Below are 55,863 nucleotides of genomic sequence, written 5' to 3' on the forward strand. Positions count from 1 at the left end.
CGAGATCAGCAGGCCCCTGGCGCCCTTCATCGAGGTCTCGTCGAGCAGCGGGTTGGCGATAGCTGCCTCGGCGGCGGCCATTGCACGGCCCTCGCCCGAAGCTTCGCCGGTGCCCATCATGGCCTTGCCCATTTCGCGCATCACCGAGCGGACGTCGGCGAAGTCGAGGTTGATCAGGCCTTCCTTGACCATCAGGTCGGTAATGCAGGCGACGCCCGAGTACAGCACCTGGTCGGCCATGGCGAAGGCGTCGGCGAAGGTCGTCTTGTCATTGGCCAGGCGGAACAGGTTCTGGTTCGGGATGACGATCAGCGTATCGACGCACTTCTGCAGCTCTTCGATGCCGTAGTCGGCCGTCTTCATGCGGCGCTGGCCTTCGAAGTGGAACGGCTTGGTGACGACGCCGACGGTCAGGATGCCTTTTTCGCGCGCGGCGCGGGCAACGACGGGCGCGGCACCCGTACCGGTGCCGCCGCCCATGCCGGCGGTGACGAAGCACATATGGGTGTTGGCCAGGTGATCGATGATCTCGTCGATGCACTCTTCGGCGGCGGCGCGGCCGACTTCTGGCTGCGAACCGGCGCCGAGGCCCTCGGTGACGTGCGCGCCGAGCTGGATCAGGCGCTCGGCCTTCGACATCGTCAGCGCCTGCGCGTCGGTGTTGGCCACCACGAACTCGACGCCGCGCAAGCCGGCGGTGATCATGTTGTTTACGGCGTTGCCGCCGCCGCCGCCGACACCAAACACGGTGATGCGGGGCTTGAGCTCGGTGATGTCCGGCTTCTGCAGATTGATCGTCATTGTCCTCGTCCTTTTTGCCTGTCGAGCCGCAGCGCCGTTGCGGCCGTCTATGGGGCTGTCCCCGTCAATTCCTAAAAACTGTCTCTCAACCACTGACTCATGCGATGCAGTTTTCCGCCAGTTCCCGTTGCCCTGTAACGGGAAATCCCTTTCGCAGACTGGCTCTCGATACCGGCCATCTGCGGGTAGATGAGAAGCCCGACCGCCGTCGCGAAGGCCGGCCCCTTGGCCGCTTCCGGCAGGCCTGCCACGCCGAGCGGGCGGCCGATGCGAACGTTGCGACCGAGAATGCGGCGCGCCGCTTCCGGCAGGCCGACCAACTGGCTGGCGCCTCCGGTGAGCACCACGCGTTTGCCAATGGCGTTGCCGTAGCCCGACTTGTTCAGCCGGTCGCGCAGAAGCTCCAGCGTTTCGTCGATGCGGGCGCGAATGATGCGCGTCATCACCGACCGCGGGATCTGCAGCGGCACTTCGTTGTCGTCGACGCCGATGGGCTGGATGCTGATGAGATCGCGGTCGTCGGCGCTGCCGGGCAGCGCCGAGCCGTGCATCACCTTCAGCCGCTCGGCATCGTCGAGACGCGTCGACAGCCCCTTGGCGAGATCCATGGTGACGTGATTGCCGCCCACAGGAATGGCGTCAGCATGAACGAAGCGGCCCTCGGCGAACACCGAAAGCGTGGTCGTGCCGCCGCCCATGTCGATGCAGGCCGCGCCCATTTCGAGTTCGTCGTCGACCAGCGCCGCAAGGCCGCTTGCATAAGGCGTGGCAACCAGATGCTCGACCGACAGGTGCGAGCGGTTGATGCAGAGCTCGAGATTGCGCATCGGCGCGGAATCGCCTGTGAGCACGTGCATGTCGACACCGAGCGTATCGCCGACCATGCCGCGCGGATCGCGCACGCCACGCTCTGCGTCGAGCGAAAAGGCAACCGGCAGCGAATGGATGACCTCGCGTTCGGAGCGAAGCGCCTGCTTGGCGCCGGCGCCCAGCACGCGCTTGACGTCGGCGTCCTCGACCTCATGACCGCCCAGATTGATGGTCGCCGAAAACGCCTCGCTCTTGATCCGGCCCGCCGATAGATTGACGATCAGCGAGTCCGCGGTCAGGCCGGCCATGCGCTCGGCCGCGTCCACGGCCAGCCGGATGGCATGCTCGGCGCGATCGAGGTCGACGACCACGCCCGACTTCACGCCCTGCGACTTTTGATGGCCGATGCCGATGACCTGGGCCTGGTGGGTGCGCCCCTTCAGCAGGTGACTACCCTCGGCCGGCTTGAGCTTGGCGACCACGCAGCAAACCTTGTTCGAACCGACGTCGAGCACCGTAAGGATGCCCGAGCGGCGCGATACAGGATCCTTTTGACCGCCCAACCAGCTCATATTCTCTTCCCTGCCGTCGACTTGACGACCTTAGGCTTCGCCTTCAGTTCGGCCTGCCTGCGCTCCATCGCCTCGGGCGTGAGCTGCACCACCAGACGATCGGTGAAACGCATGTCCACGGCCGAGATATCGCGCGTCAGCAACGCATCGTCGCGATCGAGCGCAACGAGGTCCGTCAGCGCCGCATCGACGCCGTTCTCGGGCAGCTTGACGGTAATGCCGTTGTCGAGACGCAGGTCCCAGCGCCGCTCGCCGACGCGCATATAGCCCTTCACCCGCGCAGCGAGCTCCGGATAGGCGTCGACCTTGGCGACGAAATCGGCGGCCCGCTCGGCCGCGCCAAAGCCGACGACCAGCGGCAACATCGCCTGGCGCCCGCCCGTATAGGGCGCGATCACCGCACCCGACTTCTCGATGACGCTGAGCTGATTGCCATTCTGCCAGATCGCGAACGCCTCGCGCTCCTCGATCCGGACTTCCATCGTGCCGGGATAGACCTTGCGCACGGCGGCGGAGCGAACCCATGGCAGGGCAACGATGCGCTCGCGCGCCTCTTCCGGATCGAAGCCGACGAGCGAGGTCCAGCCATCGAGCTGGAGCTTGTCGAGGATATCGATCTCCGAGGTTTCGCGGTTGCCGGAGACCTTGATCTGATCGACGGCAAAACCGCTGCGCGCCGTCACGCCCTGGACAAGTGCCGGGAAATGACCACCGACATAGGCACCGTACAGCGAGCTTGCAGCCAGGAACGAAACCGTCAGCATCGACGCGGCATAGGGTGGAGGAGTGAACTCCCCACGCCCGACTCGGGACAGGATGCGAACAGGCTTGCGCAGCAGCCGCGGCAGCACGAAATGCTCCGCGGACAGGGACAGCCCGAAGAGACTCGGCATCGCGCCGCGCACCCCCCTGCCATTTCCCGACTTCAACGCAAGCACGAAGCGTCCTCCACCATCCAACTCAACAATTCACCAAACGAATGCCCAGCCTGGGCAGCAATCTCGGGCACCAGCGACGTCGGCGTCATGCCGGGTTGGGTATTGACCTCCAGCCAGACAACCTCTCCGTTTTCGGAATGTCGGTCGTCGTACCGGAAGTCAGACCGGGAAACGCCCCGGCAACCGATCGCTTGGTGAGCCTTGAGCGCCAGTGTTTGTATTTTTTGGTAAATATTCGGTGAAACTTTCGCGGGGCATTCGTGCTTTGATCCGCCGGCGACATATTTTGAATCGTAATCGTAGAAGGCGTGACCGGTCGGAATGATCTCGCACACGCCGAGCGCCACATCGCCCATCACGGCGCAGGTCAGCTCGCGCCCATGGATGTAGCGCTCGACCATCACGGTATCGCCATAGCGCCACTCCGACGACGATATCACCTGTGGCGGATGCGACTGATCTTCCTTGACGATGACGACGCCGAAGCTCGAACCCTCCGCCACAGGCTTGACCACATATGGCGGCTTCATCGGATGTTCGTTGCCGATCGAGAAACGATCGAGGACCCGGGATTCGGCAACCGGAATTCCGGCCGCCTTGGCGATCTTCTTCGACTGCTCCTTGTCCATCGCCAGCGCCGAGGCAAGGACACCGGAGTGGGTGTAGGGAATGCCGAGAAATTCAAGCACGCCCTGGATCGTCCCATCTTCGCCAAACGGGCCGTGAAGAGCATTGAAAGCGACATCGGGCTTGAGCGCCGAAAGCACAGCCCCGACATCGCGATCGACGTCGATCCGGGTGACCTGGTAGCCGACCTGCTCGAGCGCGTCGGCGCAGGCTTTTCCTGACGACAGGGAGACAGGCCGCTCGGACGAGAATCCGCCCATGAGTACAGCGACATGCTTTTGCTTCATCCCCTGCAATCCCCTCTAGACTCGGACACAACACCTTGTTTCCAAAGACTAAAAAAGAGCCTCCGGAAGTTCGACTTCCGGCTGGAAACGCGGGCTACGCGTCACGCGACTCAAATCAGGAAACGCTTTAGGTCAGAGAATCAGAGACTTGATTCCGTGGCAAGAGCCTATTGGAATTCATTGCGATTTGATGACCGCAGCATCCAGCGGCGGACCGCCAGGGCAGGACTCGAAAACAGCGGAAAGCGGGGCTTCCCGGCAGTCGTTTCGCGACGCTGCCGCGCGCGAAAAAATCGTCGCAGCGGAGGCGATTTTCGGCCCGCAGAGGGCCTGCCGCAAGGTCTGCAACCTAGAGCAATTGCCCAAGGAACTCCTGCACTTCGTGGCCCGCCTTGAACCGTCCCAGGCGCTTGATTTCCCACTGCAGGCGAATGCCGGAACTTTCAAGCACGCGGCTACGCACCGTCTCGCCGAGAAACTCGAGGTCGTAGCCTGTCGCGCTGCCGGTGTTGATCATGAAGTTGCAGTGCATGGGCGACATCTGCGCCCCGCCGATCATCAGCCCGCGGCAGCCGGCCTTGTCGATTTCCTTCCAGGCCGAGGTGCCCTCGGGGTTCTTGAAGGTCGAGCCGCCGGTCTTCTCGCGGATCGGCTGCACCGTCTCGCGATGATGCTGGACCGCATCCATCGCCGCCTTGATGGCATCCTTGTCCTCGGCATACCCCTCGAACGTCGCCGACGTGAAGATCAGGTCCGAGCCGGCAGAAGAATGACGGTAGCTGTAGCCCATGTCGGCATTGGACAGCACGTGCAGGTCGCCCTTGCGGTCGAGCGCCCGAACCTCGACGACGCGCTCGCGCGTCTCGACACCGTTGGCGCCGGCGTTCATGCGCAGCGCGCCGCCGATGGCGCCGGGGATGCCGTGGTAGAAATGAAAGCCGCCGATGCCAACGTCGTGCGCCAGCGCCGCCACCCGCTTGTCGGGCGTTGCTGCGCCCGCCTTGATGCGTGTCGGCGAAATCGCCTCGGCCTCGCCGAAGCCCTTGGCGGACAGGCGCACCACGAAACCGGGGATTCCCCCTTCGCGCACCAGAAGGTTCGAGCCGATGCCGACGACCAGAACCGGGATTTCCTCCGGCACCGCCTTCAGGAATGCCGCAAGATCTTCCTCGTCGGCAGGCTGGAACAGCGCGTCGGCGAGACCGCCGGCACGGAACCAGGTGATCTTCTCCATCTCGGCGTTGGGCGTGATGCGTCCGCGCAGGCCAGACAGACGGTCGCCCAGCTTTGCCAGCAGCGCCTCGCCACCTCCCGTCACGATTGCCCTCCGGCAAGTTCCCCCGGCAGGGCGTAGGCCCATTGCGTGATGTTGCCGGCGCCGAGGAAGACGACGAAGTCGCCCGGCTTGGCCAGTTCGCGCACGATGGGCGCGACAGCTGCCGGACCCTCGATGTGGCGGGCGTCGCGATGACCGCCGGCGCGGATGCGCGCGACAAGCGTCTCGGAATTGGCGCCTTCGATCGGATCCTCGCCTGCCGCATACACAGGCGCGACCATGACCGTGTCGGCGTCGTTGAAGCAGGCCGAGAAGTCGTCGAACAGATCGTGCAGGCGGGTGAAGCGATGCGGCTGGGCGATGGCGATCACGCGGCCCTTGGTCGCTTCGCGCGCAGCGCTGAGCACCGCCTTGATCTCGACCGGATGGTGACCGTAGTCGTCGAACACCTCGACGCCGTTCCAGGTGCCGGTGTGGGTGAAGCGACGCTTGACGCCGCCGAAGGACGACAGGCCGCGCTTGACCGCCTCCGGCGCAATGCCGAGCTCGGTCGCGACCGCGATGGCGGCCGTCGCGTTGGACACGTTGTGGCGTCCCGGCATCGGCAGGCGCAGGCCCTCGATGACCGTCGACGACGCCGACTTGCGGTTGCGGATGACGACGTCGAAGACCGACACCGCGCCGTCCATGCGGTGATTGGTGAAGCGGACGTCGGCCTGGGCGTTTTCGCCATAGGTGATGACGCGGCGGTCCTCGATGTGGCTGACCAGCGCCTGCACCTCAGGATGGTCGGTGCACATCACGCCGAAGCCGTAGAACGGCACGTTCTCGACGAACTGGCGGAACGCCTCGCGCACCTTGTCGAAGGTGCCGTAGTGGTCGAGATGCTCGGGATCGATGTTGGTGACGACAGCGACATCAGCCGGCAGCTTGAGAAAGGTGCCGTCGCTCTCGTCGGCCTCGACCACCATCCACTCGCCCTCGCCCATGCGGGCGTTGGTGCCATAGGCGTTGATGATGCCGCCATTGATGACGGTCGGGTCGAGCCCGCCGGCATCGAGCAGCGTCGCCACCATCGAGGTGGTCGTCGTCTTGCCGTGCGTGCCACCGATCGCGACGGCGTTGCGGAAACGCATCAGTTCGGCCAGCATCTCGGCCCGGCGTACGACCGGCAGCAACTTCTCGCGCGCAGCCATGAGCTCGGGATTGGTCTTCTTGATCGCCGTAGAAACGACGATCACTTCGGCGTCGCCAAGGTTCTCGGCGCGATGGCCTACGAAGCACTCGATGCCCTTGTCACGCAGGCGCTGGACATTGGCGCTTTCGGATTGGTCCGAGCCCTGCACCTTGTAGCCGAGATTGTGCAGCACCTCGGCGATGCCGCTCATGCCGATGCCGCCGATGCCGATGAAATGCACGAGGCCGATGGTCTGCGGCATCTTCATGTCCGCACTCCCTTCTTGAATTCCGAAACGGGTGTTTTCGACGCAATAGCCTCTGCGAGGTCGGCGAGCAACCGTGTGGCGTCCGCTTTGCCGACCGACTTCGCGGCGGCGGCCATGCCCGAAAGCCGTTCCGGGTCGTTCATCGCGCCGTCGAGCAGCTCGGCGATGCGCTCTGCCGACAGCGTTGCTTGCGGGTGAACTTCGCCTCCGCCGGCAGCCGACAGCCGCGCCGCATTCGCCGCCTGGTCGTGGTCGAGCGCGTATGGGTACGGCACCAGCAGCGCCGGCCGGCCGATCACCGCGATCTCCGAAACGGTGGACGCGCCCGATCGCGAGAGCACCAGCTGCGCTGCCGCGATACGCTGCGCCATGTCAGTGAAGAACGGCGACACCTCGGCCGGTATGCCTAGCCTTGCATAGGCAGCCTTCACCTTTTCGGCGTCCTCGACGCGGGCCTGCTGGGTGACGCGCAGGCGGGCGCGAAGCGCCTCCGGCAGAAGCGCAATCGCGCCAGGCAAGGCGTCGGAAAAGAACTGCGCGCCCTGGCTGCCGCCGAACACCAGCAGATTGAACGCGTCTGACCCGGCCGAGGCCACATAGGGCGTCTTCGCCGCCTCGATGACGGCGGGCCGAACCGGATTGCCGGTGACCACGACCTTGGCGCTGTTAGCGCCTGAATTCTCGGGCAGGAAGCCGCCGGCGATCGCGTCGACCTTGCTGCCCAGCGCCTTGTTGGCACGGCCCATGACGGCGTTTTGCTCGTGCACCATCGTCGGCACGCCGCGACGGGTAGCCGCATACAGCGGCGGCAGCGTCGGATAACCGCCAAAGCCGATGACCACCGACGGCTTGATCTTCGCGATCACTTGCGAGGCCTGCCTCACGCCGCGCCAGATGCTCCAGAAGGCACGCAGCAGCGCGACCGGGTTCTTGGAGCCGATTGTCGACGACGAAATCGGATGGATGGCGACAGCCGGAAACTTGCCGGCGAAGCGCTCGGCCCGGTCGTCGGTGGCGAGATGCACCTGCCAGCCCCGCGCCGCCAGTTCGTGGGCGAGCGCCTCGGCCGGAAAGAGATGGCCGCCGGTACCACCGGCGGCAAGCAAGACAGTTCCCTTGGCCATGTTATTCAGCCGGCACTGTGTGCCGCTGCATGGCGGCAAATCCAGAAGGCCTGAGCTTCTCCGGCTTCTTGCGGGTCAGCGCCAGCACCATGCCCATCGAGATGGCGATCGCGATCAGCGACGAACCGCCATAGGAGATGAACGGCAGCGTCATGCCCTTTGCCGGCATCAGCTGCAGGTTCACGCCCATATTGATGACCGACTGGAAGCCGAACACGACGACCAGACCGGCAACCGCATAGCGGGTGAAATCGTCGTGCTCCTTGAGCGCGTTGCGCAGGCCGCGCAACACGATGAAGCCGAAGATCGCCATGATGATCAGGCACAGGATGATGCCGAACTCCTCGCCGGCGACCGAGAAGACGAAGTCGGCGTGGCTGTCGGGGATGACGCGCTTGACCGTTCCCTCGCCCGGACCGACACCGAACCAGCCGCCATTGATGATCGCGTCGCGGCCCATGTCGACCTGGAAGGTATCGCCCTCGCCGGTCAGGAAGCGGTCGATACGGCCGGCGACGTGCGGAAAGATGGTGTAGGCGGCAAACAGGCCGCCGGCCCCCACAACGCCCAGCGCAATGATCCAGAACCACGACATGCCGGCCATGAAGAACATCACGCCCCAGGTGCCCAGCACCAGCATCGTCTGGCCAAGGTCGGGTTGCGCCACGAGCAGCGCAACGACGAGGCCGAGCAGGATCATGGCGAACAGGTTGCCCGGAATGTCGGGCTGGCGGTCATGCTCGGCAAACAGCCAGGCGCAGATGACGACGAAGGCAGGCTTGAGGAATTCCGACGGCTGGATCGAGACCCCGGCCAGGGACAGCCAGCGCCGCGCACCCTTGACCTCGACGCCGATGAACAGCACCGCCACCATCATCACCAGCATGATGCACAGCATCACCAGCGCCATGCGCCGGATCTGCCGGGTATCGAGGAACGACACGGCGATCATCACGGCCAGCGCCGGGATGGTGAAGATGATCTGGCGCGTGGCGAAATGGAAGCTGCCGAGGCCGATGCGTTCGGCGACTGCCGGACTTGCGGCGAAGGAAAGGACGATGCCCAGCCCCATCAGCGACAGGAAAGCCGCGAGGAACCAGCGATCGACCGTCCACCACCACAGGGCGACGGGACTTCTGTCGAGACGGCTAGCCATTACCTTGCCCCTCCGATAGCGATGACGCCATCAATAGCATTCACAGCTTGCCTGAAGGCTTCGCCGCGAATCTCGAAATTCTTGAACTGGTCGAAGCTGGCGCAGGCAGGCGACAGCAGCACCACCACTTCAGCGCCGCTCTCGTCCTTGGCCGCGTCCTCGGCGGCATGCTCGACCGCGGCGGCCAGCGTGCCGGAAATCTCGTAGGGCACAGCCTCGCCAAGGGTGGCCGAAAACGCCGGAGCCGCCTCGCCGATCAGGTAGGCGCGGGCGATGCGCGGAAACAGGCTGCGCAAAGGCTCGATGCCGCCCTCCTTGGGCAAGCCGCCGGCAATCCAGTAGATGCGCGGGAAGCTCGACAGCGCAGGCGCTGCCGCATCGGCGTTGGTTGCCTTGGAATCGTTGACGAACAGCACGTTGCCCTTGCGCGCGACCTGCTCCATGCGGTGCTCGAGACCCGGGAAAGTCTCCAGCCCCGCCTGGATCTCGCCGAGGTCGAGGCCGACCTTGAGGCAGGCGGCGACCGCGGCGAGCGCATTCTGGGCGTTGTGCTGGCCGCGCAGCGAGCCGATGCCTTCGAGGAAGGCGATGCGGCTGTAGCGGCCGTCGATGGCTTCCATCAAATCGGTGCCGTCGGCGAAGTAGCCGTCGGTCAAAGGCAGGCGCTTGGAAATCCGCACCACTTGCTTGCCCACCCGCTCGAGGCGGTCGGCGATCTGGGCGCAGTAGATGTCGTCGACGCCGATGATGGCGGTCTCGCTGCCGGCGACCAGGCGCTCCTTGATCGAGGCGTAGTGCTGCATGGTGCCGTGGCGGTCGAGATGGTCGGGCGTCAGGTTGAGCAATATGCCCGCGGTCGGATTGATCGATGGCGCAAGATCGATCTGGTAGGACGAGCATTCGACGACGTAGTGCCGGTCGGGCTGCGGCGGATCGAGCGTCATCACGGCACGGCCGATGTTGCCGCCCATCTGCGTGTCGCGTCCCGCCGACCTCAGGATATGGGCGGTCAGCGCGGTGGTCGTCGACTTGCCGTTGGTGCCGGTAATCGCAATGAAGGGCGCTGAAGGCGCGGTCGCGATGCGCTCTCGTGCAAACAACTCGACGTCGCCGATGACCTCGACGCCGGCGCCGCGCGCCAGTTCGACCGTCCAATGCGGCTTCGGATGCGTCAGCGGCACGCCCGGCGACAGCACGAACGACGAAATGCCGGCCCAGTCGGCGCCGCGCAGGTCGCCGGTCGCGATGCCCTCTTCCGCCGCGCGGCTCACGCTTTCAGGATTGTCGTCCCAGGCAAGCACGTCAGCCCCGCCTTGCGCGAGCGCCCGCGCTGTGGCGATCCCCGAACCACCGAGCCCGAACAGCGCGACACGCTTTCCCTGAAATGAGGTGGCGGGGATCATGGATGCCTCAACGCAGCTTGAGGGTGGAAAGGCCGATCAGCGCCAGGATAACAGCGATGATCCAGAAGCGGATGACAACCTGGCTTTCGGTCCAGCCAAGCTTTTCAAAATGGTGATGGATCGGCGCCATCAGGAAGACGCGCTTGCCGGTCATCTTGAACACGCCGACCTGGATGATCACCGACAGCGCCTCCATGACGAACAGGCCGCCGACAATCGCCATGACGATCTCGTGCTTGGTCGCCACGGCCACGGTGCCGATCAGGCCGCCCAGCGCCAGCGAACCGGTGTCGCCCATGAAGATGGCCGCGGGCGGCGCGTTGAACCAGAGGAAGCCGAGGCCGGCGCCGATCACGGCGCCGAGGATGACCGCGAGTTCGCCGGTGCCCGGCACGAAGTGGATCTGCAGGTATTCGGCAAACACCGCGTTGCCCGACAGGTAGGCGATCACGCCGAACGAAGCGGCGGCGATCATGATTGGCACAATGGCGAGGCCGTCGAGCCCGTCCGTCAGGTTTACCGCATTGCCGGCGCCGACGATGACGAAACAGGCAAACGGAATGAAAAACCAGCCGAGGTTGAGCAGGAAGTCCTTGATGAACGGAAAGGTCAGCGACGACGAGAACGGCGCCTGGCCGTTTTGCATGATGACCCATGCGGCGATGGCCGCGATCACGAACTCGATGCCGAGGCGCGCCTTGCCGGACAGGCCGAGATGCGACTGCTTGGTGACCTTGAGATAGTCGTCATAAAAGCCGATGGCGCCGAAACCGAGCGTCACGAACAGCACCACCCAGACATAGACAGAGGCGATGTTGGCCCACAGCAGCGTCGAGCCGACGATGCCGCTCAGGATCATCAGGCCGCCCATGGTCGGCGTACCGGCCTTCTTGAAGTGGGTCTGCGGGCCGTCGGCGCGGATCGGCTGGCCCTTGCCCTGCCTGAGACGCAGCGCGTTGATGATCGTCGGACCGAAGATGAAGACGATCAGCGCCGACGTGATCAACGCCCCGCCGGTCCGAAAGGTGATGTAGCGGAAGACGTTGAAGAACGACACCTTGTCCGCAAAATCGACAAGCAAAGTTAGCATGCGTATCCGTCCCCCGAGACCCCGTCAGGTCGGTGTGGTGTTGCCGGCTTGCGCCGGGAATGTCTTGACCAGCGCTTCGACGAGCCGGTTGAAGCCGATACCCTTCGATGACTTGATCATGATGGCGTCGCCAGGCTGCACCGTCTTCAACAAGACGGACTTCAGCTCTTCGACGCCGGTGCGATATTCGGCCCTGAACCCCTCGGGCAGAGTATCGGCCAGCGCTTTCATTTCCGGACCGGCGAGCAGGACCATGTCCGTTCTCGTCGAGCCGATAAGCTCTGCCAGCGCAGAATGCAACTTGGCCGAATGGCTTCCCAGCTCCAGCATGTCGCCGAGAACGGCGATGCGGCGGCCGCTGCCGGAAACCGGCGTCGCGTCGAGCAGTTCGATCGCCGCTTTCATCGAAGCGGGATTGGCGTTGTAGCTTTCGTCGATCAGCGTGATCGGACCGTCGGGCAGCAACAGTGTGTGGCGTTGTCCGCGCCCGCTTTCCGCCGACATCGAGGCCAGCGCGATCGCCACCGTCGGCACGTCCGCGCCGCACAGGTGAGCCGCGCCGAGCACAGCGAGAGCGTTCTGGACGATATGCCGGCCGGGAGCACCGATCCTGGCGGCGACGTCGCGGCCGCCGACGCGCGCCACGATCATCGAATGATCGGCCTCAAGCGTGCAGCGCAGCAGCCGGAAGTCGGCCCGTGCGTTCTCGCCGAAGCACAGGACATTGTCGATTCCAGCCGCGCGAGCATATTTCTCCAGCAGCTTGAAGCGGCCGTCGTCGCGATTGAGCAGCACCGAGCCACCGGGCTCGACACCCTCGAAAATCTCGGCCTTGGCCTTGGCGATCTCGTCGAGATTGCGGAAGAACCCGAGATGCGCCGCAGCTATCAGCGTGACGATCGCGATACGGGGGCGGACCATGCGCACCAGCGGGCTGATCTCGCCCGGATGGTTCATGCCGATCTCGAAAATCGCGTAGTCGCAGTCTTCCGGCATGCGCGCCAGCGTCAGCGGCACGCCCCAATGGTTGTTGAACGACGCAGCCGACGCATGAACGGTGCCGACCGACGACAGCGCGTGGCGCAAGGCCTCCTTGGTCGAGGTCTTGCCGACCGAACCGGTCACCGCGATGATGCGCGCCCTGGTGCGGGCTCGCGCCGCCACGCCTGCCTTTTCGAGCGCCGCCAGCACGTCGGGCACCACGATCATCGGCGCGCTCAGCCTTCCCAGCGCCGGCAGCTTGCCTTCGGCGACCACCAGCAGGCCGGCTCCCGCCTTGATTGCAGCGGTGGCGAAATCATGGCCGTCCATCGCCTCGCCCTTGATGGCGAAGAAGGCTTCGCCCGGCTTCAGGCTGCGGCTGTCGATGGAAATGCCCGAAATGCCCTCCGGCATTTGCCCGAACGGGCGGCCTCCCGTTGCTTCGACCAGTGCGTCGGAGGTCCACAAATGGCTCATGCCGAGCCCCCGGCGAGCGCCTTGCGGACTTCTTCGTGGTCGGAGAAATGCAGCGTCTCGGCGCCGATGGTCTGGCCGACTTCGTGGCCCTTGCCGGCGATGATCAGCGTGTCGCCCGCATGCAGCATGCCAACGGCTTCGTGAATGGCCTTGCGGCGGTCGCCGATCTCGATGGCGTTCGGCGCTGCGGCCATGATGGCGGCGCGGATCGTCTCCGGCACCTCCGAACGCGGGTTGTCGTCGGTGACGATGGTGACGTCGGCCAGTCGCGTCGCGATCTCGCCCATGATCGGGCGCTTGCCACGGTCGCGGTCGCCGCCGCAGCCGAATACGACAACCACCCGTCCGGTGGTGAACGGCCTGACCGCGGCGAGCACGTTCTCAAGCGCATCCGGCTTGTGGGCGTAATCGACATAGACAGGAGCGCCGGCAGCCGTCGTGCCGACGAGATCGAGACGGCCGGGGGCGCCTTCGAGATGCTCGAGAGCCGCAAGCGCCTTGCCGACGTCCGTTCCGGTGGCGATGGCGAGACCGGCCGCGACGAGCGAATTCGCAACCTGGAAATCGCCCGCCAGGGGCAGGTCGATCTCGTGGATCACGCCGCCGCATGCGATTTCGGCGCGCTGCCTGTGGCGCTCGTGCTCGACGCGCTTGAGGCTCAGGAACTGCCCTGCCCGGCCAACCGTAAGCACATCGAGACCGGCGGCGCGCGCCGCCTTGATGGTCGGCTCGGACCAAGGATCGTCAGCGAAGATCACCGCCGGCGCGCCCTTGGCCAGCAGCGTGTCGAACAGGCGCAGCTTGGCGCGGTGATAGTCCTCGACCGTCGGATGATAATCCATGTGGTCGCGACCAAGATTGGTGAAACCGCCGGCGGCCAGCTTGACCCCGTCGAGGCGGCGCTGGTCGAGACCGTGGCTCGATGCCTCCATCGACGCATGGGTGACGCCCGCATCGGCGAGCTCGGCGAGCAGCTTGTGCAGCGCCACCGGATCGGGAGTGGTCAGCTGTCCGTATTCATTGCGCCCCGGCGCAACCACGCCGGTCGTGCCGATGCTGGCGGCGGCGTAGCCCGCATGCGCCCAGACCTGACGGGTGAAGGCAGCGACGGAGGTCTTGCCGCTGGTGCCGGTCACCGCCACCATCGTTGCGGGCTGCCGGCCAAAGAAGCTGGCGGCAGCCAGCGCCAGCGCGCGTCGCGGATCATCGACCAGCAACACCGGAACGCCAGGAGTGCCGATTTCCGCGCCGTTGGCGGCGACGATCGCCGCAGCGCCGCGCCTGGCCGCATCGCCCGCAAAGGCTGCGCCATCGGCTTTGCTGCCTGGGAACGCGAAGAACACAGAGCCCGGCACAACCTGCCGTGAATCCGACGTCACCCCGCTCACCTCGACACTGCTGGGCAGAGCCCCGTCGACAGGCAGGATACCGGCTAGGTCATTCAGTTTCATTGAGGTCCGTTCGCTACAAACAATTGGCGCGCCCGCCGGCGCGCCCATGGAATCAAGGGTAGGACGCCAGCGTTGCCGCACCTTCTTGGCCGAATTCTGGCTTAACGCCAAGCATTGGCGCCGAACGCCGGATAATGTTGGCGACCATCGGTGCCGCCGTGAAGCCGGCGGTGGCCGAACGGGTGGACCCCTCCATCTTCGGCTCGTCGATAATGGTCAGCACCAGATACTGCGGATCGTCCATCGGGAAGGCGGCGAGGAAGGCGTTGAAGTTCTTTTCCTTCGAATAGCGCCCGTTGACAACCTTTTCGGCGGTGCCGGTCTTGCCGCCGACGCGGTAGCCGGGAACCGTGCCGCGCTTGCCGGAGCCGCCGGGCGCCGTCGCGTTCAGATTGAACAGGTAGCGCATGTCATTGCTGGTCTGCTCGCTCACCACCTGCTTCGACGCCGCGATCGCCTCTTCCAGGGTGCGCGGCAGGAAGGTCGGCGTCATGAAACGGCCGCCATTCATCAGCGCGACCGCTCCGGCCGCCGTCTGCAGCGGCGTCGTCGAGAAGCCGTGGCCGAACGCTGCGGTGATCGAATGCACCTTCTTCCACACCTTGGGCTCGGTGGGGCGCGCGGATTCCGGGAGTTCGGTCTGCAGGCGGTCGAGCAGCCCCAGGCGCTTGAGGAACTCGCGGTGCCCCTCGATGCCGACGACATCTGCTTCCTTGGCCGAGCCGATGTTCGACGAGAAGATGAACACTTCCGGCACCGTCAGCACCCGGCCCTTGCCATGGAAGTCGCGGATGGTCTGGCGGCCGATGGTCAGCGGGCGGCTGGCGTCGACGGTGCTGTTGAGCGACATCTTGCCCGAATCCAGCGCCATCGCCGTGGTGAAGCTCTTGATCGTCGAACCCATCTCGAACAGGCCCGCCGACATGCGGTTCAGGCGATCCTTGTCCTGTGCGTTGAACGGATTGTTGGGATCGAAGTCCGGCACCGAGCCCATGGCCAGGACTTCGCCGGTCTTGACGTTGATCACCACCGCGCCGGCCGCCACGGCCCGGTATTTCTCCATCGCCGACTGGATCTCGTCGCGCACGATGTGCTGGACGCGCAGGTCGATCGACAGTTTCACCGGCTGCAGATCCTTGGCGACGGCGAGGCCCGAGGCCTGCAGGTCGGCAAGTCCCTGATCGTCGATATACTTCTCGAGGCCGGAAATTCCCTTGTTGTCGATGTTGGTCAGGCCAACGATGTACGATGTCGTCTCGCCGCCGGGGTAGAAACGGCGCTTTTCGGTGCGAAAGCCGACGCCCGGAATGCCGAGCGCCAGGATTTCGGCCTGCTGCTTGGGCGTCAGCTGGCGCTTGAGCCAGACGAAGCCGGTGCCGCTCTTGAGCTTGTTGTAGGTCTGCTCGACATCGAGGTCCGGCAGCACCGTCGACAGCTTTTCGATCGCCTCGTCGGCATCGACGATGCGGCGCGGCTCGGCGAACAGCGACGAGGTCTTGATATCGGTAGCGAGCACCTCGCCATTGCGGTCGACGATGTCGGGCCGCGATGCGGTGACGCGCGATTCCGGCCCGTTGGAGACCTCGGGGTCGAGCATGCCGAGATAGACCAGGCGTCCCGCGATGGTGGCGTAGATGCCGAAGAACACCGCCATCGTCATCAGAACGCGCGTGCGCGTCCTGCCGCCGGTAGCTTTGCGGGCGCTGTCGACGACGATCGGGTCCGTGCCCTGGGCCTTGCCGCGTTTTCTGCCGAGCAAGCCGATCATTGAGCAATCCCCCCGGTGGTCGTCTGGTCGGTGCCGCTGTCGGCCATGGTGCCGCCGCTCTCGCGGGTAAGATCCTCGATCGTCAGCGGCCGCACAGGCAGATCGCGCAGGCCGACGATCTGCCGCGCGTCGACCGGGTCGAGCTTGAGTTCCGCCTGATATGTCTGTGCCAGCTTCTGCAGCCGCGACGGCTGGGTCAGCAGGCTCCAGTCGGCCTTGAGAAGGTCGGTCGTGTCTTCCTCGAAACGTATCTGCGCCTCGATCTTGCGCACTGCCTCGAGACGATCCTCGGCCTCGTGCTTGGTCTGGTAGGTGAATGCGGCGGCCCCGACCATCGCTGCAATCAGCACTATGTCGCTGGTGCGGAACATTGGCTCACCTTTCTCCCGACAGGCTGACGTCGGGCAGTTTCGGAAGTCCGAAAATGGAAAAGTCTTCGGCGCGCGGCGCAGCCGTCGTGCGCACCGCGGCGCGCAGCTTGGCCGAGCGTGACCGCGGGTTTGCCTCGATCTCGGCTTCGCTCGGACCGACGGCGCCACCGGCCTTTGTGAAGGTGGTCGCGATGGTTTCGAGTTCGGGCATGTAGCGCGAGCGCGACGGCATGCTGGAGCGGTCGGCGATGAAACGCTTGACGATACGGTCTTCAAGCGAATGGAACGTCACGACCACCAGTCGGCCGCCGGGCTTCAGCGCCCGTTCAGCAGCGAAGAGCGCCTTGGCGAGTTCGCCCAGTTCGTCGTTGACGTAAATGCGCAGCGCCTGGAACACACGGGTCGCCGGATGGATCTTGTCCTTCGGCGCACGGCCGATATGCGTCTCGATGGCGTCGGCTAGGTCGAGCGTGCGTTCGAATGGCCGCTTCTCGCGACGGCTTTCGATCATGCGGGCAATACGCCCGGCGTGCCGCTCTTCGCCAAGGAAGCCGAAGATGCGGGCGAGATCGCCGGCCTTGAAACGGTTGACCACGTCGGCGGCGCTCGCCCCCGACTGCGCCATGCGCATGTCCAGTGGCCCGTCGCTGCGGAAGGAGAAGCCGCGTTCGGCCTGGTCGAGCTGCATCGACGACACGCCGATGTCCAGGACGACGCCGTCGACCAATTCGACATGGTCGTCGAGGCTGGAGAACGGAGCTTGCACCAGGCGCAGCTTGCCGCCGGACTGCGCTTCGAGTTCGCGCCCCGCCGCGATCGCATCGGGATCGCGATCGATGGCGACCACCGAGGCGCCGGTCGCCAGCACGGCCTTGGTGTAGCCGCCAGCGCCGAACGTGCCGTCGACGATCAGGCCGTCGGGCTGCGGATGAAGCGCTGCAAGAACCTCACCGAGAAGCACCGGAATGTGCCGGGCCGGTCCGCCGACAGACTGATGGTCATCGCTGTGGCCCGCCATCATTCCGATCGCCCCCCAGGCTTCGTCTCCTGCCGAAGCCTTTGCAGCCGGGCGCGAACCTCCGCGCCATACGCGCGCAGCCGCTCCGGCTCCCACATCTGAAAGAACTGGCCGCGGCCGACAAAGGCCACGTCCGTCGTGATCCCGGTGTGCTCGCGCAGGAAATCGGAAACCGAAATCCGCCCGTCCTGGTCGAGCTTCAGGAAAGCGCTGTCGCCATGCACGAAAAAAGACATGTCGTCCGCCGTCTGCAGGAACGGATCTTCCTGTGCGATGCGCTGTTCGTAGCGGTCGAGCAGGTCGAGCCCGCCGACATCCAGCGCCGGTACGTCGAGCGCCCGCAACGCATAGAGCTCGGCATAGCCGCGCTTCTGCAATACGGCACGGAAATGCGCCGGAACGGAGACCCGTCCCTTCGCATCGACCCTGTTCACCGCATTTGACAGAAACCGGTCCATCACACGATCCGGCGGCTCTCGCCGCCACGCCCCTCGTCGTCATGTCGACCGCACCCCTGCGGCCCGGCCTAAATTGCAAGCCCGGATTGCTCCAAAGAGTTGAAAACGCTGCATAACCCGCAGCCGCCGCGGCTGCCGGTTCGGCGAACGCCCTACCCTCTACAGGAACAAAATCATGGTTACTGATTTGGGATATCATGGGGCAATATGGGCGTCAACGGGAACTGGCTACACTTGGGCATCAACAGCACCCTTTCGGGCCCTTTCGCGGCTTCCCGATTTTTATGGTCCATTAAGGCTAACGAAGCGTTATCGACCGCTCTGGCACAATGGGCGATCCTTGCCCGCCGAACTTGCCGGGCATAGCTTCGAAGGCGCCTACCAGGAGAGCGCCTGCCCATGACCAACGCATCGGATTCCCGCGCAGCGAAACTTGCCCATTTGCGCAGCGACAGGCTGGCAAAGGGCGATCCCATCCCTCTTCCCTTGACCATGGCCGCGATCTTCCATGCGCCGGGCGACGCCACCGGATTCAACCAGTATGGCCGCTTCAGCAATCCCAACTGGGACGCGATCGAGGAGATGCTGGGACACCTCGAGGATGCCCCCTGCAGGGCGTTCCCGTCGGGCATGGGCGCCATTTCGGCGGTGTTTTTCGCCCTGCTCAAGGCCGGAGACCGCATCCTGCTGCCATCGGACGGCTATCACACCACCCGCATCCTGGCCGACCGCTTTCTCGGTGCCTTCGGCGTGACGACGGACGTCCGCCCGACCTCGTCGTTTCTTGACGGCGGCTTCGACGGCTATCGCCTGGTCTTCGTCGAAAGCCCGTCCAACCCGACGCTCGATATCTGCGACATCACGGCTGCGGCCGACGCCATCCACAAGGCCGGCGGCCAACTCGTCGTCGACAACACCACGATGACGCCGTTCGGCCAGCGTCCGCTCGACCTGGGCGCAGACATCGTCGTCGCCGCCGACACCAAGGCGCCAAACGGCCATTCGGACGTGCTTTTCGGCCATGTCGCCAGCCGCGATCCCAACGTTATCGAGGCGGTCACCGAATGGCGGGAGAACGCCGGCGGCATCCCCGGCCCCTTCGAGGCCTGGCTGGTGCACCGCGGACTGGAGACTCTGGAACTGCGCTTCGACCGCATGTGCTCATCGGCGGAGATCGTGGCTGGCCGCCTGAAAGCGCACAGGGCAGTCAGTGGCATCCGTTACCCGGGCCTCGCTGACGATCCCTCGCACAACCTGGCGCGCGCCCAGATGGAGCGCTTCGGCTTCCTCATCAGCTTCGACCTCGGCTCGGAGCAAAAGGCCGAGGACTTCATCAACGGCTGCGAACTGATACATGCCGCGACATCTTTCGGTGGCGTCCACACGGTTGCCGAACGCCGCCTGCGGCGCGGCGACGCCGTTCCGCCCGGCTTCGTCAGGCTTTCGATCGGCTGCGAACCGGTCGAGGAACTGTGGGCGGCGATGGAGAAATCACTGGACAGGATCGTCGCCTGACCGCCCAAGTCAGCACCTCTTTGCACATAGCGCCGGGGTTGAGTTGCCAACAACTGCCACCGGTGCATGGTCAAATCGTACCAGAAGCGGCCCGACCGACCGGTAGATGGACAAAACCCGCGCCTTGATTCAAGACGCGGGCAAAGTTCCGCAAGACTTTGTAGATATGGGCAAAAAGGCAGCGCCAGCTGGCCTGTAAGCCGGGTTCTGTATGGCCCCCGCGCCTTGCGACGCGGGAACGTGGCGGCCATTCTTCTTGGACGCGTGTTGCCACGCGTCTCACGCAACCAACCCGGGCGATGGGCCGGAAACAGCCCTGAGGGTTGCCCCTCGTATCGCCCCTATTCGGTTTTGCTCCCGGTGGGGTTTACCTTGCCGCTCCTGTTGCCAGTCGCGCGGTGGGCTCTTACCCCACCCTTTCACCCTTACCGCGAAAATCGCGGCGGTTTGCTTTCTGTGGCACTTTCCCTGGGGTCGCCCCCGCCGGCCATTAACCGGCACCGTGTATCCATGGAGCCCGGACTTTCCTCACCTGCGGCCTTTCGGCGAATGCAGGTGCGGCCGCCCGGCCAGCTGACAAGGCGTATAAAGAGGGTCATGCTCGAAAAGGCAACCGAAAACGTCGGCTGCCATTTCCTTCATCGCCGCCGATCCGAGATCAGGCGCCCGCAAGGTGCGACTGCACCTTCTTGCAATAGGCTGCCGAAATCGGGTTCATGCGCTTGGCGCCATGACCCGCATTGTACTTGAGGATGGTGCCGCACGTCGTGCCGCCGCTCAGCTCATGCGCCTTGGCGAGGTACTTGATGCCCCACTTGATGTTGGTTTCTGGATTGAACAACCCCTTGGCCGAGCCGCTGTAGCCCATCATCCGGGCGGTTGCCGGCTTGATCTGCATCAGGCCGATTTCACCGGCCTTGCCGCGCGCGTCGGCACGATAGTTGCTTTCCACGCTGATGACGGCATGTGCCAGCGACACCGGCACGCCATATGACGAGGCGTAGCGGGAGACGATCTCGCCGTAAGGCGCGCCCGCCTTGGCCGTCTTGACGGTCTTGTCGGCCGATTCCTTGGTCGACTTGCTCGACTTGGTCGACTTGGTTGCCTTGGCGGCCTGGTCCTTGACGGTCTTGGCGCCCTTGGCGCCGATCGAAGCCGTCGTCATGGTGTCGACCGCGGCTTCCTTCTTGGAGCTGCAACCGAACAGGTAGGGGCAGTCGTCTGCCTTCTTGGCGTCGGTCTTGGCGTTCTTGGCCTTGCTGGTTTGTTCGATGATCGTTTTGGAGGCTCTTGCAGCGCCGTCCTGGGCCTGAGCGGCAAAAGAAGTCAGGCCGGCGGCTAATGCCACCGCAATAACGGTCAAATTCTTCATGTCGTCCTGTTCTCGAATAGGCAGCGCGAAAATACCGCGCGGCATCCCTTCCTGAACGCCGGTGGCCCTCTTTGGGGCAATGACTGGATTAGCCGGCGCCTTGCACGGCAATGCATTTGCGGCCCGAACTGGCAGGAAAAAAGGCCGGACAAGTCACATTGAGTGACAGGTTGTAATTAAGGCGAATCAACCAGGACTAGTCGTCAAGGCCTCCCGGGGCCGAAGCGATCAGCCTGCGCAGCGTCGAAATTGTCGACGCATCCGCGCTCCCGTCCACGCTGCTGGTACGGAAATGTCGTTGAAAAGCTTGAACAGTTACCTCTGTTTGGGTGTCGTATCGGCCGGTAATCTCGACGCCATAGCCGTAGAGCGCAAGCATGGATTGCAACTCCTCAACCGTCTCGCCGGCATCACCCGGCCGCAAGGCCGAGCCGCCTCTGCGTGGCGAGGGTGCGACCCAATGTCCAACGCCTTGATGGAACAAAAACCGCCAGGGGAAGCGTTCGCCAGGGTCGATCTTGCGCCCCAGCGCCACATCCGAGTGCCCGAGCACCCGCTCCGGCGCCACATCGTGACGCTCGATGATGCCGCGGCAAAGATCCGCCACAACCGCCATCTGACACCTGGGAAACGCGTTGTAGCCAAGTGCGTGCCCGGGATTGACGATCTCGATTCCGACAGAGCACGAATTGATGTCCGTCCACCCGCGCCAGGAGCTTTTGCCCGCATGCCAGGCGCGATCGCCCTCGCGCACCATCTGCACGACCCGCCCGTCCTCGTGCACGAGATAATGGGACGACACTTCGCTTGCCGGATCGCACAGCCAGGCCTCGGCGCCATGGCCGGTTTCCATCCCGGTATAGTGCAGCACGATCATGTCAGGCTTCATCCCGTCGCGGCGCGGGCCGAAGTTGGGTGAAACCCTGACGTCGGCTTGCGGGTGGTCGGGCAGGAAACCACTCATGCGTGCCGGAGCCCCCTTTCGATCAGTTCGTAGGCGGCGTTGATCGCGGCGAGACGTGTCGTGGCGATGCGGATGAACTCCTCCGGCAGGCCGCGCGCGATCAGCTTGTCGGGATGGTTGTTTGCGACCAGCTTGCGGTAGTGCTTGCGTACGTCCTCGAACGGTTTGCCGCGCTCGATACCCAGCACACGATAGGGGTCGGTGGCGCCAAGATCGAGATGGCGCGCCAGGATGGTCTGGTAGTGCTTTTCGTCGATGCGGAAGATCTGCGATACCCGGTGCAGGAACGAACCCTCGCACTGGTGCATCATGCCGTCAGCCTTGGCGATGTGGAACAACCCGTCGAGGATGTCCTCCAGCATGCCGCAATTGGCATGTCCCGAGCCACACAGCTTGGACATCCGCTCGGCATAGAATTCGAAGCCGGCAACGTCCTGCTGGGCGATGTCATAGAGCCGGGCCACGTCGCGCGCATGCTCCGGCGGCACCGCAAATATCTCGTAGAACGCCCGGACCTCCGCTTGCGACACCACGCCGTCGGCTTTTGCCATCTTGGCGGAGAGCGCGATCATCGCCACGGAAAAGGCAACGCGGCGGCGGGTTTCGGCATCGCCCGAGAAGATCGTGCGCACGGCTTCCACGACGTCGGCGACGCTGCTGGCAGCAGACGCCGAGATACGAGCAACGAAATCGCCGAGACGGTCCCAAATCGACATGGCCGCTTATTAGGATGAAACCTTCGCAAATGCGAGACGGCATGACGCTGCAGATGTAACTTTGTCGGCAACGCCGCGCGGCTAGTCTGGACTAATATTCTGGACCAACGAAAAAGTCGCGACGTGTCGACATCCTGCGGCTAACGGTTGCGCCATGGATGCGCGCATCGACCCGCCGGCACGGAAAATCTCGCGTGAGACCGTTGGTCTTGCGCTTGGCACGCTGGGTGTCGTCATATTCGGCGGCTCCCTTCCGGCTACGCGCGTCTCCCTGACCGGTTTTTCGCCGTGGTTCATCACCTTCGGCCGCGCGGCTGTCGCCTCGACCGCTGCCGCGTTGCTTCTTTTGGCGCTCCGCAAGCGACTTCCTCGCGCCGACGCCCCGGCCCTCTTCCTTGCCGGATTGCTGTTGGTGTTCGGCTTTCCGGTGTTTTCGTCCTTCGCCATGCAGACCGTTCCGGCCTCACACGGCGGCGTCGTACTGGGCGTGCTGCCACTGACGACGAGCATATTCGCGGCGCTGATAGGCGGGGAACGGCCATCCGCGCTGTTTTGGATCTGCGGCGTGCTGGGCGCGGCCCTTGTCATTGCCTTCGCCATAAGCGACAGCGGCATGGAGTTGTCGACCGGCGATCTGTTCCTGTTCCTGGCCGCGCTGTCGGCCAGTCTCGGCTATGTCGTCTCGGGCAAGCTCTCACGCCATATGCCGGGTTGGGAGGTCATCTGCTGGTCGCTGATCCTGACCACGCCGATCTCGATTCCCGCAGCTATCTGGAGCTGGCAGCCGGAATTCACGGCCGCCTCCGGCCGCGCAATCTTCTCGTTCTTTTATCTCGGCTTCGGATCGATGTTCCTCGGCTTCTTTGCCTGGAACGTCGGTCTCGGCATGGGCGGCATCGCCCGCGTCAGCCAGGTGCAATTGCTGCAGTCCTTCGTCACCCTGGCCATCTCCGCCATGTTCCTCGGCGAACATATCTCCGGCAAGACCCTGCTCTTCGCCCTTGCCGTCATTGCCGTGGTGGCATTGGGACGGCGGGCGCGGGTCTCGCGCTAGCGCCAGGAAAAAGGCCGGAGCGTGCGCTCCGGCCTTGCCTCCTCCCGCAACCTTACTGCGCGGGTGCAGCCGGTTCGACAGGCTTCGGCTGCGTCGGCGTCACATCCATGGGCTCGCTGTTCTGCATATCGCCGCCCGTGCCCGTTTCAGGCGTCGGCGTGATGCCCTGGGTCGTTGTGTTGTCGGTCGCCGGCGGTGTCGCCTCGGGCGTCGCGGGCGCCGGCGTCATCGGCGCCGGCTGTTCGGTTGCCGGCGGATTGACACTTTGGGTGGTGGTGCTGTCGGTGCTGTCGCTGCAGGCAGCAACGCCAAGCAGTGCGAGTGCCGAAACGGATGCGAGAATGAGCTTCCTCATAACAAATCTCCTTTGCGAAACGGCCCGTCCAGCGGGCGGTCGGAAACAAAATGCGCTCGCCCGGGAAGCGGTTTCGTAACGTTCGGAGTCCGAATGTCACATTCCGCCCTGTCGCATCGGCGTCATGGGCGCGTCACCGCGCTGTCACGGCACTGCGCTACCCGCTTCGTCCAACAACGAAACGGGGAATCGCATTTCCATGACCGATGTTTCCGGAGACCTTGTCTTTCGTCGCGGCAGGAAAGTCGGAAAAGCCGTCTGCCAGAACCCTGCCTTGTCGAAGGAAGGCCTTTCCGAGCGCCTGTTTGCATTGCTCTTCTCGGGCCTCGTCTACCCGCAGATATGGGAAGATCCCGATGTCGACATCGAGGCGATGCAGCTTGGCGAAGACCACCGCGTCGTCACCATCGCCTCCGGCGGCTGCAACATCCTCGCCTACCTCACCTGTTCTCCGGCCAGCGTCGACGCGGTCGACCTCAACGCTGCCCACATCGCTCTCAACAAGATGAAGCTTGCCGCGGTCCGTCACCTGCCATCGCAGGGTGACCTGTTCCGTTTCTTCGGGCGCGCCGACGTCGAGCACAACTCGCAGGCCTACGACCGCTTCATCGCGCCCAACCTGGACGCTGCGAGCCGCAACTACTGGGAAAAGCGCAACTGGCGCGGCAAGCGCCGCATCGCTACCTTCGACGGCAACTTCTACAAAAGCGGCCTGCTCGGCCTGTTCATCGCCGCCGGCCACCGGGCAGCCAGATTCTACGGCGTCGACCCGGCAGGCATCATGGCCTCCGCCAGCCGCGAAGCTCAACGCCGCTTCTTCGACGAGAAGCTCGCCCCGATCTTCGAACGCCGCGCCTTGCGCTGGATCACCTCGCGCAAGTCCTCGCTCTTCGGCCTCGGCATTCCTCCAGCCCAGTATGACTCCCTGCTCAGCTCCGGCGATGGCTCGATGGCCGGCGTGCTCAAGTCCCGCCTCGAAAAACTCGCCTGCGACTTCCCCCTCGCAAACAACTATTTTGCCTGGCAGGCCTTTGCCCGGCGCTATCCCGAGCCCGGCGAAGCCGCTTTGCCCACCTATCTCGAGCAAGCGCATTATTCGACCATCCGCGCCAATGTCGGTCGCGTGCGCGTCCACCATGCCAACTTCACCGAACTGCTCGCCGGCAAGGATGCAAATTCACTCGACCGCTACGTGCTGCTCGACGCCCAGGACTGGATGAGCGATATCCAGCTCAACGCGCTGTGGAGCGAAATCACCCGCACCGCGGCACCCGGCGCCCGGGTCATCTTCCGCACCGCGGCAGAACCGAGCCTGCTGCCAGGTCGCCTGTCGCCGGCCCTCCTCGACCAATGGACCTATGAAGACCGGCAGTCACGCGACTTCACTGCGCGCGATCGCTCGGCGATCTATGGCGGTTTCCACCTCTACGTGAAGAAGCCGCAATGAGCGCGCCGGACCTCACTGCCGTGCATTCCGGGCTGATGGACCGGGTCTACAAGCGCCAGCGTCATGTCTACGACCTGACGCGCAAATATTACCTGCTCGGCCGCGACCGCATGGTCTCCGAACTCGACCCGCCGGCAGGCGGTGCCGTGCTTGAACTCGGCTGCGGCACCGGACGCAACCTGATCCTTGCCGCGCGTCGCTTTCCAGACGTCCAGTTCTACGGTCTCGACATTTCCGCCGAGATGCTGGCGACAGCCAGGCAGTCGATCGCCCGGGCCGGATTGTCAGGCCGCATCACGGTCGCCCAGGCTGATGCGACGGCCTTCGACGCGCAGGCGCTGTTCGACCGCCGCCAGTTCGACCGCGTCTTCATCTCCTACGCCCTGTCGATGATCCCCGGCTGGCAGCGTTCGGTATCGGCGGCCATCGCCGCGGCCGCCGGCAGCGTCCACATCGTCGACTTTGGCCAGCAGGAACGCCTGCCCGGCTGGTTCCGCAGCCTTCTCCGTGGCTGGCTCGCCAGGTTCCACGTCTCGCCGCGCCCAGGCTTGGTCCAGGAGATACAGGCGGCAGCGGCAGCCGGCGGACGCACCGTCGACTTCGTGTCACTCTATCGCGGCTATGCCTGGCTGGTGACCGTCGCGACGCCTACTGAACGGCCCTGACCAGGGCCGACAGCATCGCTTGCGGCTTGTAGTGCAGCTTCGACGGGGTCAGCCCGAGCCGGACCACGACAAGATTGGCCGACGGCACGATCGCCACCGTCTGGCCGTCATGTCCTTGCATCCAGAAGGCATCGCCGGGCAGGTCGAAGCCAGTGTCCGGGTTCTGCCCTTCCGGCGTCCCGCCCTCGGGACCGCGCAGCCACAGCTGGCCGCGACCGTACTGGCCGTCGGCGGGCGCCGCCTCGCGCATCCAGCCGACATAACCTTCCGGCAGGATGCGCGCGCCGTTCCAGACGCCATCCTGCAGCAGGAATTGGCCGAAACGTGCCCAGTCATGGCCCGTCGCATACATGTAGGACGAGCCGGCGAATGTGCCGCGCGCATCGGCCTCCAGCACAGCGCTTGTCATGCCCAGCGGCCCGAACAGCTTCTCGCGCGGCACGGCGAGTGCCGCAGCCGGATCGCCGACCGCGTCCTGCCACAGGCGCGACAACAGGAGCGTCGTCCCGCTCGAATAGGAAAACACCTTGCCGACGTCCTGGGCGAGCGGCTTGGCTTCGGCGAAACCGGCCATGTCGGGCTCCAGATAGAGCATCCTGGTCACGTCGGTGACGTCGCCATAGTCCTCGTTGAACTCCAGCCCGCTCGACATCGCCATCAGGTCGGCCAGGCTGATCGCCGCCCGGCCGTCGGCCTTCCACGGCTCGAACAGGCCGGTCCTGTCGACGCTCATCTTGCCGTCGCCAACCAATGTGCCGATGATTGCGGCGGTTACCGTCTTGGTCATCGACCAGCCGAGCAGCGGGGTGGCAGCTGAAAAGCCCTCGCCATAGCGTTCGCCGATGATCCGTCCGTTGTGAACGACAACGACCGCGCGCATGCCTGGACCGGCAAGGCCGGCATCGTCGAGAACCGCCACAATCGCCGGATCTTGCGATGCGTCGACCTTTTCGCCCTCGGGCCACAACGCGTCCGTATTGGCCGCCGGTGCCGCAGGAACCGCCGCCAGCCGCGCAGCGGCAATGTCGCCGTCCGGCACCGCCGTGCAGCCGGCGCCCTGCTGCGCAATCGCCAGCCCCTTGCCGAAGACGCCGAACAGCCCGGCGCGCACGGTTCCCGCGCTTTCGTCGACCGTGACCGACATCAGCCGCAACAGCGGATGCCCCGGCGCCTGCACGTCGTCGGCCAAGACCTGCTTGGCGTCACGTCCCGCGACAAAAACATTCGAGCAAACGATCTTTGCGGCATAACCGGAACCGACGCGGATCAGCGCCGGCGGCGCGAAATACAGCCAGGCCGCCAGCCCGGCGGCGGCCACCATGACGAGCGTCGCAAACCATTTGATAATCTTGCTGGCAATCCGCATCGCTTCCCCCGCCCGGCGACCTGGTTTCGCCATCGAATTGCCGTCATTCGTCACGCAAATCTTGAAGGCTGTCGAGCGCGATCAACGGTTTATCAACCATGATCGGCGATCACAGGAGGGGATACGCGGTCGCTTGGGGAATCCGCTCATCCATTGACATTGCATCTGGCCGTTCGGGCCAGCCCCACAACATGCTTGGGCCGCCCTTTCCGGCCAAGGAGAAGTAATGCGCCGCGCTTCGGCTCTCGTGCTGCTCGCCTTCCTCGGCGCCTGTTCCACCGCTGACACCCTTTCGCTCGCCCCGACGGGCAAGCCGGGGTCGATTGCCAGCGTCTCGGTCAAGAATCCGCGTTTCAGCGACAGCGACCCGCATCAGTGGGAAAGCGGCGCGCCCTGGACCTATGCGGTTCACGGCACCGACGTGTCGAAATACCAGACATCCATCGACTGGCCGACGGCCAAGGGCAGCGGCATCTCATTTGCGTTCATCAAGGCGACCGAAGGCGGCGACCGCGTCGACGACTATTTTGACGAGCACTGGCGCGAGACCAAGGCGGCCGGCGTGCCGCGCGGCGCCTATCATTTCTACTATTTCTGCCGCCCCGCTGCCGAGCAGGCCGCCTGGTACATCAGCAATGTGCCGCGCGAAGGTTCTTCGCTCCCGCCGATCCTCGACATGGAGTGGAACCCGCAATCGCCGAGCTGCAAGCTTCGTCCGCCTGCTGCCACGGTGCGCAGCGAGATGAAGATTTTCCTCGAGATCGTCGAGAAGCACTACGGCAAGAAGCCGATCATCTACACCTCGGTCGATTTCTTCGACGACAATGACCTGTCGACATTCCACGGCTATCCCTATTGGCTGCGCTCCGTCGCCGGACATCCGACCAAGAAATACGGCAGCCACCCCTTCACCTTCTGGCAGTACACCGGCACCGGCGTTGTGCCCGGCATCAAGGGCGATGCCGACATCAACGTGTTCAACGGCACCGAGAGCCATTGGAAGAAATGGCTCGCCGCCAACACGAAGTAGCATTTCCAGACGCCCGGCCTGCACCGCCGGGATGCGCATTTCGCATGGCAGATGCGACAAGAAGAGGGGGTGCGGCCCTCGCCCCGGTTCTGTAGAAGGCGCGGCAAAGCCAGTGACTTGGCCGTCGGCCCGATTTCGCCATTTGGCGAAGGCAAAACCTGGACGTGACGGGCCAAGCAGGAGACCTGCCCAATGAGACTGCCGAGCAAGGCGCTGATCGCCATTTTATTCACCACTGCCAGCATCATGCCCGCTATGGCGCAGGAAGCCCCTGTCGCAGTCGCTTCAGCCCCCCAGGGCGAATCTGTGGCAGCCTTGGAATGCGGCGACGATTTCTCCACCTGGAAGCAGAACCTCGCCAACGAGGCACGCGCCGCAGGCGTTGGCGAAAAGGGCCTGTCTGCCCTTGCCAATGCCTCGCTTGACCCCAAGGTGCTCGAGCGCGACCGCGCCCAGGGTGTGTTCGCCCAGACGTTCACCCAGTTTTCCGAGCGCATGATCAGCGACTACCGGTTGAAGCACGGCGCCGCCAACCTGCAGAAATACGCGCCCTACTTCGCTCGTTCCGAACAGGACTACGGCGTCCCCGGCCCGGTGATTGCCGCCTTCTGGGCGCTCGAGACCGACTTTGGCGCCGTGCAGGGCAACTTCAATTCGTTGAACGCGCTCGTCACCCTGGCGCATGACTGCCGCCGCCCGGAACTGTTCCGCAAGCAGATCGTGCCGCTGATGAAGCTGATCGACACCAACGTCCTGCCTGCTGACGTCAAGGGCGCATGGGCCGGCGAGATCGGCCAGACCCAGATCCTGCCATCAGACTATCTGGCGCGCGGCGTCGACGGCGACGGCGACGGCGTCATCGACCTGCGCAACTCACCCGCCGACGTTATCCTGACAACCGGCAAGAAGATCCAGTCGCGCGGCTGGAAGCCCGGCCAGCCATGGATCGAGGAAATTCGCGTCCCCGCCGAGATGGATTGGGCACAGACCGGCCGCACCAACAAGCTGCCGCTGGCCGACTGGGCCAGGATGGGCGTCACCAACCGCGACGGCACGCGGCTGGTCGACAAGGGACTCAAGGCCGCCGTCGTCCTGCCGATGGGCCGCAAGGGTCCGGCATTCCTCACCTACGACAACTACGATGTCTATCTCGAATGGAACCAGTCGGCGACCTACACGCTGACCGCCGCCAATCTGGCCGCCCGCCTCGCCGGCCAGCCAGCCTTCGACCGCGGCAACCCTGACGCCGGCCTGACCGGCGATGCCATGAAGGCATTGCAGCAGAAGCTCGCCGACAGGGGCTACGACGTCGGCGGTATCGACGGCATTTTGGGCACCAACACCCGCGAAGCCATCCGCCAGGAGCAGATGCGCCTCAAGCTGCCGGTGGACGGCTGGCCGACCGACGAGTTGCTGGCAAATCTGTAATGAGTGAATAGCGAGTAGCGGCGATCATGCTGGGTTTCCAGGTTCGCCGTCTATTTCGCTACTCGCTGTTCCCTGTTTGCTTGTCTCTCACTCCGCCGCCATCGTCTCCAGGCTGGCAAAGCCTTGCGGTGCGTCGCCTTCGTCGAACGGCGTCGTCACCTCGACGAAAGTGTCGGGGTAGAAGCCGTTGAAACGCGTCCGGAGCGACAGCGAATAGGCGCCGATATGGCCGATCTCGATCCAGTCGCCGGTATCTATGGTCTCTGGCAGCCAGAACGGCCGTGACAGGATATCGACGGAATCGCAGGTCGCCCCGCACACCTTGAACGGCACGATGTTGCCGGCATCGCCGTTGCGCGTGCGGATCGCCGGGTCGGGGATGAAGCGGGCCGGCAGCGTGATCTTGCCCGTCCATGAATCCGACAGCGACGCCCAGATGCCGTCATTGATGTAGATCCGCCTGCCCTTGCGCAAAAGCACGCGCACGATCAACGACAGGCAGCGCGCCACGATCACCCGCCCCGGCTCCGCCACCAGCGGCATCTCGTCGAACTGGTATTCCTTCAGGTCGGCCCGAAACCGCGACATGATCTGCCCGATCGACGGCATGATCGGTTTTTTCGAGTTCGGGTCATGTCCGTATTCGGCTGGAAAGCCGCCGCCGACATCGAGCCCGGCAAGATCGAAGCTGATGCGGTTGCGCACCCAGTCGACCGAGGCGAGTGCGCGCTCATAGGTGTCGGGGTCCTCGATCTGGGAGCCGACGTGGAAGCAGAGCCCGACCTTGTAGCCGTTTCGGTTGAGCCGCTCGCAAAGCTCGACCGCATTGGCCGGCCCGGCGCCGAATTTCTTCGACAACTCGTAGGCCGCCGATCCCTTCGTCTGCACACGCACGAACACGGTGATCGCTGCGGGGTCGATGTCGAGCGCCCTGACCACCCGGTTGAGCTTGTTGATCTCGTCCTCGTGGTCGACCGCGATCACCCTGATGCCGTAGGTCTCGAGCGCCAGCCGGATGTCGGACTGCGCCTTGACCGGGTGCATGTAGATCATCTCGGCCTCCTTGGAGACCTCGCGTACCGCGGCGAACTCGCCGGGCGAAGCCACGTCGAACATCGTCACGCCGGCCTCGACCAGCGCCTTGAGCACGATCAGTTCGCCATTGGTCTTGACCGCATAGGCCGTCCTGCCGGGAAACATGCCCATGAAGTTGCGGGCGTCCTCCTTGAGCACTTCCGGCCTGAAGCAATAGACCGGCGCATCGGGGCGGAGAGCGAGGGCTGCCTCGCGTGCATTCTCGAATCGCTGCATGGAAGCTCCTCGCTTGCCGGCCGAAATCTAAACCAAGCGGTCCGCGATGCAACCCGGCAGAACTTGGCAGGAGTGTTGCGTCAGCCAATGGAATCGGGTGGCTCTACCCGAAGATCGCGCGTAGCTGTCGAATGTGACGGGGCGAAGAAGGAAGCGGACATGAGTGCACGCGATTGGGCCAGGCTGTTGCTTCTCGGCGCTATCTGGGGCGGCTCGTTCTTCTGTGTCCATATCGCGGTCGCCGAGATCGCGCCGCTCAAGCTCGTCATGTTCCGCGTCTTGATCGCGGGCGCAGCACTTCACCTGTTTCTGCTCGCGCGTGGACCATCGTTCCGCCTCGCATTGCCACACGCCGGCACATTGCTTGTGCTGGCCATCCTCAACAACGTCATTCCCTTCACGCTGATCTGCCTCGGCCAGACGGAGATCGGCGCCGGCCTCGCCTCGGTCCTGAACTCCACCACCCCGTTCTGGACGCTGATTGTCGCCAACTTCCTCACCAGCGACGAGAAGCTGAACTGGAACAAGCTCGCCGGCACGGCACTCGGCATCGCCGGCACGGCGATCATGGTCGGCCCCGGCATCGTCGCTGGGCTCGGAGGACCGGTCTGGGCCAAGTTCGCCCTTGTCGGCGCGTCGCTTTCCTATGCGCTCGCCCTGATGGTGGCGCGCCGGCTGAGGGGCGTGCCGCCGGCAATCATCGCAACCGGCCAGTTGACCGCATCCAGCATCATCATGGTTCCGCTTGTGCTGGCGCTCTATGGCACTTCGGGGCTGTTCACGGCCAGCCCCGGCGCCTGGCTTGCCACGCTGGCGCTGGCGCTGGTCGCCACAGCCTTCGCCTACATCCTGTTCTTCAAGCTCGTGGCCTCGGCCGGCGCCACCAACACCTCGCTGGTAACCCTGATCGTGCCGGCAAGCGCCATGCTCTTGTCGGTCAGCTTCCTTGGCGAGCGTCTCGAACTGTTCGAACTGGGCGGCATGGCGCTTATTGCGCTCGGCCTCGTCACCATCGACGGGCGCCTGTTCCGGCGCCGGCAAGCGGTGGGTGCATGAGCCGGATCAGAATTTGCTGCAGCGCCACCCCGCGCCTTCGATCAGGCACGCCGGGCGGCCCGCGGCTAATCGATTAGCCACAATTTCTCCACAACCCTTTCCGGCGCGTTTACCAAGCAAATCCAACGGCTAAGCGCAAAAAACGTGTCGAACTTTTCACGTTTCTGTCGCAATGCAGCACATTTTTTTCTTGTGTGTGGCTGAAATGCCCCTAGATTCCGGCCTGTGGCTTGCGCAGAGGAGGCTATGCATGGGACTGACAAGGTCAATCAATGCACTCATGATTTGCGCCGCGTTTGCATTTATCGGCGCGCTCATTGTTGGAGTTCTTCCATAAAAGGCCGCTCAGTCGGCGGAAGACGATAGCACCTCTAAGGTGGAAAGCTTTGAAGAGGCCGGGACGCAAGTTCCGGCCTCTTCGGCGTCTGGAGGGCCGCCGCGGTGGGCGGGCTGCGCCTCAGGCCGCTGCCGAACCCGGCACCGCCACCTGCGGGCGGATGCCGATCATGTGGCAGACCGCGACCACCAGGTCGGCGCGGTTCATCGTGTAGAAGTGGAAATCGCCGACGCCGCGCTCGACCAGGTCGAGCACCTGCTCCACCGCAACCGCCGAGGCCACCAGCGCATGGGTCTGCGGGTCGTTTTCCAGCCCCTCGAACCGCTCGGCCAGCCAGCCCGGCACGTGGGCGCCGCAGCGCGAGGCGAAATTGGCCACCTGGGTGAAGCTGTGGATCGGCAGGACCCCCGGCACGATCGGGATGTAGATGCCGGCCTTGCGGGCGCGCTCGACGTAACGCTCGTAGAGGTCGTTGTCGAAGAAGAACTGGGTAACCGCCCGCGTCGCGCCCTGGTCGACCTTGCGCTTCAGCATGTCGAAATCGGTCGCGAAATCCGGGCTCTCGGGGTGCTTTTCCGGGTAGGCCGACACCGAGATGTCGAATTCCCCCTGCGCCTTGAGCGCCCCCACTAGGTCCGCACCGTTGGCGTAGCCGCCGGGATGCGGCCGATAGGCGGCACCCACGCCCTCCTTCGGGTCGCCGCGCAGCGCAACGAAGCGCTTCACGCCCATGGCGGCAAACTCCGCGATCACCTGGTCGACCTCCTCGCGGGTCGCATCGACGCAGGTCATGTGCGCCGCCGGCGTCAGCGTCGTCTCCTCAAGGATGCGCTTGACGGTGCGGGCGGTGCGCTCGCGCGTCGTCCCGCCGGCGCCATAGGTCACCGACACGAACTGCGGCCGCAATGGCTCCAGCCGGGTCACTGTGCTCCACAGGCGTGCTTCCATGTCGTCGTTCTTGGGCGGGAAGAATTCGAACGACACACGGATCTTGTTGCCGATGTCGGAACGCCTGGACAGCGGGTATTGGTTCATCAGGCGGTTTCCCTTGCAGTTTGTATGTCAGGACTTGGATCGGCAATCAGCAGACGGCAATCGCGCGCCATCCACAGCTTGACCGTGAGGCTTGCCTTCGATGAGCCGCGCGGTTCGAACTCCTGCGTCTCCTCGAGCTCCAGGCCGGCCTCGCCCAGCCATTCGGCGATCTGGCGGTCGGAAAAGCCGAGCCGCGCATGCGCATGTTCGGAGCGCAGGAAGTCGAGCCCGTGCGGGGCGAAGTCGACGATCACCAGCCGGCCGGATGGCCGCAGCAGCCGCGCCGCCTCCTGGATGGCACGCGCCGGATCGTCGAGGAAATGCAGCACCTGGTGGATGGTGACGAGATCGAAGGCGTCGCGCTCGACCGGCGGCGAGAAGATGTCGCCCTGCCGGACCTGGGCGTTGGAAACGCCGGCCTTGTCGAGATTGGCCCGCGCCACCGCAAGCATTTCGCGCGACATGTCGATGCCGATGCCGCGACGATAGAGCGGCGCGAAGATTTCGAGCAGGCGCCCGGTGCCGGTGCCGAGGTCAAGCATCGACTGGAACGGCCGCCTGCCGACCAGCTTCAGCAAGGCGGTCTCGACCGCGCGGTCGGGGATATGCAGCGAACGGATTTCGTCCCAGCTTGCGGCATTGGCGCTGAAATACTGCGCCGCCCTGTCTTGCCGCCTGCGCTTGACGTCGTCGAGCCGTTCCAGGTCGCGCGTCACCTGGCCATCGGTTTCGTCGATGCCCGAAACCAGCCCCTGCACGAAGCCGCGCGCCTGGTCGGCGTCGGCAAGGCGAAAGAAGGCCCATGAGCCCTCCTGGTAGCGGTCGATCAGGCCGGCTTCGAGCAACAGCTTGAGGTGCCGCGAAACGCGCGGCTGCGACTGGCCGAGGATCTCGGTCAGGTCCGAAACGGTCAGGTCGCCGCGCGAAAGCAGCGTCAGGATGCGAAGGCGGCTGGATTCGGCTGCCGCCTTCAATGTATCTACCATGGTGTCGAGCGTCACATGCATCGGCTTCGGTTCTCGCCAAAAGACATAAACATATCTTTATGTGATGAAGCGAGTGATTGCAACGCCCAATGTCGCATGCGGGCAACAAAATGGCGCGGCCATGGGAGGATGCCATGCAGATGTTCGAGCAGCGCAAGGATGAAATCGGGCTTGCAGGCGACCCTGCGGCGAATGCCGACGACGCCCGCCTCGCCTATATCGGCCGGATCGGCTCACCCTGGAAGCTGCGCGAGGACTGCCCCAAGAACATGAATGCCGCGCGAGAACGGGGCGGCGGCGCGACAGTTGCGATAGACGCACCCTACCGGCCCGGGCTCGCCGGACTTGCCGGCTTCAGCCATGTCGTCGTGCTCAGCTGGTTCGAACAGGCGCCGCGGAATCTGATTGTCCAGAAACCGCGACATGCCACTGACACGAAAGGCGTTTTCGCCCTGCGCTCACCGGCGAGACCCAACCCGGTAGGGCTGCATGTCGCCCGTATCGTCTCGCTCGACATCGACGCAGGCGTCATCGAGCTCGACGCCATCGACGCGCTCGACGGCACGCCTGTCATTGACCTGAAGCCCTATTTCGCCTCGGTCGACGCCATCCCCGACGCCACGCGACCGGGCAAGGACGCCTGAGCATGGCCGCCTCCACCGGCCGCCAGCGCGCCGTGGCCAAGGCGCTGACCGCGCTCCTGCCGATCGCGCCCTACTCCGACACGGAAGTGATCCGCGCCGACGCACTCGCCGTGCACATGAAGACGCTGCCGCCGTCGATTGCCGTCTGGCTGGCCACCGTCGCCCATGTCCGCCACGTCCACACCGACTACGAGAAGCTTCTGTCTGACGGCTACGACCGCGATTCGGCGCGTTTCTTCGTCATCGACCAGGTCAACGCCACCCTCACCCGCTGGCGCGCCACCCGCCTGCTCGATCCCGACGACGAGGACGTCTAGCGTCTAGGCCCTGTAGATCCACTGCTCCGGAACCCGCACCGAGACCTCCTCGCCGGCTGATATCACGCCGGGCTTTTCCACCCAGCCAACCAGCCCGCGCAGGCGCTTGGCAACTTTGGGAAACAGCAGCGAACCGGCTTCGTGGTCGGCCATGCCGGCATGCTCGGCAATCGAGCGCCCGGCAATGCGGCACGGCGCGTTCTGGCCGTCGATCTTGATGGTCACGCCGCCCTTGAAAAACAGCATCGTGCCGGCCGGCAGCATCGACAGCATCGGCACGCCGTCGAGCAGAAGGTTTGCGCCGATCCACTCCGGCTTGATCTCGGCAAGGCCCATGCGCTCGGCGACGATCGCCAGCTCATCGGGCGCGACAATGGAAAGCTGGCGTTCGTTGCGCATTTCCGTGCCGCGCGGATACCAAGGTTCCCTGCCGCCCGAGCGCCTGGTGTGGCCGGCGTGGAAATCGCCGTCGATCCCCTCGAAGGTCAGCGGCAACGCATCCGCGGCGCGCGTGACAAAATGGTCGAACGGCGCACCAAAGATGCCGGCGACGCGCGCCACGAGCTTCCTGCCCGCAATGATTTCAGGTTGGTCCTCACGGTGCGCCGTGGCGTCGAGCATATGGCTGTCTCCAGATTGGAGGCGGCACCATGCCGATCAGGCGTCCCGAAATCCAGACAAAAAGCCTGATCTCAAGATCACCATTCGTGATGCGGCGCGACGCCCCGGCGCATCGCGCAAGATCACATCATCCGCACCAGCGCGCCGCCGATCGAATAACCGGCGCCGAAGGCGCAGATCAGCCCATGGTCGCCCGGCTTCATGTCCTCGTGGTTCTCCTGGAGCGCGATGATCGCGCCGGCGGCGGCCGTATTGCCCAGTCGCTCCAGCACCATCGGCGCGGTGTCCTGGTCAGCCTCGTGGCCCAGCGCCAGCTTCAGGATCATCGCGTTCATCCGCGCATTGGCCTGGTGCAGCCAGTAGCGCCTGATGTCGGACGGCGTCATGCCATGGTCGGCGAGGAAAGCGGTGATGAAGCGGTGCGCGGCGTGCGTCACCTCCTTGAACACCTTGTTGCCCACCTGCTTGATCATGTTGCCCTCCATCTCGACGACGGAGGGGTTTTCCTGCCCGGCGCGCAGCAGGAAGCCGAAATTGGTGCGGATATTGTTGGAAAACTGCGTCCAGTTGCGCGTATCGAGTATCTCGAAGCGGCCCGGACGCGTCTCTTTCGGACCAAGCGCCTCGACGACCAGCGCCACCGACGCATCGCCGAAGATGAAATGCGTCTGCCGGTCACGGAAATTGAGGTGGCCGGTGATGATCTCGGGCGTGACGATCAGCACGCGCTTCTGCCCGCCGGAGCGCACCAGATTGTAGGCCACATGCAATGCCGCCGCCGCCGAGGAACAGCCGAGGCTCATGTCGAAGGCAGCACCCTCGATGCCGAGTTCCTTCTGGATCTCGATGGCGATTGCCGGATAGGGCCGCTGCTGGTGCGAGGCCGCGCAGATCACCATGTCGATGTCGGCGCCGGTCAGCCCGGCATGCTCCAACGCGCGCTTCGCCGAAACAACGCCGAATTCGGCCTCCACCGACAGCGCATCGTCGGCGCGGGCCGGAATGCGCGGGGTCATGCGCCTGGGGTCGAGGATCCCGTCCAGCGTATGCACATGGCGCTGCTTGACGCCTGAGGCATAGACGATGAACTCGCTGTCCGATTTCTTGATCGGCTCTTCGCCGGCTGCCTCGCGCCTGGCGTTTTCGATGTCGGCCCACGCATTGAAGCTCTCGACCAACTCATCGTTGCTGATCGACGCTTGAGGAATTTCAACGCCAATACCGCTGATGACCACGCGATGCATAAAACCGTCCAATGCCTGTATTGCTCGCCAACCTTGCCTGTGAAGGCCCCCCAGATTCGCTGCGCAGCACTCTACGCCACGTTGAGCCATTCGAATACGGGGCCGACTGCGCGGCCTGGGGCTTAGGGCAACTTTCTCTGCGCGACCATGAACAGCCGGGGGAAGCGCAGCAGCACCTTGCCATTCGCCATTGGCGGATAGGCGGCGGCGATCCGCGCGGTGTAGGCGTCGAGATAGGCCTTGCGCTCGTCGGCATCGAGTGGATCGATGAACGGCTTGAGCCCCGTCCCCTTGACCCACTCGACGATCGCAGCGGCGTCGGCCAGCGGATGGTTGTAGTTGGTGTGCCATATGTCGACCCTGGCCGACAGCGGCTCGAGCAAGTCGTAGTAGGATCTGACCGGCGGCAGCGGCGCGCGCGCGACATCCGCGATCTTCGCCGCGAACGGCATCGCGGCAGCCGTTTCGCGCATCGCCACATGCGACGGCTCGCCGATATTGTCCGGCATCTGCACGGCCAGGAACCCGCCGGGCGCAAGCAGCCCCATCAGACGCTTGAGCACCTGTTGGTGGTTGGGCAGCCACTGGAAGACGGCATTGGCAAAGATCACGTCGACCGGCTCGTCCGGTGTCCAGCTCTCGGCGTCGGCGAGGTCGAACGCGATCGACGGCAGGCGCTGGCGCGCTTCGGCGATCATTGCCGGCGACGAGTCGAAGCCCGACACTTTCGCCTCCCGCCAGCGCTCGACAAGCAACTCCGTCGAATTGCCCGGGCCGCAGCCGATGTCGACCACCGAGCTTGGCCGCTCCAGCGCCACCTGCGCGAGAAGATCCCGCGCCGGCCGCGTCCGCTCGTCCTCGAACTTCAAATACTGCGCGGCGGACCAGTCCTTCATGGCAAAAACTCCGGGAGGCAGGCATGAAAACAAAACGCCCCGCTTTGGGCGGGGCGTTCATGAAGCCTCTTAGCGCGTCAGGCGCTTGTGGCTCATCCGGTGCGGGGTGGCCGCATCGGCGCCGAGACGACGGATCTTGTCCTTCTCGTATTCTTCGAAGTTTCCTTCGAACCACTCGACATGCGCATCGCCTTCATAGGCCAGCATGTGGGTGGCCATGCGATCGAGGAACATACGATCGTGGGAGATGATGACGGCGCAGCCGGCATATGCTTCCAGCGCGTCTTCGAGCGCACCCAGAGTTTCGGTGTCGAGATCGTTGGTCGGTTCGTCGAGCAGCAAGACGTTGCCGCCGTTCTTCAGCATCTTGGCGAGGTGGACGCGGTTGCGCTGACCACCAGACAGGTTGCCGACGCGCTGCTGCTGGTCGCCGCCACGGAAGTTGAACGACGAGCAATAGGCGCGGCTGTTCACTTCATGCTTGCCGAGCTTGATCACTTCGGCGCCGCCGGAAATCTCTTCCCAGACCGTCTTGGTCGGGTCAAGGGCATCGCGGCTCTGGTCGACATAACCGAGCTTGACGGTCTCGCCGACGCGGATCGTGCCGGCATCGGGCGTTTCCTGACCGGTGATCATCCTGAATAGCGTGGTCTTGCCCGCGCCGTTGGGGCCAATGACGCCGACGATGCCGCCGGGCGGCAGCTTGAAGTTCAGGTTTTCGATCAGCAGTTCGTCGCCATAGCCCTTGTTCACGCTATCGACCTCGATCACCACGTTGCCGAGGCGTTCGCCGGCCGGGATGACGATCTGCGTGTCGGTCGGCTTGCGGTTCTGCGACTGCTCGACCAGTTCCTCATAGGCCTTGATACGCGCCTTGGACTTGGTCTGGCGTGCCTTGGGCGAGGATGCGATCCACTCGCGTTCGCGCCAGATCGCCTTCTGGCGCGAATCGTCCTCGCGGCCTTCCTGGATCAGGCGCTTGGCCTTGGCGTCGAGATACTTGGTGTAGTTGCCCTCATAGGGGATGCCGCGGCCGCGATCGAGCTCGAGGATCCAGCCGGTCACGTTGTCGAGGAAGTAGCGATCGTGGGTGATGATCAGCACCGAGCCCGGATAGTCGCGCAGGTGCTTTTCCAGCCACGCCGTGGTCTCGGCGTCGAGATGGTTGGTCGGTTCGTCGAGCAGCAGAAGGTCAGGCTGTTCGAGCAGCAGGCGGCACAGCGCGATGCGGCGGCGTTCGCCACCCGACAGCTGGGTCACTTCGGAGTCGCCGGGCGGGCACTGCAGCGCGTCCATCGCCATCTCGACCTGCTGTTCCAGGTCCCACAGGTTGAGACGGTCCATCTCGTCCTGCAGCCTGGCGCCCTCGTCGGCGGTCTCGTCCGAGTAGTTCATCATCAGCTCGTTGTAGCGCTCGATGATGGCTGTCTTCTTGGAAACGCCGTCCATGACATTCTCGAACACGGTCTTGGCCGGATCGAGATGCGGCTCCTGCGCCAGGTAGCCGACGGTCGCGCCATCAGCCAGCCAGGCTTCGCCCGACCATTCCTTGTCGAGGCCGGCCATGATCTTCAGCACGGTCGACTTGCCGGCGCCGTTGGGGCCGAGAATGCCGATCTTGGCGTCCGGGTAGAACGACAGGTTGAGGTTATCGAGCACCTTCTTGGCGCCGTAGGACTTGGTCAGTCCCGACATGTGATAGATGAACTGGCGTGCCACGCGCGCGTATCCTGCTTCTCAAGTGATAGGAGTTGGGCGCTATGTAGGCGATCCTACCCCAAACGGCAAATGCTTTTGGGGCGGACCGACAAACCGCATTCTCCGGTACGCGGCAGTCCGAACTTCCTGTCGACGCGGAAAGTGTCGCGCCCCACGCTTCGGCGCAAAGCAAAAATTAACCACATTTGTCCATCCTTTCTCCATCGTTCTGTCGAGTTGGGGACATTCCGGAAATCACGCACAGCGGCCGTTCGCCGGCCGAAAGTCGTTGCGGGACAACTGGTTTGCTACGCGTTTGAGTCACATCGTTCGTTCACAGTCCTTGCGCCGCCTGTTGCGCCCCCTGCTGATCGCCGGCTTCGGCACGGCCCTTGCTGGCATGGCCGCCTGGTCGATGGCCGGGGTCGTCGCGATGGGCAAATCCCACGCTGTCGGCGCCAACTCGCTGATGCCCGCGCCGCATGTCGATCGGACCAGCAGGCTCAAGGCGCATGGCCCGGTCGCCTATGTCAGCACCGACAAATTCGCGCGCCCGACAGCTCCCAAGAAGCCTGTGATTGTCGCCAGGCTCGACGCCAACCTCGGCACGTCCGCGCGCCATGCCGGGGCCACGGTCGTCGCCGCCAGCGCCAATGCCGCGCGTTTCGATGCCGTGGCGCGCAAGGCGGCCGTCTCCTCGGCCATGCTCGCCAGCCTGTTCGGCCCCTCGACCGACGCGCAGCTTGCGCAAACCACGGTCGCCGCCCCTGCCCAACCTGCCAATACCGGCACGGCTGCGCCGACGGTCCTCGCCTATGCCGCCCCGTCTCCCGGTGCCACGGCCGACGCTGCCTTGTCGGCGTTGCTGACCGCGCCCACGGACGACGAGCGCGCCGCGGCGCGCGACGAAGACATCGCCTCCCTGCCCGTTTTCGAAGACACTCCTTCGGTTGCTCCCGTGCCGCAGCTTCGCCCACAAGAGGAACAACCTGCCGCAAAGCTTGAAACGCCAGCCGCGCCGAAGGCCGAAGAACAATCCACGAAGCCGAAGACGCTGGCCTATGCCCGGCCCGACGCCCCGGCAGAAAAGAAGCCCAAAAGCCGCTCGCTTCTGGGCGACCTGTTCGGCGGCAAGACCAGGGCCGGCAAGGGCGTCGCCGTCTACGACATTTCCGCCGCCAAGGTCTACATGCCCGACGGCAGCGTGCTCGAAGCCCATTCCGGCATCGGCAAGATGGCCGACAACCCACGCTACGCTCATGTCAAGATGAACGGACCGACCCCGCCGCACACCTACAATCTCAGGATGCGCGAAAGCCGCTTCCACGGCGTCGAGGCGATCCGCATGCTGCCGGTCGACGGCAAGAACAAGTTCGGCCGCGATGGATTTTTGACCCACAGCTACCTGCTGCGCGGCGGCCGCGAGGAGTCGCACGGCTGCGTCGCCTTCGAGGACTACAACCGCTTCCTCAACGCCTTCAAGCAGGGCAAGGTCAAGCAGCTGATCGTTGTTCCGAGCGGCGGGCGCGAAAGCTTCCGCCTGGCCTCCAGCTAGGACAGTGCAGCCGCCGGCTGGAACTCGCTCATCCGCCGGACTGCGGCAGGTCGTAATGCAGCAGCTTGTAGCAATCGCCGTTGCCGGATTTCGACCGCTCCAGAACCGGCCTGGCCATGGCGAGCCAGTCCTGCTGCGACTTGGCATCGGCTTCGATTGCGGCGACTGGCCTTAGCGCGACAAAATCGAGACCTTTGCTGTAGAACCAGCACGCGCGGCCCAAGACCTTGCGGCTGCGCTGGCGCAAAAGGTCGGCGTCGTAAAAGATATCCAGCACCTCCTGCTTGATCCGCGCCAGCCTTTCGGGATCGCCCATCGCCATGGCGATGGGCTGGTCGCCGATCGCCTCGTGCAGGTCCTTGTAGTCGAGGGCGAGCTGGGTCGTCGCGTAGCGCAGGTCGCTCTCGTCGCGGACGATGTTGAACCACAACACCGGGTCCAGCTCATTGGCGACGAACGACGCCTCGAAATCCCTGGAGACGTTCATCACCTCGAACTCGCCGGCGTCGACGTCGCGCTCGACCAGCAGAAGCTTGGCGACCTGGTTCGCCAGCGCCTCGCCGCTGGCGTTCACCACCCGGTTTGCCCCGCCGTCCTCGGGGTTGCGATAGGCGCCGCCATCGTCGAGCAATTCGTCGAACGCGTCGAGCGATCCGGCGATCGCCGCGCCGCGCGCCACCCGCAGCGCCAGCTTGGCATAGACCTGCTGCAGCTCAACCTCGCGCTTGCGGCGATCCTGGTAGTTTTGCTGGAAGAAGAAGATGAACAGCGACACCCCGATGCCGATCAGGATCACGCCCAGCTGCGAGAATATGTTGCGGTAATATTCGTGCAGCTTTTCGCGATAGCGCACGTCCTCGCGCACGCTGTGCGCCACCCGAAGGTTGAAAATCAGCGAGATTATCAGCAGCCCGGCACCAACCAGGATCAGTCCGCCGATGAACAGATAGCCATGTCCGGACAAAGTGCTGAAATTCATGCTCTTTCCCGCCTGCAGCCGCGCCACCTCGACAGACTAGTGCATGGCGCAGGCGCCACAACCCAAAATCGCATCGGTGTTTTGCGACAGACAATGGGCGCAGCAGGGAGTGGCACGACAGGCCGGCTGCCCTATACTGAACCCGACGATCCTCAGGCAGCCGCCGCCCGCCTCCAGGCTGCACCTCCAGACACCGAGCCCATGCGCAACGAAACCAGCGTCCTTCGAACTTCCATCGCCATGACGCTGCTCGTCGCGGTGTTCGGCATCGTCTTCGGCATATTGTCAGGCTCGTTTTCGATCGCCTTCGACGGCGCCTATTCGCTCGCCGATGCCAGCATGACCATCCTGGCCTTGATCGTTGCGCGCCTGATCACCGCTAATGCCAGCCACAACCGCAGGCTTCACAAGCGCTTTTCGTTGGGTTTCTGGCACCTTGAGCCCATCGTGCTCGGCCTCAACGGCATGGTCCTGATCAGCGTGTCCGTCTACGCCCTGATCAACGCCATCAGCAGCCTGCTGTCGGGCGGCCATCAGCTCGAATTCGACTACGCCATCATCTATGCGGCCGTCACCCTCGCCGCATGCCTGACCATGGCGTTCATCGGCAGTCGCGCCAACCGCACCATCCAGTCCGATTTCGTGGCGCTGGACGTCACTGCCTGGCTGATGTCCGGCGGCATCACCGCAGCCCTGCTGATCGCCTTCATCGGCGGCAGCCTGGTCGAAGACACCCAACTGAGCTGGATTGCGCCCTATGTCGACCCGGCGGTTCTTGCGCTGGTCTGCGTGATCATCATTCCGATGCCCATCGGCACCGTTCGCCAGGCCTTCTCCGACATATTGCTGATCACGCCCGAGGCGTTGAAGGCGCATGTCGACGAGGTTTCCCGCGCCACCGTGAAGAAGCACGGCTTCGTTTCCTATCGCGCCTACGTCGCCAAGGTCGGACGCCTGATGCAGGTCGAGCTCTACTTCATCGTGCCGCCGGGCTTGCCCGCAAAAACCATCGAGGAATGGGACAGCCTGCGCGACGAGATCGGCGACGCGCTCGGCGATGAAGGTCCCGACCGCTGGCTGACGATCGCCTTCACCGCCGACAGGGAATGGGCTGAGTAGCCCGCCGTTACGCCTTGACGCGCCAACCGGTCTTGAAGATCCACCAGATCGTGGCAAGGCAGGCGGCAAGAAACGCCAGCGTCATGCCGAGGCTGATGCCGACATTGACGTCGGAGACGCCAAAGAAGCTCCAGCGGAAGCCGCTGACCAGGTAGACCACCGGGTTGAACAGCGACACCGTGCGCCAGAACGGCGGCAGCATGTCGATGGAATAGAAGCTGCCGCCCAGGAAGGTCAGCGGGGTGACGATCAGCAGCGGCACCAGTTGCAGCTGTTCGAAGCTGCCGGCCCAGATTCCGATGATGAAGCCGAACAGGCTGAAGGTCACCGCCGTCAGCACCAAAAACAGCAGCATCCAGACCGGATGCTGGATCTGCAGCGGCACGAATAGGGCAGCCGTGGCCAAGATGATCAGCCCGAGGATGATCGACTTGGACGCCGCCGCCCCGACATAGGCGATGACGATCTCCAGATAGGACACTGGCGCCGACAAAAGCTCGTAGATGGTGCCGACGAATTTCGGGAAATAGATGCCGAACGACGCATTGGAGATGCTCTGGGTCAACAGCGACAGCATGATCAGGCCCGGCACGATGAAGGCGCCGTAGCTGATGCCGTTGATCTCGCTGATGCGCGAGCCGATGGCAGCGCCGAAGACGACAAAATAGAGCGAGGTCGAGATGACGGGCGAGACGATGCTTTGCAGCAGCGTGCGCCAGGTGCGTGCCATTTCGAACAGGTAGATTGCGCGGATCGCGTAAAAATTCATCGCCGTTCACTCACCAGATTGACGAAAATCTCTTCGAGCGAGCTCTGCTTGGTCTGCAGGTCGCGGAAGCGGATTCCGGCGTCGTTGAGATCCTTGAGCAGGGCAGTGATGCCGGTCCGCTCGCCTTGCGTGTCGTAGGTGTAGACCAGCTCGTTGCCGTCGTCAGCAAGCTCCAGCCCATGGCTCGCCAATGCCGGCGGCAGCGTTTCCAGCTGGACCTGCAACTGCAGCGTCAGCTGCTTGCGGCCAAGCTTGTGCATCAGCTCGGCCTTGTTTTCGACCAGGATGATTTCGCCATGACTGATCACGCCGACGCGGTCGGCCATCTGCTCGGCTTCTTCGATGTAGTGCGTCGTCAGGATGATGGTGACGCCGGTCTCGCGCAGCTGCCGCACCACCTCCCACATATCGCGCCTGAGCTCGACGTCGACACCGGCAGTCGGCTCGTCAAGGAACAGGATCTGCGGTTCGTGCGACAGCGCCTTGGCAATCATCACGCGCCGCTTCATGCCGCCCGACAAGGTGATGATCTTGTCGTCCTTCTTTTCCCACAGCGACAGGTCCCTGAGCACCTTTTCGATGTGCCTGGGGTTGGCCGCCTTGCCGAACAGGCCGCGACTGAAGCTGACCGTCGCCCAGACAGTCTCGAACGCGTCGGTCGTCAGCTCCTGCGGCACAAGGCCGATGCGCGATCGCGCCGCGCGATAATCGGTGACAATGTCGTGGCCGTCAGCCAGAACCTTGCCGGCTGAGGCATTGACGATGCCGCAGATGATGCTGATCAGCGTCGTCTTGCCGGCCCCGTTTGGGCCGAGCAATGCGAAGATTTCGCCACGGCGGATATCGAGATTGATGTCCTTGAGTGCCGAGAAACCAGACGCATAGGTCTTTGAAAGATTGGAAACGGAAATAATCGGCTGCATGACGATCACTTGTGGTGTGGGGGAAATGAAAAGGACACAAAGCAGCCGGCGGGGGCGATCCGGCACAAGAAGTTAGCGGAATATATGGGCTGTCATCCGTCGAACAAGGGGCCAGCCGACACCTCCTGACATTGTCGTTGTGCAGGACAGTGCAACCACCCTTGACGCTTCTCGCCTCCTCACCCAACAGTCGTTGCAGGGGAGACAACAATGCCGTTCGACAGCCACATCTCGATTGCGTCTCCGACAGCAGCCCGGCTCAGCCTTTACTCACGCCAGGCCGCCACGCCGGCCAGGGCGGCGATCCAGATCAACCATGGCCTCGCCGAACATGCCGCCCGCTACGCCCGCTTCGCCGATTTCCTCGCCGCGCGCGGCTACCACGTCTACGCCCACGACCACCGTGGCCATGGCTCAACCAGCGCCACCGACGCCCCGCTCGGCCGGTTCGCAGCCAGCAACGGCGTCGATCGCGTGCTGGCCGATGTCGGCGCCGTACACGACCATATCGCCGAACAGCACCCCGGCCTGCCGGTCGTCATCTTCGGCCATTCGATGGGCGGGCTGATCACCCTCAATTACGTCCTTCGCCACTCCGGCCGGGTGGCTGCAGCCGCCATCTGGAACGCCAACTTCTCCGCCGGCGTCCTTGGCAGGCTGGCGCAGGCGATCCTCGCCTACGAGCGGTTCCGGCTGGGCTCCGACGTGCCGTCGCGCCTGCTGCCCAAGCTGACCTTTGCCGATTGGGCGAAGAAGGTGCCCGACCGCCGCACGGAGTTCGACTGGCTGTCACGCGATGCAACCGAGGTGGACGCCTATGTCGCCGATCCCCTTTGCGGCTGGAATGCGTCGGTGTCGATGTGGAGCGCCGTCTTCGAACTGATCTTCAATGGCGCCGACGACCGCAACTTCGCGCCCGTGCGCAAGGACCTGCCGTTCAACCTCGTGGGCGGCCAATGCGACCCGGCCACCGATGGCGGCAAGGCGGTCGAGGCCCTTGCCGCCAGGCTGCGCAGGATGGGCTTTTCGAATCTCGTTTCAACGGTTTATCCCGAGACCCGCCACGAAAGCCTCAACGAGGTGAACCGCGACATGATCATGGCGGATTTCGCCGGCTGGCTCGAACGCCTCCCCTTGCGATAACCAGCACCCGCTGGCCCATCGCAACGAGGTGGCGGCGGCGATGGACTCCTGATAGAGCGGGGCCCTGTTGAAGATAGCGTCCGCAATGATCCTTGGTGTCTCATGAGCAATCCGCCCCTCCACGGTGTTCGCGTCATCGAACTGGCCCGCATCCTCGCCGGTCCCTGGGCCGGGCAGTTGCTCGCCGACCTCGGCGCCGACGTCATCAAGGTCGAGAATCCCGATGGCGGCGACGACACCCGCAAATGGGGTCCGCCCTTCGTCACCAGCCACGACGGCGAAAACCTCTCGGCCGCCTACTATCATTCCTGCAATCGCGGCAAGCGCTCGATCGCCATCGATTTCTCGACGCCTGAAGGTGCGGAGATCGTACGCAAGCTGGCGGCTGACGCCGATGTCTTCATCGAGAACTTCAAGCTTGGCGGCTTGAAGAAATACGGCCTCGACTATGACAGCCTGAGGAAGATCAACCCCAGGCTCGTCTACTGCTCGATCACCGGTTTCGGCCAGACCGGACCTTATGCCCCGCGTGCGGGCTATGATTTCATCGTCCAGGGCATGGCCGGCCTGATGTCCATCACCGGCGAGCCCGGCCGCGAGCCGCAGAAGGCCGGCGTTGCCGTCTCCGACCTGTTCACCGGGCTTTATTCCGTCATCGCAATTCAGGCGGCGCTGCGCCACGCCGAGGCCACTGGCCAGGGCCAGCAGATCGACATGGCGCTGTTTGACTCGCAGGTTTCGGTGCTCGCCAACCAGAACCTGAACTTCCTGGTTTCCGGCAAGGCGCCCGTCCAGATGGGCAACGCCCACATGAACATCGCGCCTTACGAGGTGCTGCCGGTGCGCGACGGTCACTTCATCCTGGCAGTCGGCAATGACGGCCAGTTTCAGAAGTTCTGCGCAATTGTCGGCCTCGCCGACCTGCCCGCCAAGGCCGAATATGCGACCAACGCGGCGCGCGTGACCAATCGCGGTCCCTTGCGTGACATGATCGTCGAAGCCCTCAGCCGTTTCGACCGGGCCGATCTGCTCGCCAAACTCGAGGCCGCGGGTGTGCCGGCGAGCCCGATCAACACCATCGCACAGATGTTCGACGATCCGCAGGTCGCCGCGCGCGGCATGCGCATGGATCTCGACGACGGCCACGGCAATGCGCTGCCCTCGGTGCGCGCGCCGATGGTCATGTCTGAAACCCCTCTTGCATACGAACGGCCCTCGCCGCGCCTTGGCGAACACACCGCAGAAATTCTTGCCGAACTGGAGAATAACGCGAAATGAAGACCGGCGGACAACTGATCGTCGACGCGCTCGAGGCCAATGGCGTCGACCGCATGTATTGCGTCCCGGGCGAGTCGTATCTCGCCGTTCTCGACGCCCTGCATGATTCTGCCATCCAGAGCATTGTCTGCCGCCAGGAAGGCGGCGCGGCGATGATGGCGGACTGCTACGGCCGCCTCACCGGCATGCCGGGCATCTGCTTCGTCACCCGCGGCCCGGGTGCGACCAACGCGTCGGCCGGCGTGCACATCGCCATGCAGGACTCCATCCCGATGATCCTGTTCATCGGCCAGGTCGCGAGCCACGCCAAGGAGCGCGAGGCCTTCCAGGAGGTCAACTACCGCCGCTTCTTCGGCGACATCGCCAAATGGGTCGTCGAGATCGACGATGCCGCCCGCATTCCGGAACTGGTCACCCGCGCCTTTTCCGTCGCCACCTCCGGCCGTCCCGGCCCTGTGGTCATCTCCCTGCCCGAGGACATGCTGACCAGCGAAGTCGAGGCCCCGGCCGCCCTGCCGGCCACCCCGGTCGAGACCCGCCCCGGCGAGGAGGAGCTATCCAAGCTCGAGGCCCTGCTCAACGGCGCGAAGAACCCCTTCGTCATCCTTGGCGGCACCCGCTGGAACGCCGAGGCGGTCGAGAAGATCAAGAAGATCTCGGAAAACTGGGCGCTGCCGGTTGGCGTGTCCTTCCGCCGGCAGATGCTGTTCGATCACCTGCACGAAAACTACGCCGGCGACGTCGGCATCGGCGTCAACCCGAAGATCGCCAAGGCGATCAAGGAGGCCGATGTCGTGCTGCTCGTCGGCGGCCGCTTCGGCGAAATGCCGTCGTCCGACTACACCCTGATCAAGAGTCCCTACCCGGACCAGAAGCTGGTCCACGTCCACGCCGATGCCGACGAGCTCGGCCGCGTCTATCGCCCGACGGTCGCCATCAACGCCACCCCCGCCGCTTTCGTTGAGGCGTTCGCCAGGCGCAAGCCGGCAGCCAGGCCGGCATGGGCCGAGGCCACCAAGGCGCTGCACGCGGCCTATCTCGAATGGTCGACCCCACCGCTCGCCGGCCCCGGCGCCGTGCAGATGGGCCCGATCATGAACTGGCTCGAAAAAGTGCTGCCCGAGGACGCCATCCTCACCAACGGCGCTGGCAACTACGCCACCTGGGTCCACCGTTTCCACCGCTTCCGCCGCTTCGCAACGCAGGGTGCGCCGACGTCGGGCTCGATGGGCTACGGAACGCCTGCGGCGGTTGCCGCCAAGGGCATCTTCCCCGATCGCGAAGTCGTGGCGTTCGCCGGCGACGGCTGCTTCCTGATGAACGGCCAGGAATTCGCCACCGCCGTGCAATACAACCTCCCGATCATCGTCATCGTCGTCAACAACGGTATCTACGGCACCATCCGCATGCACCAGGAGCGCGAATATCCTGGCCGCGTCGAAGCGACCGGGCTGAAGAACCCCGACTTCGCCGCCCTCGCCCGCGCCTATGGCGGACACGGTGAAACTGTGCGCGAGACCGACGAGTTCGCCGCCGCCTTCGAGCGCGCCCGCGCAAGCCGCAAGCCTTCGATCATCGAGATCAAGCTCGATCCGGAGGCGATCACGCCGACACGCACGCTGAGCGACATCAGGGACAAGCGCTGACCGCTGCAGTCGCGGCGACATTGCAGTCGTGGCAAATGCGCTTCTTTGATGCTATTGAGGCGGCGCATTTCCCGCAATGATCAGACATTTCCCCAGGCAAGCTGATGATTTCAATCGTCATTCCGTGCAAGAACGAAGCCGAGAACCTGCCGATCCTGGTCGGCGAGGTGCATCAGGCGATGGCTGGCCGCGACTATGAGGTGATCGTCGTCGACGACGGCTCGACCGATCGCACCGCCGACGTGCTGGCCGAACTTGCCCGCACCGCTGGCCGCCTGCGCCATGTCCGCCATAGCCACTCGGCCGGGCAGAGTGCGGCGGTGCGTTCAGGCGTATTCGCAGCCAGGGGCGCGATCGTCGTCACCATGGACGGCGACGGCCAGAACGACCCGTCCTACCTGCCCAAGCTCGCCGACGCGCTCCTCGCCGCTGGCCCTGCGATCGGCATCGCTGCCGGCCAGCGCCTCAAGCGCACCGACACCAAGCTCAAGCAATTGTCGTCGCGCTTCGCCAACGGGCTGCGCGAAATGATCCTGCGCGACGGCACGCGCGACTCCGGTTGCGGCCTCAAGGCCGTTCACACCAGCCTCTTTAGGCAATTGCCCTATTTCGACGGCTGGCACCGCTACCTGCCCGCGCTCGTCATCCGCGAAGGACGCGGCGTCGTCCATGTCGATGTGGTCGATCGCTCGCGCATCCACGGCAAATCCAACTATGGCATCCTCGACCGCGGCCTGCGCGGCATCCTCGACCTCACGGGCGTGTGGTGGCTGCGCCGCCGCCGCAAGGTCGTGCCAACAGTCACGGAGCTTGGCCAATGAACCTGATTTCCGAACTCGGAACCTGGTTGCACGACGTTTTCATCGCGCAGTTCGACGGCTGGATCCTGCTCGGCTTTGTCGCGCAAGGCTTCTTCACCATGCGCTTTGTCGTCCAGTGGCTCGCTTCCGAGCGTGCCAAGCGTTCGGTGGTGCCGATCGCCTTCTGGTTCTTCTCGCTCGGCGGCGGCGCCCTGCTGCTGATCTATGCCATCAAGCGCCAGGATCCGGTCTTCATCGCCGGCCAGGGGCTCGGCCTGTTCATCTACATCCGCAATCTCTGGCTGATCGCCAATGAGCGGCGCGCCGCCATGTCCGAAACCGAGTGAGCCAGCGCATGTCGGCTGCCGGAATCAATATCTCGGAAACGCCTCGCAAAACCTTGGCCCCGCTCACTTATCTGATGCTGGCGGCGCTTTGCCTGTTCGCCTTCATTCCCGGCATCGCCTCGCTGCCACCGACCGACCGTGACGAGTCGCGCTTCGTCCAGGCCACCAAGCAGATGGTCGAGAGCGGCGACTATGTCGACATCCGCTTCCAGGATGTGCCGCGCTACAAGAAGCCGGCCGGCATCTACTGGCTGCAATCGGCAGCCGTGCTGTTGAGCGGCCAGGGCAGCGACGCGCCGATCTGGGTCTATCGCCTCGTGTCCGTGCTCGCCGGCACGTTTTCGGTGCTGGCCCTGACCTTCATCGGCACCCGCATGTTCGGCCCGTCCGCCGGCGTCATCGCCGGCCTGGGGCTGATGGGCATCCTGATGCTCGGCTTCGAGGCGCGGATCGCCAAGACCGACGCTACGCTGCTCGCCACCGCTCTTCTGGCGCAAGGGTCGCTTGCCGCCATCTATCTCGGCCACAAGGCCGGCAAGCCCCAGGACCGCGCCAACTGGCTGTTCTGGTTCGCGCAAGGGCTGGCGCTGCTCATCAAGGGACCGGTCATCCCCTTCCTCAGCGTGCTCACCATCGCAGCACTGGTCGTCTTCGACCGTGACCGCGCCTGGCTGCGCAAGCTGCGCCCTTTCACCGGCCTGCTGGTGACCTTGCTCGTCGCAGCACCCTGGCTGGTCCTCATCACGATAAAGACCGGCTCCGAGTTCTGGCAGGAATCTGTCGGCAAGGACCTGCTCAGCAAGGTCGGCTCCGGCCAGGAATCGCACGGTTTCCCGCCTGGCTACTACTTCCTCACCTACTCGGTGTTCATGTGGCCTTTCGCTCTGGTCGCGCTCGAGGGCGGGCTCAAGGCGCTCAAGCGCTTCCGCCAGGACCCGCGCCTGCTGTTCTGCCTTGCCTGGTACATCCCGTACTGGATCGCCATCGAGGCGATCCCCACCAAGCTGCCGCACTACGCCCTGCCCGCCTATCCGGCGATGATCCTGCTGATGGCCTGGGCGCTGACCGACAAGTCGGCCGCCAGCATCGAACTGTCGCGCTGGCAATCCTGGCTGCGCCGTGCCTGCGCCTTCGGCATGTTCGGCATCAGCATCGGCCTTGCCGCCATCGCCTTCGCCATCACGCCCTATTTCCTCGGCTACTTCTCGTGGTGGGGGTTGCTGGCCGGGCTTCTGGTGCTGATCGCCGCCCGCTACGGCATCGGCGCCCCCGACAACATGGCACCGGTGAAGCGTGTCGCCTTCGCGGCGGCTGCCGCGGCCGCCGCCTTCGGCGTGCTGACCGCCAAGGTTTTGCCGCCGCTCAAGCCTGTCTGGCTGAGCCCCGAGATCGCCCAGCGTTTCGAGCAGTTGAAGCCATGCCCGAGCTCGCGGCTGGTCTCCGCCGGCTACCACGAGCCGAGCCTGGTCTTCCTCGCGGGAACACAGACCTTGCTGACCGATGGCGCCGGCGCTGCCGCCGCACTGACAGCCGACCCCGCCTGCGGGATTGCGGTGGTCGGGGCGTCCGAGAACAAGCAGTTCCTTGCCGCCGTGCCCAACGCTGCCGTCGGCGTCCGGGAAATCGGCAGCATCGAGGGCATGAACTATTCCAAGGGCGAGCCCCGCGCGCTGACCTTCTACACCCTGGCGCAGTAGCCGACTTCAGGGCGAAAGCACTCCAGTAGCCCTCATGGTGAGCCTGTCGAACCACGAGGGCGCTTGGCGCCATGCTCTGCGCGCCCCAAAACCCGTGGTTCGACAGGCTCACCATGAGGGTCTTGGGGGAGCCCGTCATTCGGCCGGGTGAACAGGTCGACAATCCACCAGGAGGGCCTCGAAGGACGCACCTCGAGTTCAAACCTCAAAGAAAAAGGGGCGGTCGCCCGCCCCTTTCCCGATGCGAAATCACCTGTGAACTACTTGATCGCCTTGTCGGTGATCGCAGACGTCCAGGCGCCCGAGGGCTCCTTGGTGATGATCTTCTGGTCGAGCAGCGCCTTGGCGGTGCGCTCATAGGCGGCGGGGATCAGCTTGCCGTCGGCGTTGTCGATCAGCTTGGCCACTTCGCCCATCATGCGCTTCTGGTGGTTTTCGTCCTGGCCGCCGTTTTCAACTACGATGCCGGCTGCCTCGTCTGGATTGTCGACAGCGTACTTCCAGCCCTTCATCGAGGCGCGCACGAAACGCACCATCTTGTCTTCGAAAGCCGGATCCTTGAGCTTGTCTTCCATGACGTACAGGCCGTCCTCGAGCAGGTCATTGCCCATGGCGGTGTAGTTGAAGACGATCAGGTCCTCCGGCTTGTAGCCGGCGTCGATCAGCTGCCAGTACTCGTTGTAGGTCATGACCGAGATGCAGTCGGCCTGCTTCTGGATCAGCGGCTGCACGTCGAAGCTCTGCTTGAGAACGGTGACGCCGTCCTTGCCGCCTTCGGTCGGCAGGCCGAGCTTGTTCATCCAGGCGTAGAACGGATACTCGTTGCCGAAGAACCAGACGCCGAGCGTGTGGCCCTTGAAGTCTGCTTCAGTCTTGATCGGTCCGTCCTTGGGGCAGACCAGCTGCATGCCGGCCTTCTTGTAGGGCTGGGCGATGTTGACGAGATTGACGCCCTTGTCGCGGGCTGCCAGCGCCCCGCCCATCCAGTCGACGATAACGTCGGCGCCGCCGCCGGCGATCACCTGCTCCGGAGCGATGTCGGGGCCGCCCGGCTTGATCTCGACATCAAGGCCTTCCTCCTCATAGAAGCCCTTGTCCTTGGCGACGTAATAGCCGCCGAACTGCGACTGCGTCACCCACTTCAGCTGCAGCGCAACCTTGTCGGCTGCGAGCGCCTGGGCGGCGGCCAGCGACATCGCCCCCGCCATCAGTGAAACCATAAGTCTTTTCATCTTCTTTTTTCCCTCTGAAGTTGGACCGCGGCCCCGCCCAAGGAGCTCAGGTCACGCCCGTCCACCACGGACGGACGGATGCCAGAAAGTGGTGGCCCTCTCGATCAGGGCGACCACGCCATAGAAGACGGAACCGGCCAGAGCCGCAACTGCGATCTCCGCCCAGACCATGTCGACATTCATGCGCCCGATCTCGGTCGAGATGCGGAAACCCATGCCGACGACAGGGGTGCCGAAAAATTCGGCGACGATGGCGCCGATCAGCGCCAGCGTCGAGTTGATCTTCAACGCGTTGAAGATGAACGGCATCGCCGCCGGCAGCCTGAGCTTGAACAGCGTCTGCCAGTAGTTCGACGCATAGGTGCGCATCAGGTCGCGCTCCATGTGGCCAGAGGCGGTGAGCCCCGCCACCGTGTTCACCAGCATCGGGAAGAAGGTCATGATGATGACCACCGCCGCCTTGGACTGCCAGTCGAAGCCGAACCACATCACCATGATCGGTGCGACGCCGATGATCGGCAGCGCCGACACCATGTTGCCGATCGGCAAAAGCCCCCTGCGCAGGAACGCCACCCGATCGGCGAGGATGGCAACGGCGAAGCCCGCGGCACAGCCGACGACATAGCCGAACAGCACCGCCTTGAAGATAGTCTGCCAGACGTCGGCGGCCAGGATCGGCACCGAACTGGCGAGCTTGGCTGCGACCGCGCTCGGCGGCGGCAGCAGGATGAACGGAATGCCCGCCCCCCGGGTCACGGCCTCCCATATGATCAGGATCCACGCGCCGAAGATCGCCGGGATCAGCAGGCGCAGGAAAGTCCTGACCTGTGGCGATTTCGGCTTCAGCGCTGACAGTTCCGAGACGCAGCGCCAGGCGAGCAGCCACGCCGCGGCCAGCAGCAGGAAGTATGGCATGCGCGCCATGCCCTCGTTGCCTGATATGCCCGAGATCAAAAGCCAGGCCGCGCCATGCGCGCCGACGAACAGCACTGCAGCGCTCGCCACGCCGGAAAACATGGCGAAGGACGCGACGGCAGCCAATGCGATGAGCCCGATGATCAGCGAGGTCGTTGCTCTCGACATCGGCGCGGCAGCTTCGGTCGCCAGCATCGGCATCGTCGCCATGGCGATGGCGCATAGCACCAGCGCCGCAAAGACCTGCCAGGACGGTTTGGAGTTCATCATGCCGGTCTCCCGCCCATCGACCGTTCAACCAGCTTGCCGACGAGGCCGACAAGCACCACCAGCATCGCCGCCACCAGGGAACCGGCGACCAGCACCGCCCAGATGTCGATGGTCTGGCTGTAGTAGGCGCCGGCGAGCAGCTTGGCGCCGATGCCGGCCACAGCCCCCGTCGGCAGTTCGCCGACGATCGCGCCGACCAGGCTCGCCGCCACCGCCACCTTCATCGAGGCGAACAGGAACGGCACCGAGGCAGGCACGCGCAGTTTCCAGAAGGTCTGCGACTTGCTCGCATTGTAGGTGTGCATCAGGTCGAGATGCATGAGATCGGGTGAACGCAGCCCTTTCACCATGCCGACCGCCACGGGGAAGAACGACAGGTAGGTCGAGATCAGCGCCTTGGGGATCAGCCCGGTGATGCCGATCGCCGCCAGCACCACGATAATCATCGGCGCCACCGCAAGGATGGGGATCGTCTGTGAAGCGATGATCCACGGCATCAGCGAGCGGTCGAGCGCCAGCACATGGACGATGCCGACGGCGATCAGGATGCCGAGTGCGGTGCCGAAAGCAAAACCCAGCAGCGTCGACGACAGCGTCACCCACGCGTGGTAGACAAGGCTCCGGTTGCTGGTGACCTTCCGCAGGAAGGTGTTCTCGAAGAAGTTCTGCGCCACCTGGTGCGGCGCAGGCATTGTCGGCTTCGGCTGCGACAGCGTCTTGCCGACGAATTCCATCGTCGTCCGCGTCTCGCCGGCGCGCCGGTCGAGATCGCGCTGGAACGGCGCGTTCATATAGACGGCGAACGCATACCACGCAGCGACGATGACCAGCAGGATGGTGATGACGGGAACGACCCGGTCTCTGAGGCGATCCATCATTCTAGCCCTTGTCCCCCTCCCCCTTGTGGGGAGGGGTTAGGGGTGGGGGTATCCAGCATCAATCCAAGTTCCCGCATTATTTCTTCGACGCAGCCGTCGAATGCCGTCTCAAGTTCACCGGTGTTGAAACGCAGAACCTTGTAGCCCTGAGTTGCAAGCCAATCGTCGCGCACTCGGTCTCGCGTCATTCCAGAGGGAGAAA

General features: G+C 64.4%; 52 protein-coding genes and 1 other RNA gene (2 of these 53 running past the window's edge). 17 read left to right on the forward strand and 36 right to left on the reverse strand.

The genetic code is table 11. From position 1 onward, the window contains the following. From ftsZ to mraZ, 16 genes are all read right to left on the reverse strand, one after another. Positions 1–801, reverse strand: partial view of a cell division protein FtsZ gene (gene ftsZ / locus PCJ21_RS05570; RefSeq protein WP_269930387.1) — the 5' end (the start) only. 897 nt of this gene lie to the left of the window's left edge; the window shows 801 of its 1,698 coding nt (coding positions 1–801); it begins with the start codon at positions 799–801; the stop codon falls past the left edge of the window. 71 nt (positions 802–872) lie between these two features. Then, complete coding sequence (ftsA, locus tag PCJ21_RS05575) at positions 873–2,183, reverse strand: cell division protein FtsA (RefSeq protein WP_269930388.1); 1,311 nt, start codon at positions 2,181–2,183, stop codon at positions 873–875. After that, a complete protein-coding gene (locus PCJ21_RS05580; RefSeq protein WP_269930389.1) occupies positions 2,180–3,121 on the reverse strand; it encodes a cell division protein FtsQ/DivIB in 942 nt (313 codons plus the stop codon). The genes ftsA and PCJ21_RS05580 overlap by 4 nt, the downstream gene beginning before the upstream one ends. Then, complete coding sequence (locus PCJ21_RS05585) at positions 3,109–4,035, reverse strand: D-alanine--D-alanine ligase (RefSeq protein WP_269930692.1); 927 nt, start codon at positions 4,033–4,035, stop codon at positions 3,109–3,111. Before PCJ21_RS05585 ends, PCJ21_RS05580 begins: the two co-directional genes overlap by 13 nt. 349 nt (positions 4,036–4,384) lie before the next feature. Beyond that, positions 4,385–5,353, reverse strand: coding sequence for a UDP-N-acetylmuramate dehydrogenase (murB, locus tag PCJ21_RS05590; protein WP_269930390.1), 969 nt, complete (start codon positions 5,351–5,353; stop codon positions 4,385–4,387). Next, on the reverse strand, positions 5,350–6,756 hold the full coding sequence (gene murC / locus PCJ21_RS05595; RefSeq protein WP_269930391.1) for a UDP-N-acetylmuramate--L-alanine ligase: 1,407 nt from the start codon (positions 6,754–6,756) through the stop codon (positions 5,350–5,352). The genes murB and murC overlap by 4 nt, the downstream gene beginning before the upstream one ends. After that, positions 6,753–7,880 (reverse strand): undecaprenyldiphospho-muramoylpentapeptide beta-N-acetylglucosaminyltransferase, encoded by a 1,128-nt coding sequence (gene murG / locus PCJ21_RS05600; RefSeq protein WP_269930392.1) that lies wholly within the window; start codon positions 7,878–7,880, stop codon positions 6,753–6,755. The genes murC and murG overlap by 4 nt, the downstream gene beginning before the upstream one ends. Position 7,881: 1 nt before the next feature. Continuing rightward, positions 7,882–9,036 (reverse strand): putative lipid II flippase FtsW, encoded by a 1,155-nt coding sequence (gene ftsW / locus PCJ21_RS05605; protein ID WP_269930393.1) that lies wholly within the window; start codon positions 9,034–9,036, stop codon positions 7,882–7,884. Beyond that, positions 9,036–10,439 (reverse strand): UDP-N-acetylmuramoyl-L-alanine--D-glutamate ligase, encoded by a 1,404-nt coding sequence (murD, locus tag PCJ21_RS05610; protein WP_269930394.1) that lies wholly within the window; start codon positions 10,437–10,439, stop codon positions 9,036–9,038. Before murD ends, ftsW begins: the two co-directional genes overlap by 1 nt. Before the next feature lie 7 nt (positions 10,440–10,446). Further along, positions 10,447–11,529 (reverse strand): phospho-N-acetylmuramoyl-pentapeptide-transferase, encoded by a 1,083-nt coding sequence (mraY, locus tag PCJ21_RS05615; protein WP_269930395.1) that lies wholly within the window; start codon positions 11,527–11,529, stop codon positions 10,447–10,449. A 24-nt stretch (positions 11,530–11,553) separates the two neighbouring features. Then, positions 11,554–12,987, reverse strand: coding sequence for a UDP-N-acetylmuramoylalanyl-D-glutamyl-2,6-diaminopimelate--D-alanyl-D-alanine ligase (locus PCJ21_RS05620; protein WP_269930396.1), 1,434 nt, complete (start codon positions 12,985–12,987; stop codon positions 11,554–11,556). Further along, positions 12,984–14,438 carry a UDP-N-acetylmuramoyl-L-alanyl-D-glutamate--2,6-diaminopimelate ligase gene (locus PCJ21_RS05625; protein ID WP_269930397.1) on the reverse strand — a complete coding sequence of 485 codons (1,455 nt, stop codon included), beginning with the start codon at positions 14,436–14,438 and terminating at the stop codon, positions 12,984–12,986. The genes PCJ21_RS05620 and PCJ21_RS05625 overlap by 4 nt, the downstream gene beginning before the upstream one ends. 52 nt (positions 14,439–14,490) lie before the next feature. After that, positions 14,491–16,206 carry a peptidoglycan D,D-transpeptidase FtsI family protein gene (locus tag PCJ21_RS05630; RefSeq protein ID WP_269930398.1) on the reverse strand — a complete coding sequence of 572 codons (1,716 nt, stop codon included), beginning with the start codon at positions 16,204–16,206 and terminating at the stop codon, positions 14,491–14,493. After that, on the reverse strand, positions 16,203–16,577 hold the full coding sequence (gene ftsL / locus PCJ21_RS05635; RefSeq protein ID WP_269930399.1) for a cell division protein FtsL: 375 nt from the start codon (positions 16,575–16,577) through the stop codon (positions 16,203–16,205). Before ftsL ends, PCJ21_RS05630 begins: the two co-directional genes overlap by 4 nt. A 4-nt stretch (positions 16,578–16,581) precedes the next feature. Beyond that, positions 16,582–17,598: a 16S rRNA (cytosine(1402)-N(4))-methyltransferase RsmH gene (gene rsmH, locus PCJ21_RS05640; RefSeq protein ID WP_269930400.1), complete on the reverse strand. Its 1,017-nt coding sequence runs from the start codon at positions 17,596–17,598 to the stop codon at positions 16,582–16,584. After that, positions 17,595–18,053 (reverse strand): division/cell wall cluster transcriptional repressor MraZ, encoded by a 459-nt coding sequence (gene mraZ, locus PCJ21_RS05645; RefSeq protein WP_269930401.1) that lies wholly within the window; start codon positions 18,051–18,053, stop codon positions 17,595–17,597. Before mraZ ends, rsmH begins: the two co-directional genes overlap by 4 nt. A gap of 399 nt (positions 18,054–18,452) precedes the next feature. On the opposite strand from mraZ, the gene PCJ21_RS05650 reads away from it, so the two are divergent. Continuing rightward, the gene (locus PCJ21_RS05650) at positions 18,453–19,568 is read left to right on the forward strand and encodes a cystathionine gamma-lyase (RefSeq protein WP_269930402.1); all 1,116 of its coding nucleotides are present in this window, start codon (positions 18,453–18,455) and stop codon (positions 19,566–19,568) included. A gap of 180 nt (positions 19,569–19,748) precedes the next feature. Here the strand turns inward: PCJ21_RS05650 and rnpB are convergent. The 4 genes from rnpB to PCJ21_RS05670 all read right to left on the reverse strand — a co-directional run bounded on the left by rnpB (position 19,749) and on the right by PCJ21_RS05670 (position 22,620). Continuing rightward, an RNA gene (rnpB, locus tag PCJ21_RS05655) (RNase P RNA component class A) lies at positions 19,749–20,145 on the reverse strand. An 81-nt stretch (positions 20,146–20,226) separates the two neighbouring features. Beyond that, positions 20,227–20,940, reverse strand: coding sequence for a lytic transglycosylase domain-containing protein (locus PCJ21_RS05660; RefSeq protein ID WP_269930403.1), 714 nt, complete (start codon positions 20,938–20,940; stop codon positions 20,227–20,229). Between the two features lie 196 nt (positions 20,941–21,136). Next, on the reverse strand, positions 21,137–21,904 hold the full coding sequence (locus PCJ21_RS05665; RefSeq protein WP_269930404.1) for an N-acetylmuramoyl-L-alanine amidase: 768 nt from the start codon (positions 21,902–21,904) through the stop codon (positions 21,137–21,139). Further along, positions 21,901–22,620: a J domain-containing protein gene (locus tag PCJ21_RS05670; RefSeq protein ID WP_269930405.1), complete on the reverse strand. Its 720-nt coding sequence runs from the start codon at positions 22,618–22,620 to the stop codon at positions 21,901–21,903. The genes PCJ21_RS05665 and PCJ21_RS05670 overlap by 4 nt, the downstream gene beginning before the upstream one ends. 154 nt (positions 22,621–22,774) lie before the next feature. Between PCJ21_RS05670 and PCJ21_RS05675 the strand changes: the two genes are divergently transcribed. After that, positions 22,775–23,674 carry a DMT family transporter gene (locus tag PCJ21_RS05675; protein ID WP_269930406.1) on the forward strand — a complete coding sequence of 300 codons (900 nt, stop codon included), beginning with the start codon at positions 22,775–22,777 and terminating at the stop codon, positions 23,672–23,674. Between the two features lie 52 nt (positions 23,675–23,726). Here PCJ21_RS05675 and PCJ21_RS05680 read toward each other — a convergent pair whose 3' ends face one another. Next, the gene (locus PCJ21_RS05680; protein WP_269930708.1) at positions 23,727–24,029 is read right to left on the reverse strand and encodes a hypothetical protein; all 303 of its coding nucleotides are present in this window, start codon (positions 24,027–24,029) and stop codon (positions 23,727–23,729) included. A gap of 199 nt (positions 24,030–24,228) precedes the next feature. On the opposite strand from PCJ21_RS05680, the gene PCJ21_RS05685 reads away from it, so the two are divergent. Together PCJ21_RS05685 and PCJ21_RS05690 are read left to right on the forward strand one after the other, a co-directional pair. Further along, positions 24,229–25,476 (forward strand): DUF3419 family protein, encoded by a 1,248-nt coding sequence (locus PCJ21_RS05685; RefSeq protein ID WP_269930407.1) that lies wholly within the window; start codon positions 24,229–24,231, stop codon positions 25,474–25,476. Next, a complete protein-coding gene (locus PCJ21_RS05690) occupies positions 25,473–26,141 on the forward strand; it encodes a class I SAM-dependent methyltransferase (protein ID WP_269930408.1) in 669 nt (222 codons plus the stop codon). Before PCJ21_RS05685 ends, PCJ21_RS05690 begins: the two co-directional genes overlap by 4 nt. On the opposite strand, the gene PCJ21_RS05695 is transcribed toward PCJ21_RS05690, so the two are convergent. Beyond that, the gene (locus PCJ21_RS05695) at positions 26,125–27,507 is read right to left on the reverse strand and encodes a serine hydrolase domain-containing protein (RefSeq protein ID WP_269930409.1); all 1,383 of its coding nucleotides are present in this window, start codon (positions 27,505–27,507) and stop codon (positions 26,125–26,127) included. The two genes, PCJ21_RS05690 and PCJ21_RS05695, sit on opposite strands and share 17 nt — an antisense overlap. A gap of 226 nt (positions 27,508–27,733) precedes the next feature. Here PCJ21_RS05695 and PCJ21_RS05700 point away from each other — a divergent pair, with 226 nt between their 5' ends. Both PCJ21_RS05700 and PCJ21_RS05705 read left to right on the forward strand, forming a co-directional pair. Then, on the forward strand, positions 27,734–28,537 hold the full coding sequence (locus PCJ21_RS05700) for a glycoside hydrolase family 25 protein (RefSeq protein ID WP_269930410.1): 804 nt from the start codon (positions 27,734–27,736) through the stop codon (positions 28,535–28,537). Between the two features lie 192 nt (positions 28,538–28,729). After that, positions 28,730–29,965, forward strand: a complete 1,236-nt coding sequence (locus PCJ21_RS05705; protein WP_269930411.1) for a lytic murein transglycosylase — start codon at positions 28,730–28,732, stop codon at positions 29,963–29,965. A gap of 87 nt (positions 29,966–30,052) precedes the next feature. Here the strand turns inward: PCJ21_RS05705 and PCJ21_RS05710 are convergent, their stop codons facing one another. Next, on the reverse strand, positions 30,053–31,276 hold the full coding sequence (locus PCJ21_RS05710; protein WP_269930412.1) for an alanine racemase: 1,224 nt from the start codon (positions 31,274–31,276) through the stop codon (positions 30,053–30,055). A gap of 159 nt (positions 31,277–31,435) precedes the next feature. Between PCJ21_RS05710 and PCJ21_RS05715 the strand changes: the two genes are divergently transcribed. Then, on the forward strand, positions 31,436–32,332 hold the full coding sequence (locus tag PCJ21_RS05715) for a DMT family transporter (RefSeq protein ID WP_269930413.1): 897 nt from the start codon (positions 31,436–31,438) through the stop codon (positions 32,330–32,332). Positions 32,333–32,789: 457 nt separating this feature from the next. Here the strand turns inward: PCJ21_RS05715 and metF are convergent, their stop codons facing one another. Both metF and PCJ21_RS05725 read right to left on the reverse strand, forming a co-directional pair. After that, entirely contained in the window at positions 32,790–33,704 is a 915-nt protein-coding gene (gene metF / locus PCJ21_RS05720; protein WP_269930414.1) for a methylenetetrahydrofolate reductase [NAD(P)H], read from the reverse strand. Continuing rightward, positions 33,704–34,711 (reverse strand): ArsR/SmtB family transcription factor, encoded by a 1,008-nt coding sequence (locus PCJ21_RS05725; protein WP_269930415.1) that lies wholly within the window; start codon positions 34,709–34,711, stop codon positions 33,704–33,706. The genes metF and PCJ21_RS05725 overlap by 1 nt, the downstream gene beginning before the upstream one ends. Positions 34,712–34,830: 119 nt before the next feature. Here PCJ21_RS05725 and tsaA point away from each other — a divergent pair, with 119 nt between their 5' ends. Further along, positions 34,831–35,334, forward strand: coding sequence for a tRNA (N6-threonylcarbamoyladenosine(37)-N6)-methyltransferase TrmO (tsaA, locus tag PCJ21_RS05730; RefSeq protein ID WP_269930693.1), 504 nt, complete (start codon positions 34,831–34,833; stop codon positions 35,332–35,334). Between the two features lie 2 nt (positions 35,335–35,336). Then, positions 35,337–35,651: a DUF2293 domain-containing protein gene (locus tag PCJ21_RS05735; protein WP_269930416.1), complete on the forward strand. Its 315-nt coding sequence runs from the start codon at positions 35,337–35,339 to the stop codon at positions 35,649–35,651. A 3-nt stretch (positions 35,652–35,654) separates the two neighbouring features. On the opposite strand, the gene PCJ21_RS05740 is transcribed toward PCJ21_RS05735, so the two are convergent. From PCJ21_RS05740 to ettA, 4 genes are all read right to left on the reverse strand, one after another. After that, positions 35,655–36,272, reverse strand: coding sequence for an MOSC domain-containing protein (locus PCJ21_RS05740; protein ID WP_269930417.1), 618 nt, complete (start codon positions 36,270–36,272; stop codon positions 35,655–35,657). A gap of 122 nt (positions 36,273–36,394) precedes the next feature. Further along, on the reverse strand, positions 36,395–37,516 hold the full coding sequence (locus PCJ21_RS05745) for a beta-ketoacyl-ACP synthase III (protein ID WP_269930418.1): 1,122 nt from the start codon (positions 37,514–37,516) through the stop codon (positions 36,395–36,397). A gap of 122 nt (positions 37,517–37,638) precedes the next feature. Continuing rightward, on the reverse strand, positions 37,639–38,412 hold the full coding sequence (gene tam, locus PCJ21_RS05750) for a trans-aconitate 2-methyltransferase (RefSeq protein ID WP_269930419.1): 774 nt from the start codon (positions 38,410–38,412) through the stop codon (positions 37,639–37,641). 69 nt (positions 38,413–38,481) lie between these two features. Continuing rightward, positions 38,482–40,131 carry an energy-dependent translational throttle protein EttA gene (ettA, locus tag PCJ21_RS05755; RefSeq protein ID WP_269930420.1) on the reverse strand — a complete coding sequence of 550 codons (1,650 nt, stop codon included), beginning with the start codon at positions 40,129–40,131 and terminating at the stop codon, positions 38,482–38,484. Between the two features lie 334 nt (positions 40,132–40,465). On the opposite strand from ettA, the gene PCJ21_RS05760 reads away from it, so the two are divergent. Next, positions 40,466–41,665: a DUF2778 domain-containing protein gene (locus PCJ21_RS05760; protein ID WP_269930421.1), complete on the forward strand. Its 1,200-nt coding sequence runs from the start codon at positions 40,466–40,468 to the stop codon at positions 41,663–41,665. Between the two features lie 28 nt (positions 41,666–41,693). Here the strand turns inward: PCJ21_RS05760 and PCJ21_RS05765 are convergent, their stop codons facing one another. After that, the gene (locus PCJ21_RS05765) at positions 41,694–42,644 is read right to left on the reverse strand and encodes a hypothetical protein (protein ID WP_269930422.1); all 951 of its coding nucleotides are present in this window, start codon (positions 42,642–42,644) and stop codon (positions 41,694–41,696) included. Positions 42,645–42,845: 201 nt separating this feature from the next. On the opposite strand from PCJ21_RS05765, the gene PCJ21_RS05770 reads away from it, so the two are divergent. Then, positions 42,846–43,763: a cation diffusion facilitator family transporter gene (locus PCJ21_RS05770; protein WP_269930423.1), complete on the forward strand. Its 918-nt coding sequence runs from the start codon at positions 42,846–42,848 to the stop codon at positions 43,761–43,763. 7 nt (positions 43,764–43,770) lie between these two features. Here the strand turns inward: PCJ21_RS05770 and PCJ21_RS05775 are convergent, their stop codons facing one another. Then, positions 43,771–44,532 carry an ABC transporter permease gene (locus PCJ21_RS05775; RefSeq protein ID WP_269930424.1) on the reverse strand — a complete coding sequence of 254 codons (762 nt, stop codon included), beginning with the start codon at positions 44,530–44,532 and terminating at the stop codon, positions 43,771–43,773. Beyond that, a complete protein-coding gene (locus PCJ21_RS05780; protein ID WP_269930425.1) occupies positions 44,529–45,455 on the reverse strand; it encodes an ABC transporter ATP-binding protein in 927 nt (308 codons plus the stop codon). The genes PCJ21_RS05775 and PCJ21_RS05780 overlap by 4 nt, the downstream gene beginning before the upstream one ends. Before the next feature lie 210 nt (positions 45,456–45,665). Here PCJ21_RS05780 and PCJ21_RS05785 point away from each other — a divergent pair, with 210 nt between their 5' ends. From PCJ21_RS05785 to PCJ21_RS05810, 6 genes are all read left to right on the forward strand, one after another. After that, positions 45,666–46,598, forward strand: a complete 933-nt coding sequence (locus tag PCJ21_RS05785; protein WP_269930426.1) for an alpha/beta fold hydrolase — start codon at positions 45,666–45,668, stop codon at positions 46,596–46,598. Positions 46,599–46,700: 102 nt separating this feature from the next. Next, positions 46,701–47,876, forward strand: coding sequence for a CaiB/BaiF CoA transferase family protein (locus tag PCJ21_RS05790; RefSeq protein WP_269930427.1), 1,176 nt, complete (start codon positions 46,701–46,703; stop codon positions 47,874–47,876). Continuing rightward, positions 47,873–49,522 carry a thiamine pyrophosphate-binding protein gene (locus PCJ21_RS05795; RefSeq protein ID WP_269930428.1) on the forward strand — a complete coding sequence of 550 codons (1,650 nt, stop codon included), beginning with the start codon at positions 47,873–47,875 and terminating at the stop codon, positions 49,520–49,522. The genes PCJ21_RS05790 and PCJ21_RS05795 overlap by 4 nt, the downstream gene beginning before the upstream one ends. Positions 49,523–49,626: 104 nt before the next feature. Then, positions 49,627–50,343, forward strand: coding sequence for a glycosyltransferase family 2 protein (locus PCJ21_RS05800; RefSeq protein WP_269930429.1), 717 nt, complete (start codon positions 49,627–49,629; stop codon positions 50,341–50,343). After that, positions 50,340–50,669: a lipid-A-disaccharide synthase N-terminal domain-containing protein gene (locus tag PCJ21_RS05805; RefSeq protein ID WP_269930430.1), complete on the forward strand. Its 330-nt coding sequence runs from the start codon at positions 50,340–50,342 to the stop codon at positions 50,667–50,669. Before PCJ21_RS05800 ends, PCJ21_RS05805 begins: the two co-directional genes overlap by 4 nt. 53 nt (positions 50,670–50,722) lie before the next feature. Continuing rightward, entirely contained in the window at positions 50,723–52,366 is a 1,644-nt protein-coding gene (locus PCJ21_RS05810) for an ArnT family glycosyltransferase (protein ID WP_333474385.1), read from the forward strand. A 260-nt stretch (positions 52,367–52,626) separates the two neighbouring features. On the opposite strand, the gene PCJ21_RS05815 is transcribed toward PCJ21_RS05810, so the two are convergent. The 4 genes in view from PCJ21_RS05815 to PCJ21_RS05830 are tightly spaced (at most 56 nt apart) and all read right to left on the reverse strand, a layout consistent with a single transcriptional unit that may run on beyond the window. Next, positions 52,627–53,598 carry an ABC transporter substrate-binding protein gene (locus PCJ21_RS05815; protein WP_269930432.1) on the reverse strand — a complete coding sequence of 324 codons (972 nt, stop codon included), beginning with the start codon at positions 53,596–53,598 and terminating at the stop codon, positions 52,627–52,629. 51 nt (positions 53,599–53,649) lie between these two features. Then, positions 53,650–54,723 (reverse strand): ABC transporter permease, encoded by a 1,074-nt coding sequence (locus PCJ21_RS05820; RefSeq protein WP_442865975.1) that lies wholly within the window; start codon positions 54,721–54,723, stop codon positions 53,650–53,652. A gap of 56 nt (positions 54,724–54,779) precedes the next feature. Beyond that, the gene (locus PCJ21_RS05825) at positions 54,780–55,658 is read right to left on the reverse strand and encodes an ABC transporter permease (protein ID WP_269930433.1); all 879 of its coding nucleotides are present in this window, start codon (positions 55,656–55,658) and stop codon (positions 54,780–54,782) included. After that, positions 55,658–55,863, reverse strand: partial view of an endonuclease domain-containing protein gene (locus PCJ21_RS05830; RefSeq protein WP_269930695.1) — the end only. Its footprint extends 214 nt past the window's final position; the window shows 206 of its 420 coding nt (coding positions 215–420); its start codon lies beyond the right edge, outside the window; its stop codon occupies positions 55,658–55,660. The genes PCJ21_RS05825 and PCJ21_RS05830 overlap by 1 nt, the downstream gene beginning before the upstream one ends.

The organism is Aminobacter sp. HY435, from assembly GCF_027568395.1.
Classification (GTDB): domain Bacteria; phylum Pseudomonadota; class Alphaproteobacteria; order Rhizobiales; family Rhizobiaceae; genus Aminobacter.

What these genes read in the sequence shown, in the direction of transcription:
- ftsA (WP_269930388.1), bottom strand. Translation starts at nt 2,183, where the DNA reads ATGAGCTGGTTGGGCGGTCAAAAGGATCCTGTATCGCGCCGCTCGGGC.
- PCJ21_RS05585 (WP_269930692.1), bottom strand. Translation starts at nt 4,035, where the DNA reads ATGAAGCAAAAGCATGTCGCTGTACTCATGGGCGGATTCTCGTCCGAG.
- murC (WP_269930391.1), bottom strand. Translation starts at nt 6,756, where the DNA reads ATGAAGATGCCGCAGACCATCGGCCTCGTGCATTTCATCGGCATCGGC.
- murG (WP_269930392.1), bottom strand. Translation starts at nt 7,880, where the DNA reads ATGGCCAAGGGAACTGTCTTGCTTGCCGCCGGTGGTACCGGCGGCCAT.
- ftsW (WP_269930393.1), bottom strand. Translation starts at nt 9,036, where the DNA reads ATGGCTAGCCGTCTCGACAGAAGTCCCGTCGCCCTGTGGTGGTGGACG.
- murD (WP_269930394.1), bottom strand. Translation starts at nt 10,439, where the DNA reads ATGATCCCCGCCACCTCATTTCAGGGAAAGCGTGTCGCGCTGTTCGGG.
- mraY (WP_269930395.1), bottom strand. Translation starts at nt 11,529, where the DNA reads ATGCTAACTTTGCTTGTCGATTTTGCGGACAAGGTGTCGTTCTTCAAC.
- PCJ21_RS05620 (WP_269930396.1), bottom strand. Translation starts at nt 12,987, where the DNA reads ATGAGCCATTTGTGGACCTCCGACGCACTGGTCGAAGCAACGGGAGGC.
- PCJ21_RS05625 (WP_269930397.1), bottom strand. Translation starts at nt 14,438, where the DNA reads ATGAAACTGAATGACCTAGCCGGTATCCTGCCTGTCGACGGGGCTCTG.
- PCJ21_RS05630 (WP_269930398.1), bottom strand. Translation starts at nt 16,206, where the DNA reads ATGATCGGCTTGCTCGGCAGAAAACGCGGCAAGGCCCAGGGCACGGAC.
- ftsL (WP_269930399.1), bottom strand. Translation starts at nt 16,577, where the DNA reads ATGTTCCGCACCAGCGACATAGTGCTGATTGCAGCGATGGTCGGGGCC.
- rsmH (WP_269930400.1), bottom strand. Translation starts at nt 17,598, where the DNA reads ATGATGGCGGGCCACAGCGATGACCATCAGTCTGTCGGCGGACCGGCC.
- mraZ (WP_269930401.1), bottom strand. Translation starts at nt 18,053, where the DNA reads ATGGACCGGTTTCTGTCAAATGCGGTGAACAGGGTCGATGCGAAGGGA.
- PCJ21_RS05650 (WP_269930402.1), top strand. Translation starts at nt 18,453, where the DNA reads ATGACCAACGCATCGGATTCCCGCGCAGCGAAACTTGCCCATTTGCGC.
- PCJ21_RS05660 (WP_269930403.1), bottom strand. Translation starts at nt 20,940, where the DNA reads ATGAAGAATTTGACCGTTATTGCGGTGGCATTAGCCGCCGGCCTGACT.
- PCJ21_RS05665 (WP_269930404.1), bottom strand. Translation starts at nt 21,904, where the DNA reads ATGAGTGGTTTCCTGCCCGACCACCCGCAAGCCGACGTCAGGGTTTCA.
- PCJ21_RS05670 (WP_269930405.1), bottom strand. Translation starts at nt 22,620, where the DNA reads ATGTCGATTTGGGACCGTCTCGGCGATTTCGTTGCTCGTATCTCGGCG.
- PCJ21_RS05675 (WP_269930406.1), top strand. Translation starts at nt 22,775, where the DNA reads ATGGATGCGCGCATCGACCCGCCGGCACGGAAAATCTCGCGTGAGACC.
- PCJ21_RS05680 (WP_269930708.1), bottom strand. Translation starts at nt 24,029, where the DNA reads ATGAGGAAGCTCATTCTCGCATCCGTTTCGGCACTCGCACTGCTTGGC.
- PCJ21_RS05685 (WP_269930407.1), top strand. Translation starts at nt 24,229, where the DNA reads ATGACCGATGTTTCCGGAGACCTTGTCTTTCGTCGCGGCAGGAAAGTC.
- PCJ21_RS05690 (WP_269930408.1), top strand. Translation starts at nt 25,473, where the DNA reads ATGAGCGCGCCGGACCTCACTGCCGTGCATTCCGGGCTGATGGACCGG.
- PCJ21_RS05695 (WP_269930409.1), bottom strand. Translation starts at nt 27,507, where the DNA reads ATGCGGATTGCCAGCAAGATTATCAAATGGTTTGCGACGCTCGTCATG.
- PCJ21_RS05700 (WP_269930410.1), top strand. Translation starts at nt 27,734, where the DNA reads ATGCGCCGCGCTTCGGCTCTCGTGCTGCTCGCCTTCCTCGGCGCCTGT.
- PCJ21_RS05705 (WP_269930411.1), top strand. Translation starts at nt 28,730, where the DNA reads ATGAGACTGCCGAGCAAGGCGCTGATCGCCATTTTATTCACCACTGCC.
- PCJ21_RS05710 (WP_269930412.1), bottom strand. Translation starts at nt 31,276, where the DNA reads ATGCAGCGATTCGAGAATGCACGCGAGGCAGCCCTCGCTCTCCGCCCC.
- PCJ21_RS05715 (WP_269930413.1), top strand. Translation starts at nt 31,436, where the DNA reads ATGAGTGCACGCGATTGGGCCAGGCTGTTGCTTCTCGGCGCTATCTGG.
- metF (WP_269930414.1), bottom strand. Translation starts at nt 33,704, where the DNA reads ATGAACCAATACCCGCTGTCCAGGCGTTCCGACATCGGCAACAAGATC.
- PCJ21_RS05725 (WP_269930415.1), bottom strand. Translation starts at nt 34,711, where the DNA reads ATGCATGTGACGCTCGACACCATGGTAGATACATTGAAGGCGGCAGCC.
- tsaA (WP_269930693.1), top strand. Translation starts at nt 34,831, where the DNA reads ATGTTCGAGCAGCGCAAGGATGAAATCGGGCTTGCAGGCGACCCTGCG.
- PCJ21_RS05735 (WP_269930416.1), top strand. Translation starts at nt 35,337, where the DNA reads ATGGCCGCCTCCACCGGCCGCCAGCGCGCCGTGGCCAAGGCGCTGACC.
- PCJ21_RS05740 (WP_269930417.1), bottom strand. Translation starts at nt 36,272, where the DNA reads ATGCTCGACGCCACGGCGCACCGTGAGGACCAACCTGAAATCATTGCG.
- PCJ21_RS05745 (WP_269930418.1), bottom strand. Translation starts at nt 37,516, where the DNA reads ATGCATCGCGTGGTCATCAGCGGTATTGGCGTTGAAATTCCTCAAGCG.
- tam (WP_269930419.1), bottom strand. Translation starts at nt 38,412, where the DNA reads ATGAAGGACTGGTCCGCCGCGCAGTATTTGAAGTTCGAGGACGAGCGG.
- PCJ21_RS05765 (WP_269930422.1), bottom strand. Translation starts at nt 42,644, where the DNA reads ATGAATTTCAGCACTTTGTCCGGACATGGCTATCTGTTCATCGGCGGA.
- PCJ21_RS05770 (WP_269930423.1), top strand. Translation starts at nt 42,846, where the DNA reads ATGCGCAACGAAACCAGCGTCCTTCGAACTTCCATCGCCATGACGCTG.
- PCJ21_RS05775 (WP_269930424.1), bottom strand. Translation starts at nt 44,532, where the DNA reads ATGAATTTTTACGCGATCCGCGCAATCTACCTGTTCGAAATGGCACGC.
- PCJ21_RS05780 (WP_269930425.1), bottom strand. Translation starts at nt 45,455, where the DNA reads ATGCAGCCGATTATTTCCGTTTCCAATCTTTCAAAGACCTATGCGTCT.
- PCJ21_RS05785 (WP_269930426.1), top strand. Translation starts at nt 45,666, where the DNA reads ATGCCGTTCGACAGCCACATCTCGATTGCGTCTCCGACAGCAGCCCGG.
- PCJ21_RS05790 (WP_269930427.1), top strand. Translation starts at nt 46,701, where the DNA reads ATGAGCAATCCGCCCCTCCACGGTGTTCGCGTCATCGAACTGGCCCGC.
- PCJ21_RS05795 (WP_269930428.1), top strand. Translation starts at nt 47,873, where the DNA reads ATGAAGACCGGCGGACAACTGATCGTCGACGCGCTCGAGGCCAATGGC.
- PCJ21_RS05800 (WP_269930429.1), top strand. Translation starts at nt 49,627, where the DNA reads ATGATTTCAATCGTCATTCCGTGCAAGAACGAAGCCGAGAACCTGCCG.
- PCJ21_RS05805 (WP_269930430.1), top strand. Translation starts at nt 50,340, where the DNA reads ATGAACCTGATTTCCGAACTCGGAACCTGGTTGCACGACGTTTTCATC.
- PCJ21_RS05815 (WP_269930432.1), bottom strand. Translation starts at nt 53,598, where the DNA reads ATGAAAAGACTTATGGTTTCACTGATGGCGGGGGCGATGTCGCTGGCC.
- PCJ21_RS05820 (WP_442865975.1), bottom strand. Translation starts at nt 54,723, where the DNA reads ATGGCGACGATGCCGATGCTGGCGACCGAAGCTGCCGCGCCGATGTCG.
- PCJ21_RS05825 (WP_269930433.1), bottom strand. Translation starts at nt 55,658, where the DNA reads ATGGATCGCCTCAGAGACCGGGTCGTTCCCGTCATCACCATCCTGCTG.